The sequence below is a fragment of the Sphaerisporangium sp. NPDC049003 genome (assembly GCF_043197795.1).
GTDB lineage: Bacteria > Actinomycetota > Actinomycetes > Streptosporangiales > Streptosporangiaceae > Sphaerisporangium.
On record NZ_JBICTU010000013.1, the window covers coordinates 1 to 55886 of the forward strand.

Here is a 55886-nt window from a genome sequence, read left to right on the forward strand (position 1 = left end):
CCGGGCAGCGAGGCGATGCCCCACAGTTCGAGGCGGTCATGGCCGGCATCCACGTCCCCCGGCTCGGGCTCGGCCGGCCCCGTACCCGGCCCGAGATCGTACGCGCCGACAAGGCCTACTCATCCCGGGCTATCCGAGCTCACCTGCGTAGCCGCGGGATCAGGTGCACCATCCCCGAACCAGCCGATCGCATCGCCGCGCGCTTACGGCGCGGCAGCCGCGGCGGTCGTCCGTTCACGTTCGACGCCCGCGACTACCGCGCCCGTCACGCCGTGGAATGTGGCATCAACCGACTCAAACGCCACCGTGCCATCGCAACCAGATACGACAAACTCGCAGTCCGCTACCAAGCCGCCATCCACATAACCGCGATCAACGACTGGCTCACCAGGCTTTGAGACAGGCCCTAGGACCCGCCGGCCGGGCCCCGCCGGCTAGGTCCCGGAGGCTGAGGCCCGGAGGCCGGGTCCCCGGAGGCTGGGGCTCAGCCGGTGTCGTCGAACAGGCGGCGCAGCTCGACGCGGTCGCTGAAGCCCGTGCGCTCGTAGACCGCGCGCAGGTGGTTGCCGACCGTGCGGATCGACAGCACCAGCCGATCGGCGATCTCACGGTTGCTCAGCCCGTGCACGGCGAGCTGGGCCACCTCAAGCTGGCGCGCGGTCAGCTCCGGCGCCGCCAGGTTGTGGAGCGCCGGAGTGCGGGCGCCCTCGCACCTGCGGGCAAGGGCCCAGGCGCGGGTGGTGGCCGCGAGCCCGGCCCTGTCGCCGCCGTCCCTGCGGAGCCGGGACGCCGCCTGCGCCGCCGCCTCGGCCGCGTGAAGGATCATGCCCAGCTCCTCGAAGCCGTCGGCCACCGCGAGCAGGGCGGCGCCGTCGCCCGCCGCGGCGGCGCGCGCGTGGTCGCGGGCCAGCACTACCCGGCGCCCGTCGTGCAGCGCGGGGAGCTCCTCCAGCCGGGCGACCGCGTGGGCCGCGCCCCCGAGCCGCACGGCGTCGTGCAGGGCGAGGAACTCGAACCCCGGCAGCTCGGCGGCACGGCACTCCTCGGCGAACGCGAGCGCGAGCTCCACGGCCGCGCCGGTGTCGCCGTACGCGGCGGCGACCCACACGCGGGTCAGCGACACCCAGCGCGTGAACCCGGTCCAGGTTGCCCGGTTTCGTGCTAGCGCGTCGTCGAGCGTGCTCTGAGCGCCCTCGGCGTCCCCGAGAAGCGCCTGGGCGGCGGCGTAGGCGCCCATGCAGCCGCCTACGGTGAGCGCCGTCGGATGGTGGGCGGCGTCGTGCAGCACGCCGAGGGCCGTCTCCACCTGACCCCGCGCCGTGGCGAGATGCCCCTTGGCGAGCGCCAGGCTGCCCTCGCCCAGCGACCAGCCGCGCTGGGCCGCGACCGCCGTCTCCATCGAGCCGGTCGCCTCCTCCATCACCGTCAGGTCACCGGCGAACAGCCCCGCCATCGACCACGCCGAGTGCAGCGGCGACACCATGGCCGGGATCGCGTCCTGCCAGGACCCGGCGTCCGCCAGCGCCTGGCGGGCGGCGGCGACGGCCTCACCCGTGCGCCCGGCGTAGCACAGGGCGAGGGCCTGCGCCTTGAGCGCCTGGATGCGCTGCGGGCCCGCGGGCGCCTCGCGGAGCAGCGCGGCGCCGAGGCCGAGGGCGGTGCGCGGCTTGGCCGCGCTGGAGGCCAGGTCGAGGCGCCGCATCGCGATCTGCCGCCGCGAGGCGGGGTCGCCGAGGGTCGCCTCGGTGCGGTCGAGCAGGTCGAGCGCCTCGTCCAGGCGGTTCATGCCCCAGGCCAGGTTGCTCGCGCGCGCCAGTGCCAGGCGAGTGCCGGTCGCCTCGTCGAGCCGGGAGTCCCAGCCCGCCGTCGAGTCGGGGACCTGCGCGGGGCCCTCGGGCCCGTACGGGGCGCCGGCGCGGGGCCAGGTCTGCGGGGAGGTCAGGACGGCGTGCGCCTCGTCGGGGAACTGGGCGTAGTCGAGGACCGTGGCCAGCAGGATCGCCGCCTCGACCCCGCCGCCGGCCGCCAGCGCCGCCCGGCCGAGCCGGATGGCGAGGGTGTAGTCGTGGGTGCCCCAGGCGAGCCGGCACGCCGACATCAGGGGGCCGGCCGGCGCCTGCCTGCCGCTTTCGAGCTGCCACACGGTCAGCCGCAGCAGGTCGTCGCGGCGCCGTGCGCCGCTGCGCTCAAGCGCGCCGGCCAGCGTGGCGTACCGGTTGCGGCGCCGCAGCGGGGGGCACCCGGCACGGGCGACCTCGCCGTAGAGCGGGTGCCCGAGGCGGACCACCACGCGGCGGCCGTCGCCGGTCATGCGGATCAGGCCGCGCCCCTCGGCCTGCTCCACGGCCTCGGCGGAGGTGAGCTCCAGCAGCGTGGCCAGGCTGATCGGCTCGCCGAACGCGGTCAGCTCCAGCACGGCCCCGGCCTCGCGGGACAGCGCCCCGACGCGCTCACCCACGAGCTCGGTGAGCCGGGGCGCCAGCGGCGGCTCGCCGGTGAGCTGCCACATGCCCCTGACCTGGCGCAGGGTGCCCGCGTCGCGCGCGGCGCCGACGAGCTCGTGCAGGAGCAGGGCGTTGCCCTCGGTCGCCGTGCCGAGCCGCCGCACGGTGGCGTCGTCGGGCCGGCCGCCGAGGGCGGCGGTGAGGATGGCGGCGGTGTCGCCGAGGGTCAGGGGCCCGACGTCGGCGCGCGCGGCGAGGCCGTCGCGCCAGAGCGCCGTGACGCTGTCGGGCGCGGGCTCGCCCGTGCGCAGGGTGGCGACGATGAGGGCGCGTTCCACGGTCACGAGGTGGTGCACCGCGGCGGCCGAGGGGCCGTCGAGCAGGTGGGCGTCGTCGACGGCCAGCACGGGCCTGCGGCCCCCCGCGTGCGCCCGCACGGCGTCGGCCGCCCACCGCAGCGGGTTGACCAGCCCAGGCGGCGCCTCCGGGGGCAGCAACCTGGCCAGCGCGCCGTACGGGATGCCGCCGGCCGCCCTGGTGGCCCTGATCGGGATGACGGCGTAGGCCGAGGTGGCGAACGTGCGCAGCACCTCGGTGGCCAGCCTGCTCTTGCCCACCCCGGCGGGGCCGGCGATCACGACGCCGTGCGCCGTGCCGTCGTGCGCCAGCCGCACGAGCCGGGCCAGGTCGTCCCGGCGGCCCGCGAACGGCCACATCGCCATCGGCCGCCTCCCGCCCACGTTCTTGTCCGGCCTGTTTCTGATCGTCTATCGTCCGCTTGTGGAACGCTGGGGAGCCAGATATCTGGTCGAGTGCCCGAGATGCGAACGGGGCACCCTGGCGCGTGAGCCCGACGGCCCGCACCGTTCCTTTCTGTCTCCTTTGCTCGCCCCTTATTCATTATCGGTGTGCCAGGTGTGCATGCACGTCCTTTTGCTCGCACCCGGGGAATCCGCCGACCGGTCCGAGGACGACGGGCCCGAACGGCCGCCGCGCCCGGCGCGCGTGCTGTGGCCGGGGGCGGGGCGGCCGGAAGGGGAGGAGATTCCCGAGCACCTGCGCGTGGAACTGGGCGAGGCCAAGGCCTGCCTGCGGGCGGGCGCCCACTCGTCGGCCGTCGTGATGGTGCGGCGGCTCCTGGAGGGCGTCTGCGCAGATCACGGAGTAAGGGTCTCGCCGCTGTCGCAGGCGCTGAGGGAGCTGCGCAGGCGGGGGCTGATCGAGGGCAGGCTCCTGGTGTGGGCGGAGGACCTGCGGCTCATCGGCAACGAGGCGGCCCATATCCGCGCCGGGCGGATTCCCGCCGAGGACGCCAGGGACGCGGTCGAACTCGCCGAGGCGCTACTTGATTATTTGTACGTTTTTACCCCGAAATATCGTGACTTTAGAAAGAGGCGTGAGGCGGCGGGGGCGCGTTTTCCCGCCCCGGCGCGCGAGCGGCTTCCCGACACACTGGCGGTCAAGAGGCTGCGGCGGTCACGGGTGAGCTTCTCCGCACATTCCTATTCGCACGATCCGGCCAGGGCGAGATCCCAGAAGTCGGTCGCCGCGGAGCTCGGGGTCGGCCACGACCGGCTGTACAAGGGCGTCGTCACCTACGTCGACGGGCACGTCGTGCTCGCGGTGGCGCCGGTCGGCGCGGCGGTCGACCTGGTGGGCCTGGCCCTCGCCACCGGTGGCGTCCACGCGCGCGTCGCCTCGGCGTCCGAGGTGAGCATGCTCGGCACCGACGTGGTCAGCCCCCTCGGGGTGCCGCTGAAGGTGCCCGCGGTCGTCGATCCGAGCGCGCTGCGCCACGCCACCGTGTACGTCGCGAGCGGCCGGCACGGCCTGGAGCTTGAGCTGGCTCCGGCCGACCTCATCGGCGTCCTCGGCGCCCGGGTCGCCCCGATCACCACCCCGGCCGCCGGTGCCCTGCCCTGAGCCCTGCCCTGAGCGCTGCTCTGAGCGCGGCCCTCAGCCCGGGAAGCGCACCCACTGGAGGTCGTCGTGGCGGACGCCTCCAGGGCCGGGAAGCAGCGACCTGATCAGCGCCTCCCGGGTGAACCCCGCGCGCTCCAGCACGCGGTGCGACGGCGTGTTGTCCGGGTCTGTCCCAGCCACCAGCCGGTGCAGGGGCAGGTTGGCGAACGCCCACTCGGCCAGGAGGTCCACCGCCCTGGTCATGAACCCGCGGCCCCGGAACCTCCGCAGGAGGCTGTAGCCCACCATGGCCTGGCCGAGCGGCGGCGCGATGTTCATGAGCTGGATGTGCCCCGCGAACTCGCCCGTCGCGGCGTCCCTGACGCTGAGCTCGGCGCGCTCGCCGGACGACCACCACATCCCGGTGTACCGGCAGCGCCGCAGGGTCTCCTCGGGGTCGGGGACCTTCGGCGGCACGCTGTACATCAGGACCTCGGGCTCGCTCATCATCTCCTGGTAGGGGCCGGCGTCGTCCAGGGTGAGCGGCGCGAGCCGCACGACGCCGTCGGACAGCGACCCGCCGGGCAGATCGGGCAGGAAGGAGCGCTGGGGCTCCCCGGAGTCGAAGGAGAGGCGGCCGAAGCCGACCGCGTCGCCGTAGCCGCCCTCCCGCAGCGGGATGGCGCCGCGCTGGACGCCCTCGCGCCGGAACCCGGCGGCCATCGCCACGCGCTGGCTGGACACGTTGTCCACGTCGGCGACGAGCTCGACGCGGTGCACCCCCTGGGCGAACGCCCACTCGGTCAGCGCCCTGGCGGCCCTGGTGGCCAGCCCACGGCCGCGCGCCCACGGGGCCATCAGGTAGCCGATCTCGCCCGCGCCGCGCACGTTGAGCGGCTTCAGCCCGATGTTGCCCAGCCACTCGCCGGTGCCGGCGTCGGCGACGGCGAAGGAGGCGCCGCCGCGGTTCCAGTCGGCGGGGACCAGCTCGGTGACGAAGGCGACCGCGTCGTCGAGGACGTAGGGCACCGGCACGGTCGGGATGAACCTGACGATCTCGGGATCGGCGCAGCCGCGGGTGATCGCCTCGGCGTCCGTCTTCAGGTGCTCGCGCAGGACGATCGGGCCCGCGGGGATCACGTCACGGGGGAACATGCCCAATTGCTACCAGGTACGGACGCTTAGGGCGAACCTTTTTCGCACCCGCCCCACATCCCCCACAGGCCCTGCGGTCCGCCACGAGTGGGCGGCGCGCGCATATAGCCTTGCGCGCATGGGTTTTCGCAGGCACGGGCCTTTCCAGCCCGGTGATCAGGTTCAGCTCACCGACCCCAAGGACAAGCGTCACACCGTGACGTTGCGTGAGGGCGGAGTCTTCCATACGCACAAGGGGTCCATCCCCCATGACGACCTGATCGGACTGCCCGAGGGCTCGGTCGTGCGTTCCTCGGGGGGTACGTCCTACCTGGCCTTCCGCCACCTCCTGGAGGACTACGCGGTGTCGATGCCGCGCGGCGCGGCGGTCGTCTACCCCAAGGACGCCGCCCAGATCGTCGCGATGGCCGACATCTTTCCTGGGGCACGGGTCGTGGAAGCAGGGGTCGGCTCGGGGGCGCTCACCTGCTTCCTGCTGCGGGCGGTCGGCGAGAGCGGGCGGCTCACCTCCTACGAGCGCCGGCAGGACTTCGCCGACGTGGCGCGCAAGAACGTCGAGAAGTTCTTCGGCGGGCCCATGGAGCAGTGGCGGCTGGTCGTGGGCGACCTCGTCGCCTCCCTCGACGAGCCGGAAGTCGACCGGGTGATCCTCGACATGCTCGCGCCGTGGGAATGCGTCGACGCGGCGGCCAAAGCCCTTACACCCGGAGGGGTTATCTGCTGTTATGTAGCGACAACAACACAGCTGTCCCGTACGGTGGAAACCCTGCGCGATCACGGAAGTTTCACGGAGCCGCATTCGTGGGAAACCTTGGTCCGCGACTGGCATGTCGAAGGGCTCGCCGTCCGTCCGGGTCACCGGATGATCGGGCACACGGGTTTCCTCGTCGTGTCCCGTCGCATGGCGGACGGTGTCACGCCCCCGCCGAAGCGCCGGCGCCCTGCCAAGGGCGCCTATGGGGAGGAGTCGGGCACATGAGCTCCGAAGCCTGGCATGGCGTTCCGATGGACAATCATGCTTTTCCGCGCACCTGGGGAACAGAAACGCGCGCGTAGCTGCTTACAAGCAATGAGCCGCCAATAAGGCATTAAACACTGAACACTGGATGTAATGACACGAACACTCCCTGGCCAGGTTACGGATGCCCCCGAGATAGGTAGGGTCTTGAGTAGTCGCCCTCGACTGGGAAGGAGGTGACTGTGGCAGCTCGCGAAGACGCTGAGGCTCGAGCCGCCCAGCGCGAACGAGAGGTCGCTGACCTCACAACTCAGGTCTCCTTCCTCCAGGAGGAGATCACTGCGTTGCGCCGGAAGCTGGCCGAGTCCCCCCGGCAAGCCAGAGTCCTGGAGGAACGCCTCCATGAGGTGCAGGCCAGTTTGGCCGCTGTCACCGGTCAGAACGAACGACTGGTGGCCACCCTCAAGGAGGCGCGGGATCAGATCGTCGCGCTCAAGGAGGAGGTCGACCGGCTGGCCCAGCCGCCATCCGGTTTCGGCGTGTTCCTTGAGACCCGTGACGACGGCACCGTGGAGGTGTTCACCGGCGGGCGCAAGCTCCGGGTGAACGTCAGCCCCGCGGTGGACGTCGACTCGCTCAGGCGCGGCCAGGAGGTCATGCTCAACGAGGCGCTCAACGTGGTCGAGGCACTCGGCTACGAGACCGTCGGCGAGATCGTGATGCTCAAGGAGCTCCTGGAGGACGGCCAGCGCGCGCTGGTCATCTCCCACGCCGACGAGGAGCGCGTGGTCCGTCTCGCCGAGTCGCTGTTCGACCAGCCGATCCGCGCGGGCGACTCGCTGCTTCTCGAATCGCGCTCCGGCTACGTCTACGAGCGCATTCCGAAGTCCGAGGTCGAGGAGCTCGTGCTCGAGGAGGTCCCCGACATCTCCTACGAGGAGATCGGCGGGCTCATGCGGCAGATCGAGCAGATCAGGGACGCGATCGAGCTTCCCTACCTGCACGCCGACCTGTTCCGCGAGCACAAGCTGCGCCCGCCCAAGGGCGTGCTGCTGTACGGCCCGCCCGGCTGCGGCAAGACGCTCATCGCCAAGGCCGTCGCCAACTCCCTGGCCAAGCAGGTCGCGGAGAAGACCGGTCAGTCCGGCAAGAGCTTCTTCCTCAACATCAAGGGCCCGGAGCTCCTGAACAAGTACGTCGGCGAGACCGAGCGGCACATCCGCCTGGTCTTCCAGCGGGCCCGTGAGAAGGCCTCCGAGGGCACCCCGGTGATCGTGTTCTTCGACGAGATGGACTCGATCTTCCGCACCCGTGGCTCCGGTGTCTCCTCCGACGTCGAGAACACCATCGTTCCCCAGCTCCTTTCGGAGATCGACGGTGTCGAGGGCCTTGAGAACGTCATCGTCATCGGCGCCTCCAACCGCGAGGACATGATCGACCCGGCGATCCTGCGGCCCGGCCGCCTGGACGTCAAGATCAAGATCGAGCGGCCCGACGCCGAAGCGGCGAAGGACATCTTCTCGAAGTACATCACCACCGAACTACCGCTGCACGAGGAGGACCTCGGCGAGCACAGCGACTCTCGCGAGGCCACCGTCGCCGGCATGATCCAGCGAGTCGTCGAGCGCATGTACACCGAGAGCGAGGAGAACCGCTTCCTTGAGGTGACCTACGCCAACGGCGACAAGGAGGTCCTGTACTTCAAGGACTTCAACTCCGGAGCCATGATCCAGAACATCGTGGACCGGGGCAAGAAGATGGCCATCAAGGCGTTCCTCGAGACCAAGCAGAAGGGCCTGCGGATCTCGCATCTGCTCGCCGCCTGCGTGGACGAGTTCAGTGAGAACGAGGATCTGCCCAACACCACCAACCCCGACGACTGGGCCCGCATCTCCGGAAAGAAGGGCGAGCGGATCGTCTACATCCGCACCCTTGTGTCCGGCAAGCAGGGCACCGAGGCCGGGCGGTCCATCGACACGGTCGCCAACACCGGCCAGTACCTCTGATTGAAACCGGCATGCGACGGCGTGGTTCCTCCCGGAGCCGCGCCGTCGCTGTTTCCCAGCCCGGTCCGCGGGCAGCGGACCGGACGGGCTCGGTGGGCGTGCGACGGTCTAGGCTCGTGGTGACGGGCGACGCGACGGCGATGGTCCGGGTGCGAAGCACAGATGAAGGGCTGAGAGCGTGACGGTACGGCGGGTGATGGGCATCGAGACCGAGTACGGTATTTCCGTACCCGGGCAGCCGGGCGCGAACGCGATGGTGACCTCCTCACAGGTGGTCAACGCCTACCTGGCGGCCTCAGCCGCCCGGGCGCGCCGCGCCAGATGGGACTTCGAGGAGGAGAATCCACTTCGCGACGCCCGCGGCTTCGACCTGGCCCGCGAGATCGCCGACCCCACGCAGCTCACCGACGAGGATCTCGGGCTGGCCAACGTCATCCTGACCAACGGGGCGAGGCTGTACGTCGACCACGCCCATCCCGAGTACTCCACGCCCGAGTGCACCAACCCGCGGGCCGCCGTCATCTGGGACAAGGCCGGCGAGCGGGTGATGCACGACGCCGCGGTCCGCGCCTCCGGGATGCCGGGGAACGCTCCCATCCAGCTGTACAAGAACAACACCGACAACAAGGGCGCGTCGTACGGCTGCCACGAGAACTACCTCATGCGGCGGGCGACGCCCTTCGCCGACATCGTCAGGCACCTGACCCCGTTCTTCGTCTCCCGCCAGGTCGTCTGCGGGGCGGGCCGGGTCGGCATCGGGCAGGACTCGCGCGGCGAGGGCTTCCAGATCAGCCAGCGGGCCGACTTCTTCGAGGTCGAGGTCGGGCTGGAGACCACGCTCAAGCGGCCGATCATCAACACCCGTGACGAGCCGCACGCGGACCCCGAGAAGTATCGCCGACTGCACGTCATCATCGGCGACGCCAACATGTCGGAGATCTCCACCTACCTCAAGCTGGGTGCCACGGCGCTGGTCCTCGCCATGATCGAGGACGGGTTCCTGACCGGTGACCTGTCGGTCGAGAGCCCCGTGGCCTCGCTGCGGGCCGTCTCCCACGACCCGACCTGCAAGTACGAGATCACCCTGCGGGACGGCCGCAAGATGACCGCCGTCCAGCTCCAGATGGAGTATCTGGAGCAGGCCCGCAAGTACGTCGAGGACCGCTTCGGCTCCGCCGTGGACGATCTCACCAAGGACGTGCTCAACCGCTGGGAGTCGGTGCTCACCCGCCTCGCCGAGGACCCCATGCAGTTGTCCAGGGAGCTCGACTGGGTCGCCAAGCTGGAGATCCTGGAGGGCTACCGCTCGCGTGACGGCCTGGCGTGGTCGCATCCCCGGCTCCAGCTCGTCGACCTGCAGTACTCCGACATCCGTCCGGACCGGGGCCTGTACAACCGCCTCGTGGCGCGCGACCGCATGCAGCGCCTGGTGACCGAGGAGGACGTCCAGCGGGCGATCGAGCTGCCGCCGAACGACACCCGGGCCTACTTCCGCGGGCGGTGCCTGCGCCAGTACAGCGAGTCGGTCGCCGCCGCCTCGTGGGACTCGGTCATCTTCGACATCCCGGGCCGCGAGTCGCTCCAGCGTGTGCCGACCTTGGAGCCGCTGCGCGGCACCAAGGCCCACGTGGGGGAGCTGCTCGACCGGTGCCGCACGGCCGCCGACCTGGTCAGCGCGCTCACCGGCGAACGCTGAGCGGGCCACCCCAAGCCCCGGCGCGGCGGTGAAGACCGCCGCGGGTGGGGACGCGTCCCGGTGCTGATCTACATTGTAAAGGCGCCGGGCGGGAACAGCCCGCTGCCCGTCAGCCGCATGGGGGGCACCGCGATGCCCTCCTTGCGAAGGATGTCCGAGAGCACCACCGCGGCCTGCTCGCTGGTGAGCCGCTCCGCCGGATCGGGTTCGAGCAGCCCCTGGAGAAGGGGTCCCAGCGCTCCTGCGCGCCTCGGCGGGCGGGGCTCGTCGGGGGCGTGCGCCGCGAGGATGTCCCCGCCCCCGGTGGCCGGGGGCCTGCCCTCCACCGAGAAGTACAGCGTGGCGCCGAACGACCACAGGTCCGCCGCCTGCGTCGCCGGATGGCCGTGCAGCCGCTCGGGCGCGATGTAGCCGGGCGAGCCCACGATCGGCATGGTGTTGGTGTGCGAGGACTCGCCCTGGAGCACCGCGATCCCGAAGTCGCTGAGGACCACCCGTTCCCCGGTCAGCAGCACGTTGCCGGGCTTGATGTCCCGGTGGAGGACCCCGGCCGCGTGGGCGTGCCGCAGGCCGCTGAGCAGGTGGAAGCCGATCCAGGCCGTCCAGTGCACGGGGAGGCGCCCGAGGTGCCAGGCCGTCGCCTGCAGGGTGAGGGCCTCCACCAGCTCCATGACGATCCAGAGCCGGCCGTCCTCCTCCAGCAGGTCGTGCACCGTGACGATGGCCGGATGGCTGAGCCTGGCGGCCGACCGCGCCTCGCGCAGCGCGTGGCGCCTGGCCGTGTTCACGTCAAGCTCGTCGTCGCGCGTCGGCCGCAACTCCTTGATCGCGACGTCGCGTGCCAGGCGCCGGTCGTGCGCGCGCCAGACGATACCCATGCCCCCTTGGCCCAGCGGCGAGATCAGCCGGTACCGATCTCCTAGCAGCTGTGCGTGGTCCGCTCTCATTTCACCCGTTCACATTTGGCATCGTGCCCTGCCCCCACGGCCGTTCCATCTTCCGTCTGGAGCGGGATGCCAATGGGTGGATCACCACAGAATGCCATACGGTACGGGATGGCGATCTGATTTACACGAGGCCGATCCCCAGGACGAGGGTGCCCGCGGCCAGGCAGGCGCCGCCGAGGGCGGTCAGCCAGATGAGCTTACCGGGCCGCGTGTCGCCGGGGCGGACGACCGACAGGAAGAACCCCAGGGGCATGAGGATCGGCGCCGCCGTGACCAGCACGCGCACGAGCTGCCTGAGGCCGTCCGACAGGTCGGCCTGGTCGACGTAGAGCATGACCACCAGGGCGAAGAGCAGGATAGGGGCACTGTCCAGTTGAACAAATCACACCAATTCGGCTGATTTGCCATAGCCCCTTGCGGGGAGGTTGTCTGACAGAACGGCCCTCCTCCAGACGGGCTCGCGTAGATCACCGAATGATCCGCGCGAATTGTCGTCCGGTTCGGGGAAGATATGAATCAGATGCGTCCCCCAAGCGGAGGTACCACATGGCGACGAAGGACACCGGCGGACAGAAGCAGACCAGTCGGCAGGAGACCGAGGTCGAAGAGACCGAGGCACAGGCGTCTCCGGACGTCCAGGAGCGTCAGGAGAAGCTGACCGACGACGTCGACGCGATCCTCGACGAGATCGACGAGGTTCTGGAGGAGAACGCGGAGGAGTTCGTCCGCAGCTACGTGCAAAAGGGCGGTCAGTAAGGTCCACGGGGTCAGCCCGCTCCGCCCCCGCACGCGAACGCCGGTCAGGTGAGGTGAAGCGTCGCGATCTCGAAGGGGCGGAGCGGTAGTCGCACGACCCCGCCCGCGGCATCGAGCGGGCGGATCGGGCGGCCAAGGGTGTCCGCGAGCCGCGCGGCGGTGAACGGGCCCCGCACGACCGCCTCGGCGGCCGACGGGTGCTGGGCCACCAGGCGCAGCTCCAGCCACCCGTCCCGCCTGCGCAGGGCGCCCAGCGTGACGCCGTCGCCGCTCACCTCCAGGGGCGAGTCCGGTCCGGCCGCGGCCTCGGGACCCGGCCCGGCGCTCCCCGAGCCGGGCACGGCCAGCAGGTCATGGTGGTACTCCTCGGCCAGGCGCACGAGCCCCGCCTCGTCCCACGTCCCGTCGTAGAGGTGCACCGCGAACCGCGTCGTCACGGTCCCAGGGCACTGCGCGTCCGGCGTGGCGATCTGCGGCCCGGCCGGCTCGTCCCGGTAGGCGTTGTGGTCGCGCGACAGGTAGCCGACCGCCCGCAGCAACGTCACGGCGAGCTCCCCGCTCGTCTCGCTCCCCGGCGGGCACACCAGCTCGTACTCGCTGACGTGGTCGAGCAGCACCGCGAGGCCCCCTGCGGCGACGAAGCCCGACGCGGGGAAGGTGGGCAGCGGCACCTCGCCGCAGCCGCCCTCGCCGGTCAGCCCCCGCCGCACGACCGCGTACTGGCCGCCGGCGTACGACTCCCCGGCCTCACGGGGCGGGGCCGCGTGCCACCGCACCCGGTGGTCGCGGCACGGGTTGGCGAACGTGGTCGAAAGGCGCACGAACGGCTCGCCCGCCCGCAGCTCCACGCGGGTGGTGACGGTGACCTCGGCGTCCTGCTCCGAGCGCGCCTCGGGCGTGGTTTGGCTCGGCCAGCGGTATCCCCGGGACACCTCCATCACCGAGACGAGCGGCCCCGAGCAGATCGCCGCGACCTTCACCCAGGCGGGGGCGCCGACCAGCCGGTCGGTCTCGGGGGGCGCGTGGTTGTAGGTGTCGCCGGCGTCGCCGCCGTCGACGATGCGACCCACGCCGTCGGCCCGCAGGCCCGAGGCGGTCCGCAGCGACAGCGTCCCGTCGGGCGCGGCGGAGACCCTCAGCAGGCCGTTGGCCACGACCCCCTCGGTGATGATCTCCCCATCGCCCCCCGCGGGCCGCCCAGCGCCGTCCTGGAGCCTTCCAGCGCGCGTCTGGGACTCCGGTGAGGGGGCCTCGCCGGCGTCGGCGGGCGGCGAGGATGCCGGTTCGGCGCTTCCGGGCGCGTCCGTGGGTCCGGGCGCGGGCACGGACGTCAGGACCGTACGTCCGAGCGCGGGCACCTCCACACGGGCCGCGACGGTGACCACCGGCTCGGCCACCGTGCGCACCCGCCACGGGCCGGGCTCCTCGGCCGCCGCCAGGATGGCGGCCCTCAAATCGGCGTACTGGTACCCCGTGGTCGCGTGGCGGCTCACGACGACCGTGAAGACGTTCCCCTCGGCCGACCAGGAGACGATCTCGTGGCCGAACAGCTCGCGTTCGTGGACGCGCCCGAGGAGCCGCGTGAGGTCCTCCATGGACGACTCGTCCAGCAGGTGCGGCCCCCGGGCCAGCCGCTGCGCCGGCACCGCCGAGCCGCCGGGCGCGGTCAGGCACGACCGGTCCTCCGGCAGATCGGCCAGGACGAGCGCGGTGCGCGCGAACGGCGAGGGGTTGACGACGACGAGCTGGTCACGCCGGGCCCCTCCGGCGAGCGAGGCGCTCACCAGGTCGACCACCGCCTGCCCGATCTGCTCGGCCTCGGCGACGCGCGCCTCGACCTGCTGGGCGGTCTCGTCCGCGCCGCACCCGGTGATGGAGTCGTGGCCGCTGCACGCGACCAGGCCCCGCCAGGCCAGCTCGATCAGCCGCTCGCTCGCGGTGCGCTCGCCCGCCGCTCGGCCGCCGGTCCCGTGTCCGCCGGGGACGCCGTCGCCCAGCCAGAGCGCCGACAGGGGCTCGGCGTAGCGGGTGACGACGCGCTCGGCCCGTCCCATGACCTGCTTGAGCCGGATCCGGGCGGAGATGACCCCCGGCAGGATGTTGGCCCGGGCATGGGAGCGCAGCTCGCCCTCCACGACCGTGAGCCCCTCCACGCCGGCGGTGGCGAGGTACTCGCCGAGGGTGGCGAGGCGCAGGCCGGCGGCGGTGATGTCCCCCGAGGGCGCGGAGTGGTCCGCTCCGTACATCGCCAGCAGAGGCCCCTCGGGACGCCACTCCCGCATGGTGGAGGTGAACGCCTCCAGACGGTCGGCCAGCCCCTCGGCGGGCCCGGTGAACAGGGCGACCGCGTTGCCGTAGCCGCCCGGCAGGTACTGGGTGCGGATCACCGTGCCGTCGGCCCCCTTCCAGGCGAACGCGTCGCGCTCGACCGACTGGGGGACCCCGCGCCACAGGCAGGCGACCGGCAGCCCGGCCAGGGCGAGGATCTGCGGCATCTGGGCGCAGTGCCCGAACTGGTCGGGGAGGTACCCCACCTCCATGGCCCCGCCCAGCTCCCGCGCGCCCCGCAGGCCGTACTCCAGGTTGCGGATCAGGGTCTCGCCCGAGCACAGGAACTCGTCGGCCAGGATGGTCCAGGGCCCGGCGGCGAAGCGCCCTTCGGTGACGAACCTGGTGATGTCGGCACGGCGCTCGGGCCGGATCTCCAGGTAGTCCTCGACGGCGGCGAGCTGGCCGTCCATGGTGAACCGGTAGGCGGGGTCGGCCGCCATGGTGTCGAGCACCTCGTCGAGCATCCGGACCAGCCCCATCCGGAAGCGCTGGAAGGGCAGGTACCACTCGCGGTCCCAGTGGGTGTGGGGGACGACGACGATCTCGCTCAACGCGGTTCCCTCCAGGGGACGGCCGGGGTCAGGCGCGGAACATCCAGGCGCACGAGGTCCGGATGCACAGAGCCCGGATGCACAGAGCCCGGGTGCGCGGGGTTCGGATGCGCGGGGTTCGGATGCGGAAGGTGTTGGTGCGCGGCGTTCAGGTGCACAGGGCCATGACCTCGTTCCGTGTGGTCTCCAGCCGGTGCGGGCCGCGACGGGCGGGCAGGGTCACGCGGTCGCCGCGGATCACCGACCGGTGCTCGGAGCCCCACAGGACGAGCCCGTCGCCGCCGAGCACCAGGAACTCGTCCCCGTGCCGCAGCAGCAGCGGCCCGGAGGGGCCGGACGAGACGGCGGTGCGCCCGGCGCGGACGCCCTCCACGATCGCCGAACCCCCGCCGGCCGGATCGCCGTGGTCCGCGGCGAGCACCCAGGTGCAGGGGGAGCCGGGCGGATGGTTCTCCTCGGGCCGGTGGTAGTCGCCGCCGCCGACGAACACGAGGTCGTCGCGCCAGGCCTGCGCCCAGGACAGGGGCGCTCCCCAGGTCCGGTCCCACCAGCCCGAGTGCCAGATCTCGGCCGTACGGGGGCGCTCGGTGAACGGGTGCCGCCACGCGCAGTCGGCGGCCAGGGGATGGTTGACCGACAGCAGCCCGCCCCCATCGCGTACGGCTCGCGCCCAGGCGTCGGGATGCTCGCGGAAGTCGATCCAGCCGAGGTCGCCGAAGGCGTTCGCGTGGCCGAGGTCGGTCGTGACCTCCTGGCCGGGGATCAGCGTGATCCCGGCGGCAGAGGCCACGGCGGGCAGTTCGGCGTGGTGGCTGACGGTGTTGTGGTCGGTGACGGCCAGGAAGTCCAGGCCCTCGGAGCGGGCCAGGAGGGCCAGCTCGGTCACGGTCAGGGAGCCGTCGGAGTGCACGGTGTGGGCGTGCAGCTCCCCGGCCCGCCACCGCAGGCCGTCCAGCTCAGGAAGGTCCCGCCGTGCCGAGGCGGGCACGACGGGGGAGGGCGGCGGAGCGCCGGGCGGGCCGGGGGAGCCGGGGGCGGCCGGGGGAGTGGCGTGGGGCGTCACGGTGAGCTCGTACGGCAGGCCGTCCAGCGGGACCCGGTAGAGCCCGAGCAGCACCCGCCAGAGGCCGGGCTCCGGCTCCCCGGGCAGGTATCCGGGCGTGGCCCACGCGGGCGCGATCGTGTAGCGGGAGCGGGCGCCGCCCGACCAGCCGCGAAAGCCCGAGGGGCCCTCGCATCCGAGGTCCAGCACGCCGGAGGAACGGTCGTACGCCAGCTCCACGGTGAACGCGCGGGTGCCCGGCGGCAGCTCGACGGGCACCGCGTGGACCTGCTCGGCGAGCCGGTCGTCGAGGGTCCACCGCCCGCGCGTCCTGATCGGCCCGGGAGCGGGGCTCACGGGACCACCAGCTCGCCGTCGCGGTAGACCAGCGCGCGGGCATGGCGCGGGACCGCCCAGGCCGGGCCGCCCCGCGCGGGCTCGGCGTCCTCACCGACGACGGCCCGCACCAGGTGCTCGCCCGCGTCCGATGTCACTTCGAGGGTCACGAGATAGGAGGTGCCCAGGTTCTCCACGACCGAGACGTGCCCGGCGAAGGCGTCCGGACGGGGGGACGCGGAAAGGTCGGTGTACTCGGGGCGCAGCCCGTACACGATCTCCTCGCCGTCGGCGACGCCCGGCGCCATCGGCAGCACGGCCCCGGCCACCCGCAGCGCGCCGTCCCCGGCCACCCCCGGCAGCAGGTTCATCGGGGTGTTGCCGATGAAGGAGGCGACGAAGGTGGTGGCCGGCCGCTGGAACACCTGCGAGGGGGTGCCGACCTGCGTGATCCGCCCGGCGGACATGACCGCGATGCGGTCGGCCATGGCCAGCGCCTCGCCCTGGTCGTGGGTGACGAAGACCGTGGTGACCGCCAGCTCCCGCTGGAGGCGCTTGAGGAACGTCCTGGCCTCCAGGCGCATCCGGGCGTCCAGGTTGGACAGCGGCTCGTCGAACAGGAACACCGTGGGGTGGCAGGCGATGGCCCTGGCCAGGGCCACGCGCTGCTGCTGGCCGCCGGACAGCTGGGCGGGCCTGCGGGCGAGCAGCTCCGAGAGGCTGAGCCGCGCGGCCGTCTCGGCCGCCTTGGCCTCGCGCTCGGCGCGCGGCACCTTCTTGATCCTCAGCGGGTAGGCGATGTTGGCGGTGACGTCCATGTGCGGGAACAGGGCGTAGTCCTGGAAGACCATGGCCACGTCGCGCCTTCCCGGGGGCAGTCCGGTCACGTCCGTCCCGCCGATCACGATCTTTCCCGACGTGGGGGTCTCCAGGCCGGCGATGGTCCGCAGCAGGGTCGTCTTGCCGCACCCCGACGGGCCGAGCAGCGCGAAGAACTCGCCTTCGGCGATCTCCAGGTCGAGGGCGTCGACCGCCCGGACTCCTCCGGGGAACTCCTTGGTGAGGCCGTGCAGCGAGATCACCGTTTGATCCCTCCGTGGAAGCGGAAGCCGTACCTGCGGCTCACGAGGACGTACATGAGGACGACCGGCAGGGAGTAGAGCAGCGAGAAGGTCGAGATCAGGTCGAGGCGCGGCGATCCGCCCTCCGTGTAGAGCGTGTAGAGGATCACCGCGCCGGGGGACTTCCCGGGGTCCCGCAGCAGGATGAAGGGCGTCAGGAAGCTGCCCCACACCGAGGCGACCGCCCAGACCGCGATCGTGGCGAGGCCCGGGCGGACCACCGGGACCACGATGTGCCGCAGGATCTGCAGCGGGCTCGCGCCGAACACCCGGGCCGACTCCTCGTAGGAGGTGGGCGTGCCGTCCATGAAGTCCTTCAGAATGAAGATCGCGGCCGGGAGCAGCCCTCCGGACAGCGTCAGCACGACGCCGAGGTGGGTGTCGACCAGATCGAGCCGGGTGGCGAGCTCGAAGACGGGCACCATGGCGGCGGTGCCGGTGACCACCGACGACAGCAGCAGCAGGACGTACAGAAGGGCGTCCCTGCCCGGGACGCGGACCCGGGACAGCGCGTACGCGGCCAGGGCCGCCAGCGCCACCACCAGCGCCGCGCTGGCCGCGGCCTGGAGCACCGAGTTCCCGAGCGAGCTGAGAACGTACGGGTTGTCCAGCAGTGCCCTGAAGTTGCCCAGCGTGAACTCCGGCACCGACGTGGTGATCGTCGGATGGGCGTCGAAGGGGGCGGTCGCCAGCCACAGCAGCGGCAGCGCGAAGAACCCGGCGACGACCGCGAGGAACGTGGCCCGCCCGATCGCCGCCACCGCGTGGCGCACCCGCCCGGTCTCTACCGGTACGGCCGCGCCGCGATCTCCCGCGCTCACCCGGCCACCCCCCTCCGGCCGCGCAGCAGGCGCAGGTACACCAGCGCGAGCACCAGGTTGATGAGCAGGACCAGGAACGACACCGCGGCGCCGAAGCCGAGCCGCCCGCTGCCGAGGGCCACGTCGTAGATGTAGACCGGCAGGATCTCCGACCGGCCCTCCGGCCCGCCGGCCGTGATCTGGAAGCTGCTGAAGTCGTTGAACGTCCACAGGCTGATCAGGAGCAGGTTGGTCAGCATGTGGCCCCTGATCCTCGGGAACACCACGTCGCGCAGTTGCTGGCAGGTCGAGGCCCCGGCGAGCCGGGCGGTCTCCAGGTGGGACGGGGGCACGTTCTCCAGCGCCGCGCCGTACAGCATCATCGAGAACGCGGTGCCGCGCCAGATGTTGAACACGATGATCGACGGCATGGGATGGTCCAGCAGCCAGGCGAACCCGGGAGTGTGGAGCACGGCGTTCAGCGTCCCCTGGTCCCGGTCGAGCAGGGCGATCCACAGGAACGCCACCACCGAGGACGGCAGGATCCAGGCGAGCAGCACCAGGCCCTCGACCCCCCGCTTGACCGGGCCCGTACGGCCGCGCAGGGCCCAGGCGATCGCGAAGCCCAGCCCCGCCTGGCCGGCGACCGCCGAACCGAGCACGAACTGGAAGGTCAGCCACAGCGAGGTGTGGAACCTTTCGTCCCCGAGCGCCGCGGTGTAGTTCTCCACGCCCACGAACCGGGGATCGGCCGCCGCGAGCCCGGTGAGCCTGAAGTCGGTGAGGCCGAGATAGATCGTCCAGAGCGCCGGGAAGATCAGGAACACGCCGACCAGGACCAGGGCGGGCAGCACGAACCCGACCGCCCTGGACCTCCCGAGCCCGGCCGCGTCAGCGTTCATTCGCGCTCGCTCGCTTGGGACGATCGTTCACTGGGAGACGTTGGAGGGGCCGCCGACCAGGCCTTCGAGCTTCTTCTCGTAGGCGGCGGCGGCCTCCTCGACGCTCCTGCCGGACACCACGTCGGCGGTCGCCTCCTGCAAGGCCACCGAGACCTGCGGGTAGACCGCGAGCCCCGGCCGGAAGGAGGTGATCGGCAGCACCTTCTCCGAGACGAAGCCCAGCATCGGGTCGGCGGAAAGGACCTCCTCGTTCACGTCGGTGCGCGAGGTGATCCTCGCCTCGCCCGCGAGGCCGGCCTTGGTCGCCTCGGCCGAGTGCATGAACGACAGCAGCTCCCAGGCCAGCTTGGCGTTCCCCGAGTTCGGGTTGAGCACCCGTACGGCCCCGCCGGACATGCTGACGAAGTCCTGGCCGCGCACCCCGGCGCCCGGCTGCCTGGCGGGGATGAGGGCGTAGCCGACGACCTTGTCGCGGTCGGGCATGGGCGCGACCCCGGCCTTCGGCTCGATGACGGCGCGCCAGAAGTAGTCGCCCTCCGCCAGGATGCCGATCTTGCCGTCGGCGAACTCCTGGAAGGACTTGTCGCGGCCCTTGGCCTCCTGCTGGAGCCGCGGGTCGCCGAGCCCGGTCGTGTAGATCTGCCGGTAGAAGCCGAGGACGTCCTTGACCGCCTGCGACGCGCCCGTCCACTTGCCGCCAGAGAAGATCTCCGAGCCGGTGCCCACGAGCAGGGGCAGGGCTCCCTGCATGGCGGTGGCCTCGCCCATCGCGGTCCCCGCGTCGATCTGGATCGGAGCCGGGACCCCGGCCTTCTTCAGCGCCGTGCCCGCGTCGATGATCTGCTGCCAGCTCGTCGGCTGCCAGTCGGCGGGCAGGCCGGCCCTGGCGAAGAGGGTCTTGTTGAAGAACAGCACGCGGCCGTCGGTGCCCTGCGGCAGCCCGTACTTCTTGCCCTCGAAGATCCCGAGGCCCTGGACCGCCTGGGGGATCCGGCTCCAGCCGTCCCACTGCTCGACCTCGGAGCCCGCGGTCTCCACCAGCGGCTTGACGTACCCGGCCTGGGCGAACTCGCCCACCCAGATGCCGTCCAGGTCGATGATGTCCGCGCCGGTGCGGGACTTGAGGTCGAGGGCGATCTTGGTCTTGTACTGCTCGTCGTCGACGCCGTTCGGCTGGAACAGCACGTGGACGCTCTTGCCCTTGGCCTTCTGGGCCTCTTCGAACTTCGGGATCAGCCAGCTCTTGGTCCAGTCGGCCGTCGCCGCGTTCTTCCCGCCCGAGATGGCGTTGGCGGTGATCGTCAGGGTGGTGCCGCCGTCTCCGGAGGGTCCTCCGGAGCCGCACGCGGTGAGGGTCAGGGCGGCGGCGGCCAGCGCGGCGAGGGTTCGTGTAGGTGTCACGGGGGACCTCCCCTAGGGGGGATGGAGGCATACCTGTTTACATGTCACGACAACTCGACAATTACATGGCCGGTCTGATCCGTAAAGATTATTTTTGTGGAAGATGAGGCTGGATGGGCGAAAGCGGTTCGCGCTGAGCTGATCGTGGGAAGTGCAACCACGACAGCACCACGAGTAGGGTCGGCGTAGAAGCCGAAAGCACTTGGGAGGGAGTCGCGTGGCAGCAGAGCGGGGCTGGACGAACAACTTGTTCCTGGACACCGGATCGACGTCGTTCACCGAGTTCGTGGGGTCCTACGCTCCGGGGCTCCTCCCGGGGAGATTCGACTCGATGGCGGCCTCCGTCGGTGACCTGATCCCGCACGCGACCACGATCGTCGCGTTGAACTTCGCCGGCGGCGTGGTCATGGCCGGCGACCGGCGGGCCACCTCGGGCAACTACATCTCCCAGAAGGACATAGAGAAGGTCTTCCGCACCGACGACTACTCCTGTATGGGCATCGCCGGAACGGCGAGCACGGGCATCGAGATAGCCCGGCTCTACCAGGTCGAGCTGGAGCACTACGAGAAGCGTGAGGGCCGCGAGCTCTCGGTCGAGGGCAAGGCCAACAGGCTGGCCACCATGATCCGGGGCAACCTGCCGATGGCCATGCAGGGCATGGTCGTGGTGCCGCTGTTCGCCGCCTACGACGAGACCCGCGACGCGGGCCGCATCTTCTCCTACGACGTCGGCGGCGGTCCCTACGAGCAGAGCAACTACGCCTCGATCGGCTCGGGCTCGCTGTTCGCCCGCGGCGCGCTGAAGAAGCTCTACCGCGAGGGCGCCACCGCCGAGGAGACGGTGCTCGCGTGCATCCAGGCGCTCTACGACGCCGCCGACGACGACTCGGCGACCGGCGGGCCCGACGTCACCCGCAAGATCTGGCCGCTGGTCGCGGTGATCACCGACGAGGGCTTCCGCCGCCTGCCCGACGAGGAGGTCGAGGGGTACGTACGGCAGGTGCTCGACGCGCGTCTGAACAACCCCGACGGACCCACCGCCCCGCTGCGCTAGTCACCACCCACGGCCACGAGAGGATCACCACCGGTGTCCATGCCCTTTGGATATGTGTCCCCCGAACAGGAGATGCGGGACAAGGCCGATTTCGCGCGGAAGGGCATCGCGCGCGGCCGCAGCGTCGTGGTGCTGCAGTACGAGAACGGCATTCTGTTCGTCGCGCCCAACGCCTCCAGGGCGCTGCACAAGATCAGTGAGATCTACGACCGCATCGGCTTCGCCGCCGTCGGCAAGTACAACGAGTTCGAGGCGCTGCGGCTGGGCGGCATCCGCTACGCCGACATCAACGGCTACACCTACGACCGCAGTGACGTCACCGCCCGCGGGCTGGCCAACCTGTACGCGCAGTCGCTCGGCATGGTCTTCACCGAGTCGCGCAAGCCGTACGAGGTGGAGATCGTGGTCGCGGAGGTCGGTGACGCGCCCGAGGACGACCAGATCTACCGGCTCACCTTCGACGGCTCGGTCGCCGACGAGCACGGTTTCGTCGTCATGGGCGGCGTGGCCGACGCGGTGGCGGGCCGCCTGAAGGAGCGTTTCTCCGAGGGCATGACGCTGACCGAGGCCCTCGACGCCGCTCTCGGGGCCCTCACCGAGCCCGGCGGCGAGCGCCCGCCCGTCTCGCAGCTGGAGGTCGCGGTGCTCGACCGCACCAGGGAGCACCGCAAGTTCCAGCGGCTCACCGGCCCGCGCCTGGAGCGGCTGATCGCCACCAGCGCGCCGTCCCCCGAGCCCGCGTCTCCGCCTGATGTCAGCGGCGCGCTCAACGGGTCCCCCGGCGACTCGGCGGCCACCGCTCCCGAGGGCGACATCGACGACGGTTCCGGCGACTGAAACCAGCCGCCGAGGTCTCCGTCGAGCTCCACCCGGTCACGTCCCGGTCCCCACGCCAGTCAGGGGGCCGGGACGTGCCGTCTCCCGCCTGAGGGAGCGGACCCCTCGGCATCGGAGCCGGTCGCCTGAGCGGCCCCTCGGCATCGGAGCCGGCGGTCTCCGGCCGGCGGGACGAACCGTCAAGGTCGCGGAGATCCATACGCCCCCGGGGTGGGCCGCGCGTCACCGGAGGGCGATGGCAGGGACTGCTCACCCGGAAACCCGGAGAAGATCCCTCCCCTACGGGGCCCCGGGGACATAGTGTGATGTGATGGATCGTCGCATCTTCGGCTTGGAGAACGAATACGGCGTCACCTGCACGTTCAGGGGTCAGCGAAGGCTGTCTCCCGACGAGGTCGCGCGGTACCTTTTCCGCAGAGTCGTGTCCTGGGGCCGATCGAGCAACGTGTTCCTCCGCAACGGTGCCCGCCTGTATCTCGATGTCGGAAGCCACCCTGAGTACGCCACCCCCGAGTGTGACAACGTCGTGGAGCTCGTCACCCACGACAAGGCGGGGGAGCGCATCCTCGAAGGGCTGCTCGTCGACGCGGAGAAGCGGCTGCGCGAGGAAGGCATCGCTGGAGACATCTACCTTTTCAAGAACAACACCGACTCGGCGGGCAACTCCTACGGCTGCCACGAGAACTACCTCGTCGGCAGGCATGGCGAGTTCGGCAGGCTCGCCGACGTCCTGATCCCGTTCCTCGTGACCCGGCAGATCATCTGCGGGGCCGGCAAGGTGCTCCAGACCCCGCGCGGCGCGGTCTACTGCGTCTCCCAGCGTGCCGAGCACATCTGGGAGGGCGTGTCGAGCGCCACCACCCGTTCCCGCCCGATCATCAACACCCGCGACGAGCCCCACGCCGACGCCGAGCGCTTCCGCAGGCTCCACGTCATCGTCGGCGACTCCAACATGAGCGAGTCCACCATGCTGCTCAAGGTCGGCGCCACCGACCTGGTGCTGCGCATGGTGGAGGCCGGCACGGTCATGCGCGACCTCAGCCTTGAGAATCCGATAAGGGCGATCCGCGAGGTCTCTCACGACATGACCGGCCGCAGGCGCGTGCGCCTGGCGAACGGCAGGGAGGCCTCCTCCCTGGAGATCCAGCAGGAGTACCTCTCGAAGGCCCGTGACTTCGTCGACCGCCGTGGCGGCGACGCGATCACGCGTAGGGTCCTGGAGCTGTGGGAGCGCACCCTGCGGGCCGTGGAGACCGGGGACCTCGACCTGGTCTCCCGCGAGATCGACTGGGTGACCAAGTACCAGCTGATCGAGCGCTACCGCAACAAGTACGACCTCCCGCTGTCCTCGCCCAGGGTCGCCCAGCTCGACCTCGCCTACCACGACGTGCACCGCAAGAGAGGGCTGTTCTACCTGCTGCAGAAGCGCGGCGCAGTGGAGCGGGTGGCGTCCGATCTGAAGATCTTCGAGGCCAAGTCGGTGCCCCCGCAGACCACCCGGGCCCGGCTGCGCGGCGAGTTCATCCGCAAGGCGCAGGAGAAGCGCCGTGACTTCACCGTCGACTGGGTGCATCTGAAGCTGAACGACCAGGCCCAGCGCACGGTCCTGTGCAAGGACCCCTTCCGCAGCGTGGACGAGAGGGTCGACAAGCTGATCGCCGGCATGTGAGCGAGGGTCCCCGGCCGCCGGCCCGGGGACAGGCCGCCGAGACCCCCCGGGAGGCTCGTCACGACGAGCCTCCCGGGGGGTCTTCGCCTGGTGAAAGTTTCGCGCCGGGACATATAAGATCTTCGGCGGGCTCGGCGTCCGCATAGGGGTTTCCTGTGGTCGCACCGCCGTTCCGGGGCACGTTCCCCGAAGCGAATCCGAAGGTAAGGTCACACTTCGGCAAGATCGAGTCGCACCGACTCGCGCGGTCATGAGGGTCGGGTAGTGTTACGCGAACGTGACGTCTTTCCAAGGGATACCCATGCGCCGACTGGCCGTTCTCGCCGCCTTGCCGTTGCTGTTCGCCGCCGCCTGCGGCGGTAACAACGGCGACGTCACCGCCAAGACCGGGGCCTCGCCCACCGGGGTGAAGGTGGCGGGAGAGTTCGGGAAGAAACCGCAGGTCACCTTCCCCGCGGGCAAGCCGCCCGCGACCTCGTCGGCGCAGACGATCTCCGAGGGCCAGGGCAACGTGGTCAAGGACGGCGACGCGGTCGTCGCCAACCTCACCGCCTACAGCTGGGACGGCAAGAGCAACGCGGCCTCGGGCTCCACCTACGACGACGGCGCCCCTCAGCTCATCAAGGTCGACTCCAAGCTCCCCTCCGTGGTGCACAAGGCCTTCCAGGACAGCAAGCCCGGCGGCCGGTTCGTCGCCGTCGTCGCCAAGGACAGCCTGACCGCCGACCAGGTCGAGCAGGCCAAGTCACAGGGCGCCGACACCTCGATCGCCAGCGTCTACGTCGTCGACGTGATGGGCGTGCCCACGGCCAAGGCCGCCCAGGGCACCGCCACCGACCCGGCGGTCAAGGGCGTCACGCTGGAGAACCCCGGCGGAGACCAGGCTCCCAAGCTGACCACCAAGACCAGCGAGTCCGCGCCCAAGGGCCTCGTCGCCAAGACCGTGATCAAGGGCTCGGGCCCCGTGGTCAAGACCGGTCAGACCATCCTCGTGCACTACACCGGCAAGATCTGGGGCTCCGACAGCGAGTTCGACAGCAGCTGGAGCCGTGGCGAGCCGGTGATGTTCCCGATCGGCGTCGGCAAGGTCATCAAGGGCTGGGACCAGAGCCTGGTGGGCGTCCCGGTGGGCAGCCGGGTGCTGGTGTCGATCCCGCCGGACCTCGGGTACGGCAAGGCGGGCTCAGGCGACAAGATCAAGGGCACCGACACCCTGGTCTTCGTGGTCGACGTCCTCGGCGCCTACTGACCCCTCCGCGCCTCCCGCTTCGCTCGCCGCGGCCGTCCTCCCGCCCTTCCCGGGCACGGGGGTACGGCCGTCCGGCTTTCCCGGCGCGGGCCCCGCGGGCTAGGCGATCTCCCAGTGCTGGTCGGCGATATTGATGGCCACGTCCAACTGACCGCCGAGAGCCTCGGCGTAGGCCGCCAGCGTGGACACCTGCCACCACCGCCGACACGCCGTTCTCGATGGCCGAGACGCGCTTCTGACCGACCCCCATCCGCTTGGCCACCACCTGCTGCGTGAGGCCCAGACGCTTACGGATCTCTCCAAGACGAAGCCCCGCGATGCGGCGCGATGCGCGCCGCTCGATCTCTGCCATCTCGCCGGGCGAGTCGAAGATCTCGGCGAGGGCTTCGTTGTCTGGCTTACTCACTTCTCCCCCTGCTCGGCTAGCCATTGACCGGCACAGCCGGGGCGCTGGCCCGGCTGGGAGGCGTTGGCGTCTAGCGGCCCGGCTCGGGGTCGAGCCAGGCCAGGTGCAGGCCGAGCCGGTCCGCCACCCGGTCAGGGCTCGACCAGCACCCATGAGGTCTGCCCTTGGCGGTGATCGTCGCTGCCGTGCCGCCGGGCAGTCGCACCCCGTACAGCTCCACGCCGCCCTCGTCTCCGTACTCCTCGTCGGTGTAACGCAGCAGCGCGAACAACCGCGCCCGTTCCTCCACCCTCAACCGAGGGACGTCCGCACCTTCCTCGCCCGCGTCGTGGTAGACAGTCCGCAGGCTGGAATCGGGTCGCTGATCCATCGGGTCACCCCTTTCTCCGGCCCTGGCCGGGACGGGCACAGCCATCGCACGCCAACCCGTCCCGGCCTCGGCCTCTTCTTCTTTGACTGCGCTGTGTGATGCGAGTGTTACAGATAGCGTGGCATCAATTCGGGAGCTGTGCAAGATTGGCTTCGACGGAAATTGTAATTAGTTGAATTTGTATGCTACGTCCGATTGAAGCATTAGGTTGGAGAGGTCATGGGTGCCAGAAAAGGGCCGACACTTCGCGCCCAGTGGCTCGGCAAGCAACTGCGCGAACTACGCGAAGCGGCGAAGCTCACCCTGAAAGACGCCGGAGACTACATCCAGCGCGACCAGTCGTCGCTCAGCCGCATGGAGCAGGGGATCACGCCCATGCGTGTCCCCGACGTACTGACCCTGCTCAATCTCTACGGCGTGAGCGACGTCAACCTCCGCGACGGAATGGAACGCCTCAGCCGCGACATCTGGCAGAAGAACTGGTGGGATGCCTACGCCGACGCGTTCACAGGCCGCATCATCGATCACGCTTGGCTTGAGTCCCGCGCCCGAGAACTGCACTCGTATGACGCGATGGTGGTTCCAGGACTCCTCCAGACCCGTGAGTACGCCGAAGCGGTGATCCGTGCGGCAGACCCGAGTAAGCCGCGAGAGCGGATCCAGCTCTGGGCCGATTTCCGGTTGAATCGGCAGCAGGTGCTGGGCGGGGATACGCCTCTGCGTCTATCGGTGACTCTCGATGAGGCGGTGTTGCATCGGGAGGTCGGTGGTGTGGACGTGCTGCGCGGTCAACTTCTGCATCTCATCGATGTGGCGGCGCGGCCGAACATCGACATCCGCGTGCTGCCCTTCGGGGCAGGCGCCAGTGCCAGCCCAGAAGGACCCTTCACAATCTTTGACATGTCTGGTCCATACCCTGATGTCGCTTATATCGAGACGCGAGCGGGTGTGCTATACGTCGAAGGGGACGAGGTGGAACACTTTGCTCAAGCGTACGATCGCCTTCGCGAGTCCGTACTCTCGCCCGACGATTCGGTGGCGATTATTAGGAGCGCGGTAGAAAAGGCAGCCTGACCAGATGGAGGCATACAGAGTGGCCATCCCCGAGGAGATTTCTGGTGCCGCCTGGCGTATCAGTACGTGGAGCGCCAATGGAGGTGGCGAATGTGTCGAGGCCGGGCCGCTGGCCGACGGCACCGGGCGGGTGGCCGTACGCCACAGTCAGCGCCCGGACCGCGAGGTGATCCTCTACACTCGCGGCGAATGGGAAGCCTTCGTCGCCGGCGTCAAAGCCGGTGAATTCGACTTCTTCACTGGCTGACCTGGGCGGGGCGCCCGAGGTCGGCATGGAGCCCGCCAGGTGTTCGGACGGGAGAGCATAGAACCATGAACGATCTCGTGAGATTCACGATCCCGGCCGGTTTCATCTCGTCGCGAGTCGCCCTGACCACCGAGGAACTGGTGTGCGGATACAGAAAGGGCTGGCTTTCGTCGGCGGCGCTCGCCGAACTCGCCAGGGACGGGTTCGGCGACCTGCCCGATCTGCCGACCGAGGAGGAGATGCCGTATCTCCTGCCGAGCGAGGTCGAGGAGAAGGTGAGGGCGGCCGTCTCCGCGCGCGACGACGTGGACTGTGCCGATCCGGAGCTCGGCAAGGTCTGGCGGTATCTGGCGCTGGCGCGGCTCAACGAGCGCCGGGACACGATCTCCGGCTTCTGGGACGTCATCGAGATGCTGTGGTCCGATCTCGGTTACCCGGAGGAGATGGAGCCGTTCATCTACCACATCCCCCCGCCTCCGGGTGAGGAGTTCGGCGAGCCGGCCATGCTACGGCGGCTGGAGTCCCACCTGTCGGAGCGTGCGGATTGGTACAGGACCCGCGGGGACGCTCAGCGGGTGCGGTAGACGTCGGCGCGATGGTCGACGCGTACGACGTGGACGACCCCCGTGGTCTCGTCGATGCGGTAGACGACCCTGTAGGCGCCGCGTCTGGCGGAGTGGTACTTGCTCAGTTCCCGCGTGAGGGGCTTTCCGACTCGCTGGGGGCTGTCCAGAAGCGGGCCCGTCAAGAATTCTGTAACCGCGGTCGCGACCGCCAGTGGCAGTCCGCGTGGGGGACCTTCGACGAGCGCCCGGCGCGCCGACGGCGCCAGCGACAAAGCGTACGCTTCGTCGCTCACGCGTCCGCCTGCTCGATGCGCGCCCGTTCGGCCATCAGGCGGCGCAACTCATCGGCGCCGATCGCCTCACTACGGGAGATCTCGGTCTCGGCCGCGCGAATCTCCTCGTACGCTCCCGGAGTCGAGAGCAGATCCAGGGTCTCTTCCAGTGCCTCCAGGTCGGACACCGACATGATGACCGCCTCTGGACGGCCGTTACGCGTGATCACGATACGTTCGTGGGTGTCGCGGACCTCATCCAGCACCGCGGACAGCCGCGCTTTGGCATCAGCCAATGGAATCGTCGTCATGACCTGAATTATAGTCACGTCCGCCCGTCGTGGGCTCTCGGCCGTTCCTCGGGACTTCAGCCGCTCAGGAGGGCGAAGCCGGGGCCGGGGACGGTCGTCACAGCAGGGAGGCGGCGTGGCGGCCCGCGGCGGCCGAGGCGAGGAAGCAGGCCAGGTCCTCTGACAGGCCCCGGCCCATCGTGGACAGCTTCACCGGGCTGGCCTTCAGCAGGTCCTCCAGCCCGTCCACCGGCACGCTGACCAGCTCGTGGCGTTCGCCCAGCGCGGCGGCCTGCTCCGTGACCCGCTCGCCGAAGGCGCCGGGCAGCTCCGGCACCACCACCTGGGCGGGCGAGAGCGCCACCCGCCCGTAGGCGGTCAGCGAGTGGTGGGAGACCCCGATGTGGCGCTCGCGCAGATCTCCCTCGCTGACCCGCAGCGCCCCCACCGGCCGTCCGCCAAGCACCGCCGCCGCGTTCACCGCCTCGCCCGCCGACACCCCCGAGAACCCCCATCGGGTGCCGGTGCCCAGGTTGCCCGGCCCCTGGGTCACGATCGCGACGTCGGCGGAAAGCACGTGCCTGGCCGCCAGCAGCCCCGTGTGGACGGTCACCGCCTCGACGTCGCCACCGAACGACTGCCCGGTCGTGACGAGCCCGCACAGCCAGCCGATCTCGCGCAGCCGCGCCGCGGACATGGAGAACCAGCCCGGCAGCGCCCCCCCGTCGAGCATGACGTAGGCGACCCTCGGCGCCGCGGAGGGGCGCGAGCCGTACAGGCCGCACAGGATCGCGGGAAGGGCCGAGTGAAGGTCGGCGACGATCACCGGCATGCCGTCGACGGAGTCGGCGTCGCGCAGCGTCTCGTGGAAGGGCGAGTCCTGCTCGTCGGCGCCCAGCACGGTGGCCTGCAGGGGCGTGTATCGTGCCTTGACCAGGTGTCCCGGTCCTTCGGGATCTTCCGGCAAACGGTCCGGTACGGCCACTACCATGGCATAGCCTCCCGTACCGAGGCCCATGGCGAGCGCGGTCGTGTTCAGCAGCACCGTGTCGCCGGGTTCGGGACGGCCCACCAGCGGGGGGTAGGCCAGAGCCCGGCACCGCCCCTCGGGGAGGGTCACGTCCAGTTCCATCGCGCCCGGCCACTCGCGCCGGACCGAAAGCACCTCGCCCTTGCGCCATCTGATCACGCGGCAAGGGTAGCGTCACCGTGAGAAGGGAGGCCCGATGTCTCGGCGGAAGACCGAGCGGCTGCTGAATCTCGTCATCTGCCTGCTCGCCACCCGGCGCCCGCTCAGCGCGGAGCAGATCCGCCACGCCGTGCCCGGCTACGACGCCGGCAACGACGAGGCCTTCCAGCGCATGTTCGAGCGCGACAAGACCGAGCTCCGGGAGATCGGCATCCCCGTCCAGGTGCACAAGGACCCCTGGGACGACGAGCCCGGCTACCGCATCATGCGCCAGGCATACGAGCTGCCCGAGATCACGCTGGAGGCCGACGAGGCCGCCGTGCTCGGCCTGGCCGCCCAGGTGTGGCAGCGGGCCAACCTCGCCGAGGCGGCGAGCGGCGCGCTGCTCAAGCTGCGCGCGGCCGGGGTGCAGACCGACGAGTCCGCCGCCGGGCCGCTGGAGCTCCGGGTGGACACCCGCGACCCCGCCTTCCCCGGCCTGTGGGAGGCGGTGCGCGACCGCAGGGTCGTCCGGTTCGACTACCGCGCCGCCGGAAGCGAGGTGCTGCTCACCCGCACGGTCGAGCCCTGGGGCGTGGTCAGCCGCCGTGGCCGCTGGTACGTCGTCGGCCACGACCGCGAGCGCGACGCGCCCCGGGTCTTCCGCCTCAGCCGGATCAGCGGGCCCGTCGTTCCCGCCGGGCGTCCGGGGGCGGTGACCGTCCCCGAGGGGGTCGACATCCGCTCGATGGTCGGCACCCGCGACAGCCTGCTTCCCGAGCGGACCGCGACCATCCGCGTCCGCGAGGGCACCTGCCAGTGGCTCCGCCAGGTCGGCGAGGTGCGGCCGGGCGATGACGGCTGGGACGTCGTCACGCTCGACTTCGCCGACCCCGAGTGGCTCGCCGGGTCGATCGTCGCGTTCGCGGCCGACGCCGAGGTCCTGGACCCGCCGGACGTCCGCGAGGCGATCATCCGCCGGCTGAAGGGAGCCCTGGCGTGAGCACGGCCGACCGGTTGCCCCGGCTCCTGGCGCTGGTGCCCTACCTGATGTCCCACCCCGGGGCGCAGGTGCCCGAGGTGGCCAGGTTGTTCGGGCTCACCGAGAAGCAGCTCGTCGACGACCTGCAACTGGTGTGGATGTGCGGCCTGCCCGGCCACACCCCCGGCGACCTCATCGACGTCTCCTGGGACGGCGGCGAGATCCTCATCGACAACGCCGAGACCATCGCCCGCCCGCTGCGCCTCGGCATCGACGAGGCGAGCGCGCTGCTGGTCGCGCTGCGCATGCTCGCCGAGCTGCCCGAGTTCGAGCAGGGCGACGTGCTGGCCCGGGTGATCGCCAAGCTGGAGGGCGCGGCGGGAGAGGGCGCCGCGGCGGTCAGCAGCCAGGTGGCCTTCGAGCTGGACGCCGCCCCCGACGCCATGGCCACGGTCAGGGCCGCGCTGCGCGCCGGGCGCCGCCTGTCCCTGCGTTACTACGTGCCGGGGCGCGACGAGATCACCCCGCGCGAGGTCGACCCCACGCGGCTGGTGATGGCCGACGGCCGGTCCTACCTGGAGGGCTGGTGCTACCGCGCCGACGGCATGCGGCTGTTCCGGCTCGACCGCATGGTCGGCGTCGAGATGCTCGACGTGGCAGCGGACCCGCCCGCCGGGGCCGAGCCGATCGACGTCACCGACGGGGTGTTCCGGCCCTCGCCCACCGACGAGCTGGTGGAGCTGGAGCTGACCCCCTCCGGTCGCTGGGTCGCCGAGTACTACCCGTGCGAGGAGGTCACCGAGCTGGGGGAGGGCCGCCTGCGCGTGACGCTCCGCGCCCGCGACCAGGGCTGGCTCGTACGGCTGGCGCTGCGCCTGGGCGACGGCGGGCGGGTGGTCTCCCCGGCGTCCCTGATCGACCGGGTGCGCGAGGAGGCCTCGGCGGCGCTCGCCCGTTACGAGTCGGTCTCCTGATCCTTGCGAGGAACCCCTCCGGGTAGGTCGTCACCGCCTGCCTTCGCTAGAGTTCCAGGTCATGATCTGGATCTACGTCGCGGTGGGCGTGGGCGTCGCCGGGCTGGTGCCGCTGGCGGTGCTGGCGACCCGCGTGCTGGTGGCCATGCGGGGGCTGGCACGTGAAATCGAGCGGGCCACCACCCGTCTCGCACCCGTCCAGGGACGGCTCAGCGCCGCGATCGGCGCATCTGGGTCGGCGGGAGGGGTGAATGAAGTGGTGGTGGCAGCGTACGATCGAGCTTGAGATTGCACGTCGCTCGGCGTAAGGATGTGTCATGCCATCACTTGGTCCCATGGAATGGATCCTCATTCTCCTGGTCCTTGTCCTGCTCTTCGGTGCCAAGAAGCTTCCGGACACCGCGAAGGCGCTGGGCCAGTCGCTGCGGCTCTTCAAGAAGGAGACCACCAAACTCCACGAAGAGGACGAGGTCAGGGCCGCCCAGGCCACGACCGCCACTCCTCAGCCGGCCGCTGCCCCGCAGCAGTCCCTCCCGCCCGTGACGCCCTCGGTCGAAGACCGCCTGCGCGTCCTTGAGGAGGAGAACGCCAGGCTGCGCGCTTCCCAGGCCGCCGCTCCGAAGGACCAGGGCTCTTTGTGACGCGAGCCCGCTGACCTGACCGCCCCCCTTAGACCAGGACTAGATCAGGACGCCCGATGGCACTGCTGAAACGGTCAAGCCCGGCCGGCGACGACTCGGTCGCAACCGATCTGGACGGGCGCATGTCGCTCATGGATCACCTCCGTGAGCTGCGCAACCGCCTGATCAAGGCGATCCTCGGCCTGACCGTCGGCACCGTGGTCGGATTCGTGTTCTTCGACCGGCTGTGGGTCTTCATGACGGGGCCCTACTGCCGGTTGCCCGACGCCCACAAGCTCAAGGCCGGTCAGTGCACCCTGGTCGTGCAGGGGGTGTTCGAGGGCTTCATGGTGAACCTCCAGGTCGCCCTCATGTTCGGCGCGGTGGTCTCCGCGCCGATCTGGCTCTACCAGATCTGGGCGTTCGTCACGCCGGGCCTCTACCGCAACGAGCGGCGTTACTCGCTGTCGTTCCTCGCGCTCTCGGTCCCGCTCTTCGCCGCCGGCGCGGCGCTGGCCTACTTCACGATGGACAAGGGCCTCGCGCTGCTGCTGGGCTTCGCCCCGGGCAACGTGATCCCGCTCATCAGCATGGACCAGTACGTCGGGTTCATGATGGCGATGCTCGTGATCTTCGGCCTGTCGTTCGAGGTGCCGCTGCTGCTGGTCTTCCTCAACCTGATCGGCGTGCTGCCGTTCCGGCTGGTGAGCAAGCACCAGCGCATGGTCATCTTCCTGATGTTCGTGTTCGCGGCCGTGGCCACGCCGAGCCAGGATCCCATCACCATGCTGGCGCTGGCGCTGCCGATGGTCGGCATGTTCCTGATCGCCGAGCTCATCATGTACTTCCACGACCGCAAGAAGGACGAGCTGGAAGCGCAGCACCAGAGGGAGATCGAGGAGGAGCTGGACGGCCCCGCCGCCCGTACTCCTGAGTAGTTTCCAGCGCTTTACCCCTGGATTACCGGGGTCGGTCCGGATAGGTTCCGGCTGTGGCTGGTGAGCTAGTAGTCCTCGTGAATCCCGCGGCCCGTGGCGGCCGTACCCTCCGACTGCTCGACCCCGTCGTGCGCCGCCTGCGGGCCGGTGACCGTCCGGTGTCGGTGATCGTGGGCACCTCCGCCCAGGACGCCCTCGAACGGGCGTGCACGGCCGTCGCCGAGGGGCCCGAGGCCCTGGTCGCCTTCGGCGGCGACGGGCTGGTGCACCTGGCGGTCCAGGCGGTCGCCGGCACCGACGTCCCGCTCGGGATCATCCCGGCCGGGACGGGGAACGACATCGCCGACGCCCTCGGCATCCCCAAGCGTGATCCGCTCGCCGCCGCGGGCATCGTGGCGGCGGGCGAGACCCGGGTGGTGGACGCCGCCCGCGTCGGCGAGGACGAGTGGTTCGCGGGCGTGGTGGCCTGCGGCTTCGACTCCAAGGTCAACGAGCGGGCCAACCAGTTGACGCGCCCGCCGGGAATGGCGAAGTACCTCCTCGCGATGGCGCAGGAGTTGCGCTCCTTCGTCCCCATCCCCTTCACGATCACCCTCGACGGCGAGGTCGTCGAGCAGGAGGCCATGATGGTGGCCGTGGGAAACACCCGTTCCTACGGCGCGGGCATGCGGGTCTGCCCGGACGCCGTGCCGGACGACGGACTGCTCGACGTGCTGATTGTCGGCAGGCTCCCCAAGGCGGCCTTCCTGCGGACCTTCCCCCGCGTCTACCGGGGTACGCATCTCGACCATCCGGCCGTGACCCTGCGCCGGGCCCGTACGGTCATGGTGGACGCGCCCGGCATCGTGGCCTACGCCGACGGCGAGCGCGTAGGCCCCCTGCCGCTGACCTGCACCGTGCGGCCCGGCGCCCTGCGCGTCCTCGCCCCACAGGCCACCTGAGCCACCACCTGACGGGGTCCGCGCCGGGGCGGAGGCCGCACGATGCGCCGCGGACGAGTGATCAAGGTTTCGCCGGCGGACCCCGACCGCGGATGTGGCCCGGAGCACAGAAAGGGCGGTGCAGCCGACAGGACCGGAATTCGGCTATCGGTAGGCTGAAGTGCATGACGACGCCTGCGGAACGCTATGCCGCCTTCCGTGAACAGCATGCAGACAGCGGGCCGGCGCTCACCTCCTTCCGCGGCCTGTACGACTTCGAGCTGGACGAGTTCCAGCTCGACGCCTGCCGCGCGCTGGAGGCGGGGGACGGCGTGCTGGTAGCGGCCCCCACCGGTTCAGGCAAGACCGTCGTGGGCGAGTTCGCCGTCCACCTCGCCCTTGAGCAGGGCAGCAAGTGCTTCTACACCACGCCGATCAAGGCGCTGTCCAATCAGAAGTACAACGACCTCGTCCGCCGCTACGGGGCCAAGAACGTCGGGCTGCTCACCGGCGACAACAGCGTCAACGGCGACGCGCCGATCGTGGTCATGACCACCGAGGTGCTGCGCAACATGCTCTACGCCGGGTCCTCGACGCTCACCGGGCTGAGCCACGTGGTCATGGACGAGGTGCACTACCTCGCCGACCGCTTCCGCGGCGCCGTCTGGGAGGAGGTCATCATCCACCTGCCCGAGTCCGTGCGGGTCGTCGCCCTGTCGGCGACCGTCAGCAACGCCGAGGAGTTCGGCGAGTGGCTCGGCGAGGTGCGCGGCGACACCACGGTGATCGTCGACGAGCACAGGCCGGTCCCCCTCTGGCAGCACATGCTGGTCGGCGACAAGCTGTACGACCTGTTCGTCGACGAGGACAACCGGCCACGCATCAACCCCGGCCTCATGCGCATCTCCCGTGACGAGCAGCGCCTGGCCCAGGCGCGCGGCAGGCGCGGCTACTCAAGGCCGCGCCGCTCGGCCAACTCCGTCAGCCGCTCCGACGCCATCGAGAAGCTGGACTCCGAGGGCCTGCTGCCGGCGATCACCTTCATCTTCTCGCGGGCCGGCTGCGACGCGGCCGTCCTGCAGTGCCTGCACGCCGGCATCCGGCTGACCACCGACAGCGAACGCCACGAGATCCGCCAGATCGTCGACGAGCGCACCTCGCACCTGCCCGACGAGGACCTCTCGGTGCTCGGCTACCTCGAATGGCGCGACTGCCTGGAGCGGGGCCTGGCCGCCCACCACGCCGGCATGCTCCCGGCCTTCAAGGAAGTCGTCGAGGAGCTGTTCACCCGGGGCCTGGTCAAGGCGGTGTTCGCCACCGAGACCCTGGCGCTGGGCATCAACATGCCCGCGAGGTCCGTCGTCATCGAGAAGCTCGACAAGTGGAACGGCGAGACCCACGCCGACCTGACCCCGGGGGAGTACACCCAGCTCACCGGGCGTGCCGGGCGGCGTGGCATCGACGTTGAGGGCCACGCCGTGGTCGCCTGGCAGCCCGGCATGGACCCGGTCGCGGTGGCCGGCCTGGCGAGCACCCGCACCTACCCGCTCCGCTCCAGCTTCCGGCCCTCGTACAACATGGCCGTCAACCTGGTCGGCCAGGTGGGCAGGGAGCGCGCCCGCACGCTGCTGGAGGCCTCGTTCGCCCAGTTCCAGGCCGACCGGGCGGTCGTCGGCATCGCCAAGCAGGTACGGCGGGCCGAGGAGGCGCTCGACGGATACTCCGAGGCGATGACCTGCCACCTCGGCGACTTCCAGGAGTACGCCCGGATGCGCAGGGACCTGTCCGACAAGGAGGCCGACCTCTCACGCCAGCGCGGTACGGCCCGCCGTGCGCAGGCCGTGCGCTCCCTGGAGGCCCTGAAGCCCGGTGACGTGATCCGCGTCCCCGGCGGCAGGCGCGCGGGGCTCGCGGTCATCCTCGACCCCGGCCTCACCATGCGCACCGAGGGCCCCTCGCCGCTGGTGCTGACGATCGGCAAGCAGGTCAAGCGGCTGTCGGCGGCCGACTTCCCCGTGCCGGTCGAGCCGGTCGAGCGCCTGCGCATCCCGAAGGGGTTCAACCCCCGGGCCCCCAAGGACCGTGCCAACCTCGTCGCCACCCTGCACGCCAAGATCGGTGACCGGGACCTCGGCCGTCCGGTCCGGGTCCGGGACCACGACGCCGACAGCATGCTGGCCAGGGACGCCACTCCGGGCACCCCCGAGTGGGAGATCGCCGAGCTGCGCCGCCGGCTGCGCGCCCACCCCTGCCACGGCTGCGACCAGCGCGAGGACCACGCACGCTGGGCCGAGCGCTACTACAAGCTGCTCCGTGAGACCGAGGGACTGCGGCGGCGGGTCGAGAGCAGGTCCCACGTGATCGCGCGCACCTTCGACCGGGTCTGCGGCGTCCTCGACCAGCTCGGCTACCTGGAGGGGGAGACCGTCACTCCCGAGGGCCGCCGGCTCGCCCAGCTCTACACCGAGCTCGACCTGCTCACCGCCGAGTGCCTGCGCGCCGGCATCTGGGAGGACCTCGATCCGGCCGAGCTGGCCGCCTGCGTGTCGTCCCTGGTGTTCGAGTCCCGGCAGGCCGACGACGCGCGGCAGCCGAAGATCCCGGCGGGCGGCGCCAAGGAGGCGCTGGCCTCGGCGGTCCGCATCTTCGCCGAACTGGAGGACATCGAGCGCGACCACGGGCTGTCGTTCATCAGGGAGCCCGACTTCGGGTTCGCCTGGGCCGCCTTCCGCTGGGCCAAGGGCCACAGCCTCGACGCCGTGCTCACCGACGGCGACCTCGCCGCGGGCGACTTCGTGCGCTGGGTCAAGCAGCTGCTCGACCTGCTCGACCAGGTGGGCAAGGCGGCCCCCCCGGGCAGCAAGGTCAAGCAGAACGCCTCCAAGGCCATCGACGCCCTGCGCCGCGGCGTCGTGGCCTACTCGTCGGTCGCCTGACCCTCCCCGCCGCGCCCTTCCCGCGGTGCGGGAAGGGCGCCGGTCAGGCGAGGGTGAACCGCACCTCGCGCGTGATGAGGTCGGCGCGCGTCAGCCTCACCTGCACCCTCTCGCCGAGGGGCAGCCTCTCGCCGTCGCACCGGGCGACCACGGCCGGGTCGGCGACCTGGACGACCCCGCCCGCCCTGCCCTCCTCGACGTCCACCACGACGGCGTCGAAGGTCTGCCCGACGCGGTCGCGCAGCACGAACGCCTCCACCAGGTCGACGCAGGCGCGCTCGACGGCGGCGGCCCGCCGCCCGGTGCCCGCCATGAGCGCGGGAAGCCCTTCGAGGGCCTCCTGCACCGGCTCGGGCACCGGCACGCCCTCGGCCACGGCCAGACACACCTCGGTGCCGTAGCGGTCGACCAGGCGGCGCAGCGGGGCGGTCACATGGGCGTACGGCGCGGCGACCGCGGCGTGGGTGGCGTCCCTCGGCGGCTCGCCGTTGAACGCGGTGTACCCGGCGCCGCGCAGCAGCACCGTGGACTCCTGGAGGAACGCCGCGTTGCCGGGGATCTTGGAGTCGAGGCTCCGCACGACCTCGCCGAAGGAGGAGCCCTCCGGCCAGGCCACCCCCAGCGCCGCGGCGATCCTGCGGACCCGCGCCACCGTCTCCTGCGGGGCGGGGGGCAGCGTGCGCAGCACGCCCATCTCGGCGTCGAGCATCATCGCGGCGGCGGCCATGCCGGTCATCAGGGAGATCTGCGCGTTCCACTCCTCGGCGGCCAGCGGCGTGCGGAACTCGACACGGTAGCCGTCCCCGTGGGCGACGACCTCCTGCTCGGGCGTGGGAAGGCTCACCCCGCCCCGCGCGCGTTCGAGCTCCAGGCGCAGCCCGCCGACGACGGGGAGCAGCCGCAGGGTGCCGTCGGCGGTGCCGGTGTCGATCGCCGCCTGCACGTAGTCGTAGTCGAGCCGCTCGCGGCTGCGCACCAGCGCCCGGCTCACGTCGGCCCCCACGGTCTGCCCGTCGGAGTCGAGGTCGATGCACCACAGCGCCGCGGGCCGCACGACGCCGGGCAGCAGGCTGGCCGCCCCCTCCGACAGCACGGGCGGGTGCAGCGGGACGCGCCCGTCCGGCATGTAGACGGTCTCGCCGCGCTTCCTTGCCTCGCCGTCGACGGCGCCGCCCGGCGGCACGAACGAGGCGACGTCGGCGATGGCGTACCAGACCCGGTAGCCGCGGGGCCGCTCCTCGATGCACACCGCCTGGTCGAGGTCCATCGACCCTCGGGGGTCGACGGTCAGCAGCGGCAGGTCGGTGCGGTCGGGCAGGGAGGGAAGCGGAGCCGAGGCGACCCGGGCCGCCTCCTCCATCGTGGGAAGGGGGAACTCCCCGGGAAGCTCCAGCTCGCCGCGGATGCGCTCGAAGCCCTCGGCGAGCCGCGGCGCGTCGGACACATGGATCGTTTTGGGACGCACATCGAGGATCCTAGGGGGCCAAGGTGGCCAGCAGGCGGTTCAAGGGGTTGTCGAGGCCGTAGCGGTCGGCCAGGGCGACCAGCGTCTCGGGGTCGCGCGGCGCGGACGGACGGGCGATGGACACCTCGGGGAGCGGCGCGTCGTGCGCGACCTTGACCACGGCAGGCGCGACGGCGAGGTAGTCGCGGGCCTTGGCGAGCTTGAGGCGGCTGCCCGCCGGGAACCCGTCGGTGACCCCCTCGTCGATCGCCTTGAGCATGGCGTCGAGCGACCCGAACCGGGTGACGAGGGCGGCGGCCGTCTTGTCGCCGACCCCGGGGACTCCGGGGAGCCCGTCGCTGGGGTCGCCGCGCAGGGTGGCGAAGTCGGCGTACGCGCGGCCGGGGATGCCGTACTTGGCGGACACCTCCGCCTCGTCGATCACCTGGAGGTTGCGAATCCCCTTTATCGTGTAAAGGACGCGGCACGGCTGGTCGTCGTTCACGAGCTGGAAGAGGTCGCGGTCGCCGGTGACGATCTCGACCTGCCCGGCCGCGCGGGCCGTGTACGTGCCGATCACGTCGTCGGCCTCGTACCCCGGCACGCCGACCCGGGCGATGCCGACGGCGTCGAGCACCTGCTCGATCACCGGGACCTGGGGCTCAAGGGTGTCGGGAACCTCCTCCTGGTGGCCGGTCGCCACCCGGTGGGCCTTGTAGGAGGGGATCGCCGCCACCCGGAAGGCGGGCCGCCAGTCGGCGTCCATGCACGCCACGATCTCGTCCGGCGAGTGGCCGCGGACCAGCGTGGCGATCATGTCGATCAGCCCTCTGACGGCATTGACCGGCATGCCGTCGGGGGCGGTCATCGACTCCGGGATCCCATAGAACGCCCGGAAGTACAGAGAAGGGGTGTCGAGAAGCATCAGCCCTGGCATGGGCCTATCCTTCCAGCACTCCCACGGCGAGCAGGCAGATATCGTCCTCCGGGTTCGGGCCGCCCACCGACTCGACCAGCATGTCGAGCTTCTCCTGCAGGCAGGCGTCCCACGTCAGGGTCTCGGCCGCGGCGACGGTGAGCGCCAGGCCCTCGTCGATGTCACGCCCGCGCCGCTCCACCAGGCCGTCGGTGAACAGCAGGAGCAGGTCGCCGGGGCGAAGGCTCAGGCTGCCCAGCGCGTACGGCAGGTCGAGGCTCGCGCCGAGCACCACCCCGTCGGGAGGGCTCAGCTCCTGGGCCACCCCGTCCCTGACGAGGATCGGGGGCAGATGGCCCGCCTGCGCCCAGGTGAACAGGCCGGTGGAGGGGTCGAGGTGGCCGGCGACGGCCGTGGCCGTGCCCTCGCCCATGCGATGGCACACCAGGCCGTTGAGCCAGGCCAGCAGCCGGTCGGCGGGCTCCCCGGTCATGGCGAGGCCCACCAGGGCGTGGCGGAGCTGCGCCATCTGGGCGATGGCGGGCAGGCCGTGGCCCGCGACGTCGCCGATGGCCAGCAGCACCCGCCCGTCGGGCAGCGTCGTGGCCTCGTACCAGTCGCCGCCCAGGCTGGAGGTCTTCTCGGCCGGGACGTAGCGCACGGCGATGTGGGCGCTCGGCAGCATGATCGACCCGCCGGGATCGGGCAGGATCGCGTCGCGCAGGGCCACCGAGACGCGCCGCGCCTCCGCCGCCTTCTGGCGCGCCTGCAAAAGCTGCCTCCGGGACTCCCACATGATCCGCTGCGCGTTGGCGAGCCGCGCTCGCAGCCGCAGGATCGTCTCGGCGGTCGTCAGCGGCGCCGGGCCGCGGGGGAGTGCAGCCTCTGGGTCGTTAGGTGGGGGGAGGGGTGGCGGTGAGCCGCCCACTACGCCGACCATGTAGCAGCTCGCTCTCAAAACACCGGGTAGTTGGAGTATTCAGGAGCGGATCGTGATCGCCCCTATGCGAATAGTAGTCAGTCCGGGGAAGTCGTGAGGGGTGTTTCCTGTGGTGGGAAGGGTTTTCATGAGGGGTCAGGCCCGCCGGGCCGGGGGTACCCCTATCGGCGCCCGGGTGCCCGCGGCCCCGTGCGGGCTCGCGGGCGGCGTGATCGGGGGGCAGGGGGTGCGGGCGCGGGAATACCGGTGGAATACATTGGTCGGTGTGACAACGACGTCGTCTGATCTTTACCCCGTGACCCGTGTGGCGGACGTGCGCGAAGCCACCGCCGCCGCGGGCATCGACGCCCTGCTGCTGACCCCGGGCCCCGACCTCCGCTACGTCACCGGATACGACGCGCTCCCGCTGGAGCGGCTCACCTGCCTGGTGGTGCCCGCCGGCGGTGAGGTGTTCATGGTGGTGCCGAGGCTGGAGCTGGCCGCCGCGGAGGCCTCGCCTGCCGCGCGCCTCGGGCTGGAGTTCGTCCCCTGGGACGAGACGGACGATCCGTACTCCCTGGTGGCGCGCAGGATCGGCCGGGTCGCCACCGTCGGGCTGGCCGACCGCATGTGGGCCCTGCAGTCGCTGCGCTTCCGCTCCGTGCTGGCGGAGACCGAGCAGGTGCTCGCCGGGTCGGTGCTGCGCGAGCTGCGCATGCGCAAGAGCCCCGCGGAGGTCGCCGCGCTCCGCGAGGCGGGCGCCGCGATCGACGCCGTGCACGCCCAGGTGCCCGGCCTTCTCAAGACGGGCCGCACCGAGCGCGAGGTGGGCAAGGACATCGCCGAGGCCATCCTCGCCGCCGGGCACGTCACCGTCGACTTCGTCATCGTGGGCTCCGGCCCGAACGGCGCGAGCCCCCACCACGAGCTGTCCGACCGCGTCATCCAGGCGGGTGACCCGGTGGTCGTCGACATCGGCGGCCAGATGCCGAGCGGATACTGCTCCGACTCCACCCGCGTCTACTGCGTGGGCGAGCCCCCCGCCGACTTCGCGGCGTACTACGAGGTGCTGCGCCGTGCTCAGGACGCCGCCTGTGAGGCCGTACGTCCCGGCGTGACGTGCGAGTCGGTCGACGCCGCGGCCAGGGAGCCGATCGCCGACGCGGGCCACGGTGACCGGTTCATCCACCGCACGGGCCACGGCATCGGGCTGGAGTCCCACGAGGAGCCCTACATCGTCTCGGGCAACACCGAGCCGCTTGCGCCCGGCTTCGCGTTCTCCATCGAGCCGGGCATCTACCTCCCCGGCCGCCACGGTGCCCGCATCGAGGACATCCTGGTCTGCACCGAGACGGGCGCGGAGCGACTCAACAACCAGCCTCGCGATCTCGTCATCGTGTGACCGCGGGCGTGACCTCCCATGACAAGTGACCCCCTGTGACCCGGAGTGCATCGATGGCGGTCGACCGCGCCCTGCCCACCCCCGAGGCCCATGACCTGCTCGACCTGGTCCAAGACCTGATCGCCAAGGAGGTCGCGCCACGCGCGGCCGGCGACGAGGCCGAGGGCCGTTTCCCCCGCGAGGTGTTCGCGACGCTCGGCCGCGCCGGGCTGCTCGGCCTTCCCTACCCCGAGGAGTACGGCGGCGGCGAGCAGCCGTACGAGGTGTACCTGCAGGTCGTCGAGGAGCTGGCGGGCGCGTTCCTGGCCGTCGGGCTCGGCCTGTCGGTGCACACCCTGTCGTGCTTCCCGCTCGCCGCGTACGGCACCGAGGAGCGGAGGGCCGCGCTCCTGCCCGGCATGATCGGCGGTGGGCTCCTCGGCGCGTACTGCCTGTCGGAGCCGCAGTCCGGCTCCGACGCCGCCGCCCTCACCACCCGGGCCGTGGCCGGCGACGACGGCGGGTACACCCTGAGCGGCGTCAAGGCCTGGACCACCCACGGAGGTGTGGCCGACTTCTACACCCTCATGGCGCGCACCTCCGGCGACGGCGCGCGCGGCATCTCCTGCTTCCACGTGCCGGCCTCCTCGCCGGGGCTGTCGTTCGCCCGCCCGGAGCGCAAGATGGGCATGAGGTCCTCGCCGACCGCCCAGGTCCGTCTCGACTCCGTACGGCTCGCGCCCGACGCGCTGGTCGGGGCGGAGGGGGAGGGGTTCCGCATCGCGATGGCGGCGCTCGACGGCGGGCGGCTCGGCATCGCGGCATGCGCGGTGGGCGTCGCCCAGGCCGCGCTCGACACCGCCACGTCCTACGCCCGCGAGCGCCGCCAGTTCGGCTCGCGCATCGCCGACTTCCAGGGCCTCGGCTTCATGCTCGCCGACATGGCCACGCAGGTCGCCGCCGCGCGTGCGCTGTATCTGGACGCCGCCCGCCTGCGCGACGCCGGCCGGCCGTACGGCACGCGGGCCGCGATGGCCAAGCTGTTCGCCACGGACATGGCCATGAAGGTCACGACCGACGCGGTGCAGGTGCTCGGCGGCTACGGCTATGTGGAGGACTTCCCGGTCGAGCGCCTCATGCGCGAGGCCAAGGTCCTGCAGATCGTCGAGGGCACCAACCAGATCCAGCGCCTGGTCATCAGCCGCGCCGTCACCAAGGACGGCCCATCGTGAGGTTCGCCCAGGTCAGGACGGGGTGACCGCGATCAGCTCCCACCTGCGATATTTGGGGTAGTCCGGCAGCTCTTCCTCCGAGACGACCTTCACGCCGTCGCCGCTCCCCGCCCTGACGAGGTAGCCGCCCTTGACGCTGCCGGCGACACCGACGATGAGGTGGTCGTCCGGATCCCATGCCCACACGCTGGTCTCCAGCGCCTCGCCGCATCCACCGGCCCTCGGAGCCGCCGGGCGGTCCTTGCCCGGAGCCGAGGAGACGTCACCCTCGTCCGGGGTCCGTGGGACGCGGCCCTCGCCGGGGCCGGCCTCCTCGCACGGGGGCGGGTCCTGGTCGCCAGGCTCGCACTCGACGAGCTCGGCTCCGTCGTGGGACTTTCCCGCCGCGGTGAGGCACGCGGGCTTGCCCTGCTTCGTGCGGCGGACGCTCACGAGCCGGTCGGGGGACTCGCCGTCCCCGCTTCCGGTCCACTGGTGCTGGAGGAGATCCTGGTCGCATTCGGACTTGGCGAGGCGGACCTCGTCGTAGGCGCCCAGGCACAGCCCGCTGCCGTTCTTGAGGATGAACGGCCCGGCGGGGAATCCCCGCGGTCCGGTGTCCGCCTGGGCGGACGGGGTCGCGGCGGCCACGAGCGCGGCCACGAGGAATCCGGTGGCCCAGCCGGTGCTGTGCGGTCTCATGGGGTGAACGTATCGTCATCTCTCCGTTACACACAGCACTGACACCCCCGGCGCGACCGGTGTCGGCCCGCAGGGTCATCGGCTCCGGCGGGCGCCCCAGATGAGAAGGTACAGACTGGTGGCGACGACGGCCCACGCCGTCGTCGCGATCCCCATGGCGACGACCGTGGGGATCCGGGCCGCGAGCGCCCACACGCACAGGGCGAAGGCGATCATGCCGACCGCGCCGAGCAGGGCGCCGCGGACGTCTTGCTCGGCCAGGAACCGGCTGTGCTCCTGGGCCTCGATCAGAGTGAGGGTGGCGGCCAGAACGGCCGGGAACGCGAGGAAGATCCCGCCCGCCACCGGTCCCCAGCGGATGCCGGCCAGGCCGGCCACCACCGAGACGGCCGCGCCGAAGGCGAAGCGCACGGCCAGGGCCGCCGGCGAGATGTGGCGCAGCTTCGACGGGTCGGCACGGATCTTCTCTGAGTCGTTCACGCGATCAGCGGCCAGCCGACCGCGGCGACGGCCGCCCACACCGCTATCGCGACCACCGAGCCGGCGACGACGCCCAGGCGTTCCACGAGGGGAGCCGCCGACGCGCAGTACGCCACGAGCGCGACCGATCCGACGATCATCCCCCGGGCGGCCTCCGCGACCTCGGTGCCGCCCGTGAAGACCCAGGTCACGGTCATCCCCGCCAGGGCGACGGCCGGCCCCGCGGCGAAGATCCCGGCGAACCTTTTGGGGGTCACCATCTCGCCGAGCAGGGCGAAGGCCATGACGAGCAGGCCACCGCACAGCGCGCGCAGGACGATCACCCAGACCTGGTCCATGATCCCCCCCTCGGGCCGGAGTCGCCGGCGGAACGGCTTCCCGGGTGGTCACGCCGCCTCGTGGCCGCCGGCCCTGCCTTCCCCGGCGGTACGGGCCGCGTCTCCGGCACCCGTTCCTATGCCATTCATCGGCATCACGGGCCGGATCTAACCACCGGGCGCCCGATCAGCCCGTCCGCGTGACCGCTTACCGCCGCCCGTGATCAGTGCTCGGGGCGGGCCGAGACGGCGGACGGCCGCCGTGCGAGCACGGCGGCCGTCGCGGAATCCGGAAAGGGCGTTACTCGATGCGGGCGTTCAGGCGGTACTTGAACCCCTTGCCGGAAGGGGTCGAGGCGTCGATGATCTGCGTGCCGCCCATGACGGTCACCGGGACGCTGAGCAGCAGGTCGTCGCCGACGAGGTCGTCCTCCCACACCTGGATCGTGAAGCGGGCGCCGGGGGCGAGGGTCAGGTGGACGTACGGCCCGGCGGGGAGACGGGACGATCCCGGCGAGCAGTTCGCGGCGGTGCTCGTGAAGACCCAGCAGTTGCCGAGATAGGTGTTGGCATTGCTGCCGTTGGTCGGCCACAACTTGTACCACTCGCCGTTGTCGGCCTTGAGCTCGATGCGGACCTCGTCCTGGCCGCTCTCCTCCAGGTCATAGGCCTCCAGGGAGCCGAGCACCAGGTTGAGGGCCAGGGGGGCGAGCCCGGACTTCTCCGAGACGATCTTCTTTGGACCCGTCTCCGGACTCGGTGAGGCGGCGTCGGCGGCCGGCGCCAGAATCGCGGCCAGCGTCAACGCGGCCGCGGTGGCGGTGATTCTCGACAGGAACTTGCTCATGTCGTCCCCCTCAGGCCCAGACCGGCTCGAGCCGGAACTTGAGCTGGTAGTAGTAGCCGTTGATGCGAGCGTTCTCCGTGTGGTATTCGTTCTCGCTGATCGGGTGCGGCCAGAGCGGCACGTTGACGAGCGCGTCGTCGCCCGAAAGGTCGTCGTCCCAGAGGGTCACCATCAGGATCTGGCCGTCGGCCGGGTAAGTCGGTGTGTTGACGGCGCTGAAGCTCCGCAGGCGGGAGCCCACAGGGCAGGCGCCCCCCCTGATGGAGACGCAGTCGTTCTTGGCGACCGACAGGTAGGAGTCGGACTGCGGGAAGAGCTTCTGCGACTTGCTGCTGCCACGCTGGGCCGTCACGTAGATCTCGTCGTGACCGCTCTCCTCCAAGATGAAGGCCGTGAAGCTCTCAAGTACGACCCGGACCTGCGGTGCGGCGTCGGCGTGCGCGGTGCTCCCCGTCAGCAGAGACCCCGCGACCAGCGCGCCGCCGAGCGACACGCGGGTGAGTAGGCGGGTGATCAGCCGGTACATCCCCGTTCTCCGTTCATCGTTGATCAATTCGGCTCCAGCCTGGGGGAGGCGACTTGAAGATCACTTGGGATCCACTGGAAGCCCGGGTGATCCCCAGGGCCTGTGACCTGGTCGGCTGCCGTCCGGATGAACGGGGCGGCGCGCGGCGTTATGCACGGGCATGGGAGATCTCTTCGCGGACCAGGGTGTCATCAGGCGGCTGCTCGACGAGTCGCGGACGTGGGCGTTCGTGGGATTGACCGACAATCCCGACCGGACCGTCCATCAGCAGGCCAGGCTCCTTCAAGAACGCGGCAAGCGGATCGTGCCGGTGAACCCGGCGGCGGCCGAGGTCATGGGCGAGCCGGGCTACGCGACCCTCGCCGAGATCCCGGTCCCGGTGGACGTCGTGGGCGTCTACCGCAGGTCGGAGGCGGCCGGGGCGGTGATCGACGAGGCGGTGGCCGCGGGCGCGAGGGCCGTATGGCTGCCGCTCGGCGTCGTCGACGAGGCCGCCGGCCTGCGGGCGCTCGACGCGGGCCTGGACGTCGTCATGAACCGCCGCCCCGCCGTCGAATGGGAGCTGCGCCACTGAAGGGGTGCCGCGCCTCCGGAGACCGCCTGACTTCTGCTCGGTGAGGCCCACCGGCAGGCGCCGTTCGTCTCCGGCGACCACGCCGGGGGCGCGATCGGGCTTCTTTCGACGGAAACGACGGAAACACGGTAGAGACCGGGTCGATTCCACGGAAGTTTATCTACATGCCCCGTCATCGCATGAAGATTCGTATATATGATCTTTGACGGTCGTGGGGCAAGGTCGAACGACCGCAAGCCGTCGGGGGCCGCCGTGGCCCGCGTGACGTGGTCCATCCGGACGGAGGCCAGTGATGTCCCGGGAACCTGGGCGTGTCGAGCTCAACACGCACATCGCTCACCCGGCCCGGATGTACGACTACTACCTGGGCGGCAAGGACAACTTCGCCGCCGACCGCGAGGCCGCGGAGGAGGCGCTGAGGTCGGCGCCGGAGATCCGCGCCATCGCGCGGGAGAACCGGGCCTTCATGCAGCGGGTGGTGCGTTTCCTGGTCGCCTCGGGCATCCGGCAGTTCCTCGACATCGGCGCCGGGCTCCCCACGCAGCGCAACGCGCACGAGGTCGCCCAGGAGGTCGCCCCCGACGCGCGCGTCGTGTACGTGGACAACGACCCGATCGTCCTGGTACACGCTCGGGCCCTGCTGGCCGGGTACGGGCAGGGGCAGACCAAGGTCATCACGGCGGACGTGCGGCGGCCGCAGACGATCATCGAGGATCCCGACGTCCGCAAACTGATCGACTTCAGCCTGCCCATGGCCACGATGCTCATATCAGTGCTGCAGTTCGTCCCCGACATGGACCCGGAGGACATCGTCGGGCCCCTGCGCGCGGAGATGGCGCCGGGAAGCTATCTCGCCGTCTCCCACCCCACCCAGGACTTCCGCAAGGAGGAGGTCCTGAAGGTCGCCGACACCTACACGCGTGCGAAGGCCCCCGCGGTGCCGCGGACCAGGGCGGAGATCGAGCGCGTGTTCGGCGACTTCCGGTTCGTGGACCCCGGGCTCGTCCAGGTTCCGCTGTGGCGGAACGAGGGCCCGGTGTTCGACCTCGACCGCATCTGGATGTACGGAGGGGTCGCGCGGAAGCCCTAGCGGGTCCCGGAGGCGTGAGGCCTCCGCACGAGCCTTGCCGTTCTCCCTTCCCCCGAGGTGCGCAGTGGACGTCGTCGACGCGACGGGAACGACGTGCCCCTGACGCCGAGTCACGCCGTCGTCGCCCTGCCGTTGCGGCGGTGGCTCCCTCCGACGGCTCTGGCGGTTGGTGCGATGGTGCCTGATCTGCCCTACTACGTGCCGCTGCCATTCTCCTCCGAGACCACGCACGGCTGGCCGGGCGCGGTGCTGGTGGACGTGCCGGCGGGTGCCGCGCTGCTCGCGCTGTTCACCCTGGTGCTGCGAACGCCGCTGACGGCGCTGGCCCCCGAGGGGCTGCGCGCGCGGCTGCCCGACCGTGCGCCGTCCGGGCGCTGGGCCGCGGTGGCCGCCGGGCTGTTCGCCGGTGTGGTCACCCATCTGCTCTGGGACGCGTTCACGCACGCGGACGGCTTCGCCGTCGTCCACTGGCCGGTGATGCGCGCCCCGGTCGCCGGGGTACACCGGGTGTTCAACGTGGTCATGTACGCGAGCTCGCTGGGCGGGCTCGCGGTCCTGGCCGGGTGGTCCGCCGCCTGGTACCGGCGTGCTCCCGTACGGCCGGGACGGTGGCCGGGCGTGCCGCCACGGGTGCGCGCGCTGGTCCTGGTGGCGGGCGGGGCCGCCGCCATCGCGGGCGCGGCCGTCCTCGCGAGCGGCTCCCCGCCGAGCCTCTACGACCTCGTGCGCTCGGTGCTGCTGGGCGCCATGGACGGCTGCGCCGCCGTCGTGGCCTGCTACGCGGCCGTGTGGCACGCCCGGGCGGCGACGGGTCGCCCGGGCGTGCGCCCCGACGTTCCCCCCTGAACGTTCGCGGCGGCTCTCCCATTCGCGATGGTGCTCGACCCGGAGCCGTGGCCTATTGTTTCCGGGTGCTCAAACCCCGGCTCGTCGCCCTGGTCGCCGCGGCCGTCACCGTGGCGGCGGGGCTGGGAGCCCGGGCCGCGCTCGACGGCGCGGTGGCCAAGTACGCGGGCGACCTGCTCTACACGCTCCTCATCCAGACCCTCGTCCTCGCCGCGGCGCCGCGCACGCGTCCGATTCGGGCCGCGGGCGTGGCGCTGGGCGTGAGCTGGCTGATCGAGTTCGCCCAGCTCACCGGGGTCCCGGCCGAGCTGTCGGCCCGCAGCTCGATCGCCCGGCTGGTCCTCGGCTCCACCTTCAACCCGCCGGACCTCCTCTGCTACGCCGCAGGGGCCCTGCTCGGATGGACGATCCACACGAGCGCGCTCCTGCGGCGATGAGGGGATACCGCTTCGAGCGTGATCACGAGACGCTCGGCAGCAGCAGGCTGAAGACCGGTGGTCGCTCACGCTGCACCAGCAACCGGCCGCCCTCGGCCTCGGCCAGCGACCGGGCCAGACCGAGACCGATGCCGTGGCCGCCGCGCGGCACGCGGCCGAAGACGTCATTTCCCTCGGCCACGCCCTCGCCCTGGTCTCCCACCTTGACGGCGATCCCCGGCCCCACGTCGGTCACCGTCACCACGACCTCGCCCGCGCCGTGCCGCAACGCGTTGTCGAGTAGCACCAGCAGGATCTGGCGGACGGCCGCCGAGGACGCCGTCACCATGGGCAGGTCCGCGTCCACCCGGATCCTGAGGCGGCGCCCCTGCGCGGCGAGCAGCCCGTGCCAGTCCTGGCGCACCTCTTTCATCAGCGCGGGCAGGTCGAGCGGAAGCCCGGAGCCGTGGGCGTCGCGCGCGAGGGTCACGAGGTCCTCGATGATGGTCTGCACGCGTTCGCCGCGAGCGAGCGCGTTCCTGATCGCCTCGGTCCCGTCTGCGGACGGCCGGGTCAGCGCCGATTCCAGGCCGAGCATGAGTCCGGTCAGCCCCGTGCGCAACTGGTGCGAGACGTCAGCGCTGAACGCGCGTTCGCGGGAGAGCGCGTCGCCCAACCGCCGCGCGGTGGCCTCCAGTGCCTCCCCGGCCTGGTCGGCCTCCAGAACCCCCGATCTGGGCGCCCGTACGGTGAAGTCGCCGTCACCGAGAGCCTGCGCGGCACCGGTCAGCCGTTCGAGCGGGGTCGCCAGGCGGCGGGCCAGGTAGATCGCCATGGCGGCGGCCAGGCCGAGCACGACCAGGGCGAGCCCGCCGAGAGCCAGCCACGCCTGGTGGACGCGCTCCTCCACCTCGTCGTACGCCGTGGCGACGCGGGCCGTGACGGTGATGCCCTCGTCGGACGGGATGGGCGCGGACACCGCGAGATCGCCGTTCTCGACCATCTGGTGGGTGTGCCCGTCCCGGCCCAGCACGGCTAACGCCGACGTCGCCGGACCCGCGCCGAACAGCCGCTTTCCGTCGACGGTGTAGATGCCCACGATCAGGTGGGCCGAGATGTTCTCCGGCAGGACGAGCGGCAGGTTCGGATCGGTGCCGACGTCGTCGGGGATCGCCGCGGCGATCCACGCGGCGTCCTTCTGCAGCGCGGAGACGGCCTGGTCGCGGTAGAGACGGTTGACCGAGATCGCGAGTGGCGCCGCGAACAGCAGAACCGCCAGGGCCGTCACGGCGACGATCGTGGCCAGCGCTCGGCGGCGCAATGGAGTTCCTCGCTGCCTCATGCCCGCATCGTCGCAGTTCGGAGGTTAGCGTCTCGATAATCACACGCCCATCGGTCCTCCGCGGCCGTTTTCATCGCCTTGAGTGACCGATGTTCGGTGACGCCGCGCGGCGACCGCCGCCGGCGGCCTCGGGACGAAGGTGAACGCTCCGCTAACCCATCGTTCAGCGGACGCTGACCACGGGGTTTCTACGTTTGCATTCATGAACTTGCGATACCCCGTGACGCTCGCGCTGGTCATCGGCATGATGACGGCGGTGGGCGGATGCGCCGGCCGGCAGCCCCAGGCCGCCCCGGCCACGACGGCGCCCGTCTCCCAGGCGACGGCACACCCGAGCGAGTCCAACCCGGTGGGCGACATTCCCGACGACACCGTCTACCTCCCCTTCCAGCCACAGGGCCAGGGGTACGAGATCAAGGTGCCCGAGGGGTGGTCACGCGGTGACCTGCCCACCGGGGCGACCTTCACCGACAAGCTGAACAGCGTACGCGTCGAGATCGGCGCCCCGTCCGACCCGTCAGGCGCGGAGCGCGTCGACCAGAAGACCGTCAGTCGCTCCGGCGGCCAAGCCCGGCTCACCGTCTTCCGGATGGACAGCGTCCCTGACGCGGTGACGGGCAAGGTCATCCGCGACGAGGTCGAGCGCTACGTCTTCACCAAGGGCGGCAAGCAGGCGGTGCTGACCCTGACCGGCCCGGTCGGCGCCGACAACGTGGACCCGTGGCGCACGGTGTCGGACTCGTTCCGGTGGACCTCGTGATCCTCCAGGCCGACGAGCTGTACCGGTTCTACCGGTCCGGCGAGGAGGAGACCAGAGCACTGCGCGGGGTCTCGCTCGGCGTGGACGCGGGCGAGGTCGTGGTGGTCAGCGGGCCATCGGGGTCGGGCAAGTCGACGTTGCTCAACTGCGTCGCCGGGCTCGACGACCCGGACGGCGGCAGCGTCCGCGTCACCGGGCGCCGCATCAGTCACCTGCCCGAGGCGGAAAAGGCGCGGCTGCGGTCACGCCTCATCGGTGTGCTGTTCCAGAGCGGCAACCTGATCGAGCATCTCACCGTCGCCGGCAACCTGCGGCTCGCTCAGACGCTCGGCCGGCGGCCCGATCGCGCGTACGCCGGCGAACTGCTCGAACGCCTCGAACTGACCGGTCTTCGAGACGCGCGGCCGAGCGCGCTGTCCGGTGGTGAGGTCGCGCGAGCCGGGCTGGCGGTGGCGCTCGCATGCCGTCCCGCCCTCCTGGTCGCCGACGAACCGACGGGGGAACTTGACGCCGACAGCGAAACGTCCGTGCTCGACCTGATCAGGGACCAGGCCCGCGAGCGGACCGCGATCGTCATCGCCTCGCACAGCGCGGCCGTGCGCGACAGGGCCGACCGGATCGTCGAACTCTCCGATGGGCGGATCGCATGAGCGTCGCCACCTGCGAGGACGTCGCGCGCGCCTATGGGCGCGGCCACAGAGCCGTCGTGGCCGTGCACGGGATCTCGTGCACGCTCGGCGCGGGCGACCAGGTCGCGCTGACCGGGCCGTCCGGTTCGGGGAAGACCACCCTGCTCCATCTGCTCGCGGGCCTGGACCTGCCCACCACCGGCACGATCACCTGGCCCGGCTTGGGCGGCGAGCCGCGCGGCCAGGTCGGCGTGGTGTTCCAGGGCCCGAGCCTGCTGCCGCCACTGGACGCGGCCGAGAACGTCTCGCTGCCCTTGCTCATCGCCGGGCATCCGGCCGAAGACGCCAGGACCCGCGCCATGGCGGCCCTCGACGCCGTGGGCATCGGCGACCTGGCAACGAAGCTGCCTCAGGAATTGTCCGGCGGCCAGGCGCAGCGGGTCGCGGTCGCCCGCGTCCTGGCCGGCTCACCGCGACTGATCATCGCCGACGAGCCGACCGCCCAGCTGGACGCGCCGCAGGCCACCCGGGTCGTCGAGCTGTTGATGACCGTGGCGGAGGAACTGCGCGCGGCTCTGGTCGTCGCCACCCACGACACCCGGATCGCGCGGCTACTACCCCTGCGCTGGCAGATGCGGGACGGAGCACTGACATGCTGACCTGGCTCTGGTTGCGCGGCCTGCTGACCCGCAGGCCCACCCGGCTGGCCCTGGCCGCCATGGGAATCGCGCTGGCGGTGGCGCTGCCCGCCGCACTCGGCACGTTCCTGGCCTCGGCCAAGGCGACGATGACGGCACGATCGACCGGCCGGGTGGCCGTCGACTGGCAGGTCGAGGCGCAGCCAGGCGCCACCATCACGACCCCGATGCCCGGCACGTCCCGCACGGTGGAGTTCGGCACCTTCGACGGGCTCAGTGTGCCCAGCATGGACACGGGTCCGGGCCGCGCGCTCGGCGTCACCGCCGACTACACCAGGGTCTTTCCCGGTCAGATGCGGCTGCTGGCCGGCGACATGACCGGCGCGCTGCTGGCCCAGCAGACCGCCGCCAACCTGCACGCCCAGCCCGGAACGACCGTCAGCGTACACCGGCGCGGGCAGCCGGATGCCCCGGTCAAGGTGTCCGGAATCGTGGAGCTACCCCAGGCCGACGCGCTCTTCCAGCGGGTCGGCGCGCCGGCGGGCGCCCAGCCTCAGGCACCGCCGGACAACGTTCTGATCCTTCCCGCCGCGCGGTGGCGCCCGCTCTTCGCCGGCGGCCCTACGGCGCGGACCCAGTACCACGTGCGCCTGGACCATCACCTGCCGTCCGACCCCGCCGCCGCGTACGTCAAGGTCACCGGCGCAGCGCGCAACCTGGAAGCGCGGATGGCGGGAACCGGCCTGGTCGGCGACAACCTCGGCGCCGCCCTGGACGCCGCCCGGCAGGACGCGCTGTACTCCCAGCTGCTGTTCGTGTTCCTCGGCGTGCCCGGTGTGGTGCTCGCGGTCCTGCTGACCGCGTCGGTCGCCCGATCCGGGGCCGTACGCCGCGCCGCCGAACAGGCGCTGCTGCGCGCCAGAGGCGCGACCCCGGCCGCCTTCCTGCGGCTGGCGCTGGCCGAGACGCTGCTCGCGTGGGCCGTGGGGACGATCGCGGGGCTCGGCCTGGCCGCGCTCACCGGCCCGATCGGCACATGGGGCCTGGTCAGCGCGGCTCTCGGCCTGATGGTCACCGGTGTGACGGTGCTGCCGCCGGCGCTGCGGCCGGGCAGTGTGGTCACAGGGCGGGCGCCCGTCGGCCCCGATCGCCGGCCGGTCGTCCTGCGCTACTGGCTCGACCTCGTGCTCGTCGCGGCCTCCCTGATCCTGTTCTCCCTGGACACCGGCCACCAGCTCGTCCTGGTCCCGGAGGGGCTGACCCAGATCTCCGTCGACTACTGGGCGTTCGCCGCGCCCGCGCTGCTGTGGGCCGGGCTCGGGCTGCTCATCTGGCGGCTGGTCCTGCTGCTGCTCGGTCCGGGCAGGCGGCTGGTCGCCCGGCTCGCCGCGCCGCTCGCGAGCGGGCTCGGCGGCACCGTCGCGGCCTCCATCGCCCGGCAGGCGCGACCCGTCGGCCGGGGTGTCACGACGGCCGCGCTCGCGGTGGCGTTCGTGCTGACCACGGCGACCTTCAACGCGACCTACCAGCAGCAGGCCGACGTCGACGCCGTGCTCACCAACGGGGCCGACGTCACCGTCACCCGGACGAACGCGAGCGAACACCAGCTGTCCGCCGTGCCGGGGGTGTCGGCGGTCGAACCGCTCCAGCACGGCTTCGCGTACGTGGGCTCGGACCTGCAGGACCTGTACGGCCTGCGCGCGGGCACCGTGGTTTCGGCGGCGCGGCTGCAGGACGCCTACTTCCCCGGTGACACGGCCACGGGCGCCGTCGCCAAGCTGGCCGCCAGGCCGGACGCTCTGCTGGTCAGCCAGGAGACCGTCACCGACTTCCAGTTGAAACCGGGCGACCTGGTGCGACTGCGCAGCCAGGACGGTCACATCGTGCCGTTCCACTACGCCGGGATCGTCGCGGAGTTCCCCACGGCGCCGCGCGACAGCTTCCTGGTCGCCAACGCCTCCTACCTGGCCACCGCGTGCCCCGGCTCGTGCGGCTCGACGACGTTCCTGATCTCCACCGACGGGACGGCGCCACACGTGGTGGCGTCGCGGATGCGCGCGCGACTCGGCCCGGACGCCGGCGTCAGTGACCTGGACACCACGCGCCGGGTCGTCGGATCAAGCCTGACAGCCGTCGACCTGAGCGGGCTGAGCGCCATCGAGCTCGGCTACGGCCTGGCCCTCGTCGTGGCCGCCACCGGGCTGCCGCTGGTGCTCGGCTTCGCGGAACGCCGCCGGACCTTCGCACTGGCGCGCGTGCTCGGCGCCCGGCCGCGGCAGCTCGGAGCGTTCATCTGGACCGAGGTCGCCCTCGTCGGGATCGGCGCGGCCGTACTCGGAACGGCCGCGGGGTGGGCCCTCGCGCGAATGCTCGTAGTCGTGCTGAACGGCGTGTTCGATCCGCCGCCCGACCATCTCGCCGTCCCTTGGGGACACCTGGCCACGCTGGCCGGGCTGTGCCTGGTGGTGCTGACAGCCGCCGGGGTCATCGCACTGAGGGCGGCCCGCCGTCCGCCGCTGACGGTCCTTCGGGACCTGTGAGACGGGGCTCCACATGCGTAAGCGCGTGCCGTACCTCGCCAGGTGGACCCGGACGGCCGCACCCCTGCCGCGGGCCCATTTCTGGCACCTCTGCCGTCCGATCGGAAACACATGGTGACAATGAAGACCCGGTTCCTCCTGAGCGTCCTCGCCCTGGTACTCGCCACCCTGCTCGGCTTCGCCGCGCGCACGCCCGGCTGGACGGCATGGGACTGGGCGTTCAGCCGGGCCGTCCAGTCGGCTCGCGCCCCGTGGCCGACGGGCGTCGCGCAGGTGCTGAACCTCGGCTTCAGCACGGTCGCGGGGATCGTCGTCGTCGTCGTCCTGACGGCGTGGCTCACCTTCGCCGGGAGACGGGCCGACGCGGCACGGTCCGTCGTCATCGTCCTGGCCGGGTGGGGGATCAGCATGGTCCTCAAAGTGGTGGTCGCGCGACCCCGTCCGCCGATCCAGCACGCCCTGCTCGGCGAACTGGGCGACAACAGCTTCCCGAGCGGCCACGTGTGCCTGACCCTGTCCCTGGCCGTCGTCGCCGCGCTGCTCGTGCGACGACGCTGGGTGATCGCCGTGGGTGCCGTCGTGGTCATGGCGCAGATGTTCGCGCGGATCTACCTGGGCGCTCACTACCTGACCGACACCGTCGGCTCGCTGGTCGCCGCCCCCGCCGCCATCGTCCTGATATCGAGCCTGAGCCAGGGCCGCAGACTGGGCGTGCTGCTGCTGAACCGGGCCAACCGCCGGCGCTCGCGCGATGCGGGCCCGCCCGGCCGGCGGAAGATCCGGATCCTGCTGCTGCACGCCAACGGGATGGGCGGCACCATCAGATCGGTCTACAATCTGGCCGCCGAACTGGCCACCGATCACCAGGTCGAGATCGTCAGCGTCGTACGGACCCGGCCCGAACCCTTCTTCGCCGTGCCCGACGGTGTCACCGTCACCTTCCTCGACGACCGCACACAAGGGCGCCGCCGGGGGATCGCCGCGATGCCCAGCCGCCTGATCCCCCGCGACGAGGCCGCGTACCGGAGCTTCTCGCTGCGGACCGACTGGCTGCTCGTCCGCTTCCTGCGTGGACTGCGCGGAGGCGTCCTGATCACCACCCGGCCGGGGCTGAACCTGGTGACCGCCTTGTTCGCGCCGCCGGAGGTCATCACGATCGCGCAGGAGCACGTCGGCCTGGAATCCCACAGGCCCGGTGTCCGGGCGCTGATCCGCCGTAGATACGGCCGGCTGTCGGCGCTGGTGACACTGACCGAGGCGGATCTGGCCGCCTACCGCACGCTGCTCGGGCCCGCCCCGCGCCTGGAACGCATCCCCAACGCGCTGACCCCGCTCACCGGCGGCCCGTCGCCTCTGCGGGAACGCACCGTGCTCGCCGTCGGGCGGCT

General features: G+C 71.2%; 54 protein-coding genes and 1 pseudogene (1 of these 55 running past the window's edge). 31 read left to right on the forward strand and 24 right to left on the reverse strand.

Annotation, left to right across the window (positions count from 1 at the left end; genetic code table 11):
- The coding region (locus tag ACGFIV_RS15705; RefSeq protein ID WP_392835375.1) for a transposase at positions 1-398 on the forward strand (398 nt) is incomplete at its 5' end.
- Positions 399-484: 86 nt separating this feature from the next.
- On the opposite strand, the gene ACGFIV_RS15710 is transcribed toward ACGFIV_RS15705, so the two are convergent.
- A complete protein-coding gene (locus tag ACGFIV_RS15710; protein ID WP_392835378.1) occupies positions 485-3166 on the reverse strand; it encodes a LuxR C-terminal-related transcriptional regulator in 2682 nt (893 codons plus the stop codon).
- Between the two features lie 199 nt (positions 3167-3365).
- On the opposite strand from ACGFIV_RS15710, the gene ACGFIV_RS15715 reads away from it, so the two are divergent.
- Complete coding sequence (locus tag ACGFIV_RS15715; RefSeq protein ID WP_358560903.1) at positions 3366-4367, forward strand: YbaK/EbsC family protein; 1002 nt, start codon at positions 3366-3368, stop codon at positions 4365-4367.
- A 33-nt stretch (positions 4368-4400) separates the two neighbouring features.
- Here ACGFIV_RS15715 and ACGFIV_RS15720 read toward each other — a convergent pair whose 3' ends face one another.
- Complete coding sequence (locus ACGFIV_RS15720; RefSeq protein ID WP_358560900.1) at positions 4401-5501, reverse strand: GNAT family N-acetyltransferase; 1101 nt, start codon at positions 5499-5501, stop codon at positions 4401-4403.
- A gap of 118 nt (positions 5502-5619) precedes the next feature.
- On the opposite strand from ACGFIV_RS15720, the gene ACGFIV_RS15725 reads away from it, so the two are divergent.
- From ACGFIV_RS15725 to dop, 3 genes are all read left to right on the forward strand, one after another.
- Positions 5620-6480, forward strand: coding sequence for a tRNA (adenine-N1)-methyltransferase (locus ACGFIV_RS15725; protein WP_358560897.1), 861 nt, complete (start codon positions 5620-5622; stop codon positions 6478-6480).
- Between the two features lie 221 nt (positions 6481-6701).
- Positions 6702-8465 (forward strand): proteasome ATPase, encoded by a 1764-nt coding sequence (gene arc / locus ACGFIV_RS15730; RefSeq protein ID WP_392835384.1) that lies wholly within the window; start codon positions 6702-6704, stop codon positions 8463-8465.
- A 178-nt stretch (positions 8466-8643) separates the two neighbouring features.
- Entirely contained in the window at positions 8644-10161 is a 1518-nt protein-coding gene (gene dop / locus ACGFIV_RS15735; RefSeq protein WP_392835387.1) for a depupylase/deamidase Dop, read from the forward strand.
- A gap of 68 nt (positions 10162-10229) precedes the next feature.
- On the opposite strand, the gene ACGFIV_RS15740 is transcribed toward dop, so the two are convergent.
- Positions 10230-11108, reverse strand: coding sequence for a serine/threonine-protein kinase (locus ACGFIV_RS15740; protein WP_358560806.1), 879 nt, complete (start codon positions 11106-11108; stop codon positions 10230-10232).
- Positions 11109-11229: 121 nt separating this feature from the next.
- Positions 11230-11442: a hypothetical protein gene (locus tag ACGFIV_RS15745; protein ID WP_392835392.1), complete on the reverse strand. Its 213-nt coding sequence runs from the start codon at positions 11440-11442 to the stop codon at positions 11230-11232.
- A 212-nt stretch (positions 11443-11654) separates the two neighbouring features.
- Here ACGFIV_RS15745 and ACGFIV_RS15750 point away from each other — a divergent pair, with 212 nt between their 5' ends.
- Positions 11655-11864, forward strand: a complete 210-nt coding sequence (locus tag ACGFIV_RS15750; protein ID WP_262844534.1) for a ubiquitin-like protein Pup — start codon at positions 11655-11657, stop codon at positions 11862-11864.
- A gap of 44 nt (positions 11865-11908) precedes the next feature.
- On the opposite strand, the gene ACGFIV_RS15755 is transcribed toward ACGFIV_RS15750, so the two are convergent.
- The 6 genes from ACGFIV_RS15755 to ACGFIV_RS15780 form a co-directional block, all read right to left on the reverse strand.
- Positions 11909-14746: an alpha-mannosidase gene (locus tag ACGFIV_RS15755; RefSeq protein ID WP_392835395.1), complete on the reverse strand. Its 2838-nt coding sequence runs from the start codon at positions 14744-14746 to the stop codon at positions 11909-11911.
- Between the two features lie 148 nt (positions 14747-14894).
- A complete protein-coding gene (locus tag ACGFIV_RS15760; RefSeq protein ID WP_392835398.1) occupies positions 14895-16145 on the reverse strand; it encodes a CehA/McbA family metallohydrolase in 1251 nt (416 codons plus the stop codon).
- Positions 16142-17206 carry an ABC transporter ATP-binding protein gene (locus ACGFIV_RS15765; protein WP_392835401.1) on the reverse strand — a complete coding sequence of 355 codons (1065 nt, stop codon included), beginning with the start codon at positions 17204-17206 and terminating at the stop codon, positions 16142-16144. Before ACGFIV_RS15765 ends, ACGFIV_RS15760 begins: the two co-directional genes overlap by 4 nt.
- Complete coding sequence (locus tag ACGFIV_RS15770) at positions 17203-18066, reverse strand: carbohydrate ABC transporter permease (RefSeq protein ID WP_392835404.1); 864 nt, start codon at positions 18064-18066, stop codon at positions 17203-17205. Before ACGFIV_RS15770 ends, ACGFIV_RS15765 begins: the two co-directional genes overlap by 4 nt.
- Positions 18063-18947 (reverse strand): carbohydrate ABC transporter permease, encoded by an 885-nt coding sequence (locus ACGFIV_RS15775; protein WP_392835407.1) that lies wholly within the window; start codon positions 18945-18947, stop codon positions 18063-18065. Before ACGFIV_RS15775 ends, ACGFIV_RS15770 begins: the two co-directional genes overlap by 4 nt.
- Positions 18948-18974: 27 nt before the next feature.
- On the reverse strand, positions 18975-20348 hold the full coding sequence (locus ACGFIV_RS15780; protein WP_358560616.1) for an extracellular solute-binding protein: 1374 nt from the start codon (positions 20346-20348) through the stop codon (positions 18975-18977).
- Positions 20349-20565: 217 nt separating this feature from the next.
- On the opposite strand from ACGFIV_RS15780, the gene prcB reads away from it, so the two are divergent.
- The 4 genes from prcB (at position 20566) to ACGFIV_RS15800 (ending at position 25157) form a co-directional block, all read left to right on the forward strand.
- Positions 20566-21402 (forward strand): proteasome subunit beta, encoded by an 837-nt coding sequence (prcB, locus tag ACGFIV_RS15785; protein WP_358560618.1) that lies wholly within the window; start codon positions 20566-20568, stop codon positions 21400-21402.
- A gap of 39 nt (positions 21403-21441) precedes the next feature.
- Positions 21442-22239, forward strand: coding sequence for a proteasome subunit alpha (prcA, locus tag ACGFIV_RS15790; protein ID WP_358560620.1), 798 nt, complete (start codon positions 21442-21444; stop codon positions 22237-22239).
- A 310-nt stretch (positions 22240-22549) separates the two neighbouring features.
- Positions 22550-23908 carry a Pup--protein ligase gene (gene pafA, locus ACGFIV_RS15795; RefSeq protein ID WP_262844541.1) on the forward strand — a complete coding sequence of 453 codons (1359 nt, stop codon included), beginning with the start codon at positions 22550-22552 and terminating at the stop codon, positions 23906-23908.
- Positions 23909-24209: 301 nt separating this feature from the next.
- Positions 24210-25157, forward strand: a complete 948-nt coding sequence (locus ACGFIV_RS15800) for an FKBP-type peptidyl-prolyl cis-trans isomerase (protein ID WP_358559506.1) — start codon at positions 24210-24212, stop codon at positions 25155-25157.
- Positions 25158-25371: 214 nt separating this feature from the next.
- Here ACGFIV_RS15800 and ACGFIV_RS15805 read toward each other — a convergent pair.
- Both ACGFIV_RS15805 and ACGFIV_RS15810 read right to left on the reverse strand, forming a co-directional pair.
- Positions 25372-25716 (reverse strand): annotated as a pseudogene (locus tag ACGFIV_RS15805) (helix-turn-helix domain-containing protein); the annotation flags it as partial.
- Positions 25634-25933 carry a hypothetical protein gene (locus ACGFIV_RS15810; RefSeq protein ID WP_358559508.1) on the reverse strand — a complete coding sequence of 100 codons (300 nt, stop codon included), beginning with the start codon at positions 25931-25933 and terminating at the stop codon, positions 25634-25636. The pseudogene ACGFIV_RS15805 and the gene ACGFIV_RS15810, both read right to left, overlap by 83 nt.
- A 219-nt stretch (positions 25934-26152) precedes the next feature.
- Here ACGFIV_RS15810 and ACGFIV_RS15815 point away from each other — a divergent pair, with 219 nt between their 5' ends.
- The 3 genes from ACGFIV_RS15815 to ACGFIV_RS15825 all read left to right on the forward strand — a co-directional run bounded on the left by ACGFIV_RS15815 (position 26153) and on the right by ACGFIV_RS15825 (position 27838).
- Positions 26153-27007 (forward strand): helix-turn-helix transcriptional regulator, encoded by an 855-nt coding sequence (locus ACGFIV_RS15815; RefSeq protein ID WP_358559510.1) that lies wholly within the window; start codon positions 26153-26155, stop codon positions 27005-27007.
- Between the two features lie 19 nt (positions 27008-27026).
- Positions 27027-27254 carry a DUF397 domain-containing protein gene (locus tag ACGFIV_RS15820; RefSeq protein ID WP_392835417.1) on the forward strand — a complete coding sequence of 76 codons (228 nt, stop codon included), beginning with the start codon at positions 27027-27029 and terminating at the stop codon, positions 27252-27254.
- A 65-nt stretch (positions 27255-27319) separates the two neighbouring features.
- Positions 27320-27838, forward strand: coding sequence for a DUF2247 family protein (locus ACGFIV_RS15825; RefSeq protein ID WP_392835420.1), 519 nt, complete (start codon positions 27320-27322; stop codon positions 27836-27838).
- On the opposite strand, the gene ACGFIV_RS15830 is transcribed toward ACGFIV_RS15825, so the two are convergent.
- The 3 genes from ACGFIV_RS15830 to ACGFIV_RS15840 all read right to left on the reverse strand — a co-directional run bounded on the left by ACGFIV_RS15830 (position 27823) and on the right by ACGFIV_RS15840 (position 29571).
- Positions 27823-28113 (reverse strand): type II toxin-antitoxin system RelE/ParE family toxin, encoded by a 291-nt coding sequence (locus ACGFIV_RS15830; RefSeq protein WP_392835423.1) that lies wholly within the window; start codon positions 28111-28113, stop codon positions 27823-27825. The two genes, ACGFIV_RS15825 and ACGFIV_RS15830, sit on opposite strands and share 16 nt — an antisense overlap.
- Positions 28110-28403, reverse strand: a complete 294-nt coding sequence (locus tag ACGFIV_RS15835; protein ID WP_392835426.1) for a type II toxin-antitoxin system Phd/YefM family antitoxin — start codon at positions 28401-28403, stop codon at positions 28110-28112. The genes ACGFIV_RS15830 and ACGFIV_RS15835 overlap by 4 nt, the downstream gene beginning before the upstream one ends.
- 97 nt (positions 28404-28500) lie before the next feature.
- Positions 28501-29571, reverse strand: a complete 1071-nt coding sequence (locus ACGFIV_RS15840; RefSeq protein ID WP_392835429.1) for a DUF3866 family protein — start codon at positions 29569-29571, stop codon at positions 28501-28503.
- Positions 29572-29608: 37 nt separating this feature from the next.
- Between ACGFIV_RS15840 and ACGFIV_RS15845 the strand changes: the two genes are divergently transcribed.
- The 7 genes from ACGFIV_RS15845 to ACGFIV_RS15875 all read left to right on the forward strand — a co-directional run bounded on the left by ACGFIV_RS15845 (position 29609) and on the right by ACGFIV_RS15875 (position 36920).
- A complete protein-coding gene (locus tag ACGFIV_RS15845; RefSeq protein ID WP_392835432.1) occupies positions 29609-30553 on the forward strand; it encodes a helix-turn-helix transcriptional regulator in 945 nt (314 codons plus the stop codon).
- The gene (locus ACGFIV_RS15850; protein WP_358559523.1) at positions 30550-31506 is read left to right on the forward strand and encodes a WYL domain-containing protein; all 957 of its coding nucleotides are present in this window, start codon (positions 30550-30552) and stop codon (positions 31504-31506) included. Before ACGFIV_RS15845 ends, ACGFIV_RS15850 begins: the two co-directional genes overlap by 4 nt.
- Before the next feature lie 61 nt (positions 31507-31567).
- Complete coding sequence (locus tag ACGFIV_RS15855) at positions 31568-31792, forward strand: hypothetical protein (RefSeq protein WP_358559525.1); 225 nt, start codon at positions 31568-31570, stop codon at positions 31790-31792.
- A 31-nt stretch (positions 31793-31823) separates the two neighbouring features.
- Entirely contained in the window at positions 31824-32147 is a 324-nt protein-coding gene (tatA, locus tag ACGFIV_RS15860) for a Sec-independent protein translocase subunit TatA (RefSeq protein ID WP_358559527.1), read from the forward strand.
- Positions 32148-32203: 56 nt separating this feature from the next.
- On the forward strand, positions 32204-33064 hold the full coding sequence (tatC, locus tag ACGFIV_RS15865) for a twin-arginine translocase subunit TatC (RefSeq protein WP_358559529.1): 861 nt from the start codon (positions 32204-32206) through the stop codon (positions 33062-33064).
- Between the two features lie 53 nt (positions 33065-33117).
- The gene (locus ACGFIV_RS15870; protein ID WP_392835439.1) at positions 33118-34005 is read left to right on the forward strand and encodes a diacylglycerol/lipid kinase family protein; all 888 of its coding nucleotides are present in this window, start codon (positions 33118-33120) and stop codon (positions 34003-34005) included.
- Between the two features lie 164 nt (positions 34006-34169).
- Positions 34170-36920 (forward strand): DEAD/DEAH box helicase, encoded by a 2751-nt coding sequence (locus tag ACGFIV_RS15875; RefSeq protein ID WP_392835442.1) that lies wholly within the window; start codon positions 34170-34172, stop codon positions 36918-36920.
- Between the two features lie 43 nt (positions 36921-36963).
- On the opposite strand, the gene ACGFIV_RS15880 is transcribed toward ACGFIV_RS15875, so the two are convergent.
- Genes ACGFIV_RS15880 through ACGFIV_RS15890 form a run of 3 tightly spaced genes read right to left on the reverse strand, consistent with a single transcriptional unit; the run spans position 36964 to position 40220 of the window.
- On the reverse strand, positions 36964-38385 hold the full coding sequence (locus tag ACGFIV_RS15880) for an RNB domain-containing ribonuclease (RefSeq protein ID WP_392835445.1): 1422 nt from the start codon (positions 38383-38385) through the stop codon (positions 36964-36966).
- A 10-nt stretch (positions 38386-38395) separates the two neighbouring features.
- On the reverse strand, positions 38396-39301 hold the full coding sequence (locus tag ACGFIV_RS15885) for a 5'-3' exonuclease (RefSeq protein WP_358555003.1): 906 nt from the start codon (positions 39299-39301) through the stop codon (positions 38396-38398).
- Between the two features lie 4 nt (positions 39302-39305).
- Positions 39306-40220 carry a PP2C family protein-serine/threonine phosphatase gene (locus tag ACGFIV_RS15890; protein WP_358555005.1) on the reverse strand — a complete coding sequence of 305 codons (915 nt, stop codon included), beginning with the start codon at positions 40218-40220 and terminating at the stop codon, positions 39306-39308.
- Between the two features lie 295 nt (positions 40221-40515).
- Between ACGFIV_RS15890 and ACGFIV_RS15895 the strand changes: the two genes are divergently transcribed.
- Both ACGFIV_RS15895 and ACGFIV_RS15900 read left to right on the forward strand, forming a co-directional pair.
- Positions 40516-41601, forward strand: coding sequence for a M24 family metallopeptidase (locus ACGFIV_RS15895; RefSeq protein ID WP_392835450.1), 1086 nt, complete (start codon positions 40516-40518; stop codon positions 41599-41601).
- A gap of 53 nt (positions 41602-41654) precedes the next feature.
- Entirely contained in the window at positions 41655-42812 is a 1158-nt protein-coding gene (locus tag ACGFIV_RS15900) for an acyl-CoA dehydrogenase family protein (protein ID WP_358555011.1), read from the forward strand.
- Positions 42813-42824: 12 nt separating this feature from the next.
- Here ACGFIV_RS15900 and ACGFIV_RS15905 read toward each other — a convergent pair whose 3' ends face one another.
- The 5 genes from ACGFIV_RS15905 to ACGFIV_RS15925 form a co-directional block, all read right to left on the reverse strand.
- Positions 42825-43493 (reverse strand): hypothetical protein, encoded by a 669-nt coding sequence (locus ACGFIV_RS15905; RefSeq protein ID WP_358555014.1) that lies wholly within the window; start codon positions 43491-43493, stop codon positions 42825-42827.
- 75 nt (positions 43494-43568) lie between these two features.
- Positions 43569-43973 (reverse strand): DUF3147 family protein, encoded by a 405-nt coding sequence (locus tag ACGFIV_RS15910; protein ID WP_358555017.1) that lies wholly within the window; start codon positions 43971-43973, stop codon positions 43569-43571.
- The gene (locus ACGFIV_RS15915; protein ID WP_358555020.1) at positions 43970-44311 is read right to left on the reverse strand and encodes a DUF3147 family protein; all 342 of its coding nucleotides are present in this window, start codon (positions 44309-44311) and stop codon (positions 43970-43972) included. The genes ACGFIV_RS15910 and ACGFIV_RS15915 overlap by 4 nt, the downstream gene beginning before the upstream one ends.
- A gap of 280 nt (positions 44312-44591) precedes the next feature.
- Positions 44592-45137, reverse strand: a complete 546-nt coding sequence (locus ACGFIV_RS15920) for a hypothetical protein (RefSeq protein WP_358555023.1) — start codon at positions 45135-45137, stop codon at positions 44592-44594.
- A gap of 10 nt (positions 45138-45147) precedes the next feature.
- The gene (locus tag ACGFIV_RS15925) at positions 45148-45663 is read right to left on the reverse strand and encodes a hypothetical protein (RefSeq protein WP_358555026.1); all 516 of its coding nucleotides are present in this window, start codon (positions 45661-45663) and stop codon (positions 45148-45150) included.
- A gap of 160 nt (positions 45664-45823) precedes the next feature.
- Here ACGFIV_RS15925 and ACGFIV_RS15930 point away from each other — a divergent pair, with 160 nt between their 5' ends.
- From ACGFIV_RS15930 to ACGFIV_RS15945, 4 genes are all read left to right on the forward strand, one after another.
- Complete coding sequence (locus ACGFIV_RS15930; protein WP_392835458.1) at positions 45824-46237, forward strand: CoA-binding protein; 414 nt, start codon at positions 45824-45826, stop codon at positions 46235-46237.
- A gap of 292 nt (positions 46238-46529) precedes the next feature.
- Positions 46530-47327, forward strand: coding sequence for an SAM-dependent methyltransferase (locus ACGFIV_RS15935; RefSeq protein WP_358555032.1), 798 nt, complete (start codon positions 46530-46532; stop codon positions 47325-47327).
- 93 nt (positions 47328-47420) lie between these two features.
- On the forward strand, positions 47421-48173 hold the full coding sequence (locus tag ACGFIV_RS15940) for a DUF4184 family protein (protein WP_358555035.1): 753 nt from the start codon (positions 47421-47423) through the stop codon (positions 48171-48173).
- A 65-nt stretch (positions 48174-48238) separates the two neighbouring features.
- Positions 48239-48610, forward strand: coding sequence for a DUF2809 domain-containing protein (locus tag ACGFIV_RS15945; RefSeq protein WP_392835462.1), 372 nt, complete (start codon positions 48239-48241; stop codon positions 48608-48610).
- A gap of 22 nt (positions 48611-48632) precedes the next feature.
- On the opposite strand, the gene ACGFIV_RS15950 is transcribed toward ACGFIV_RS15945, so the two are convergent.
- Positions 48633-49931, reverse strand: a complete 1299-nt coding sequence (locus ACGFIV_RS15950) for a HAMP domain-containing sensor histidine kinase (protein WP_358555041.1) — start codon at positions 49929-49931, stop codon at positions 48633-48635.
- A gap of 202 nt (positions 49932-50133) precedes the next feature.
- On the opposite strand from ACGFIV_RS15950, the gene ACGFIV_RS15955 reads away from it, so the two are divergent.
- The 5 genes from ACGFIV_RS15955 to ACGFIV_RS15975 form a co-directional block, all read left to right on the forward strand.
- A complete protein-coding gene (locus ACGFIV_RS15955) occupies positions 50134-50691 on the forward strand; it encodes a hypothetical protein (protein ID WP_358555043.1) in 558 nt (185 codons plus the stop codon).
- Positions 50679-51341 carry an ABC transporter ATP-binding protein gene (locus ACGFIV_RS15960; protein WP_358555046.1) on the forward strand — a complete coding sequence of 221 codons (663 nt, stop codon included), beginning with the start codon at positions 50679-50681 and terminating at the stop codon, positions 51339-51341. Before ACGFIV_RS15955 ends, ACGFIV_RS15960 begins: the two co-directional genes overlap by 13 nt.
- A complete protein-coding gene (locus ACGFIV_RS15965) occupies positions 51338-51979 on the forward strand; it encodes an ATP-binding cassette domain-containing protein (protein ID WP_358555048.1) in 642 nt (213 codons plus the stop codon). Before ACGFIV_RS15960 ends, ACGFIV_RS15965 begins: the two co-directional genes overlap by 4 nt.
- The gene (locus ACGFIV_RS15970; RefSeq protein ID WP_392835469.1) at positions 51973-54498 is read left to right on the forward strand and encodes an FtsX-like permease family protein; all 2526 of its coding nucleotides are present in this window, start codon (positions 51973-51975) and stop codon (positions 54496-54498) included. Before ACGFIV_RS15965 ends, ACGFIV_RS15970 begins: the two co-directional genes overlap by 7 nt.
- Positions 54499-54618: 120 nt before the next feature.
- On the forward strand, positions 54619-55886 hold the 5' portion of the coding sequence (locus tag ACGFIV_RS15975; protein WP_392835472.1) for a glycosyltransferase. The gene runs 514 nt beyond the window's last position; the window shows 1268 of its 1782 coding nt (coding positions 1-1268); the start codon lies at positions 54619-54621; its stop codon lies beyond the right edge, outside the window.

Bases quoted from the DNA above. Each gene is read 5' to 3' on its own strand.
- ACGFIV_RS15710 (WP_392835378.1), bottom strand. From the start codon at position 3,166: ATGGCGATGTGGCCGTTCGCGGGCCGCCGGGACGACCTGGCCCGGCTC.
- ACGFIV_RS15715 (WP_358560903.1), top strand. From the start codon at position 3,366: ATGCACGTCCTTTTGCTCGCACCCGGGGAATCCGCCGACCGGTCCGAG.
- ACGFIV_RS15720 (WP_358560900.1), bottom strand. From the start codon at position 5,501: ATGTTCCCCCGTGACGTGATCCCCGCGGGCCCGATCGTCCTGCGCGAG.
- ACGFIV_RS15725 (WP_358560897.1), top strand. From the start codon at position 5,620: ATGGGTTTTCGCAGGCACGGGCCTTTCCAGCCCGGTGATCAGGTTCAG.
- ACGFIV_RS15740 (WP_358560806.1), bottom strand. From the start codon at position 11,108: ATGAGAGCGGACCACGCACAGCTGCTAGGAGATCGGTACCGGCTGATC.
- ACGFIV_RS15745 (WP_392835392.1), bottom strand. From the start codon at position 11,442: ATGCTCTACGTCGACCAGGCCGACCTGTCGGACGGCCTCAGGCAGCTC.
- ACGFIV_RS15750 (WP_262844534.1), top strand. From the start codon at position 11,655: ATGGCGACGAAGGACACCGGCGGACAGAAGCAGACCAGTCGGCAGGAG.
- ACGFIV_RS15775 (WP_392835407.1), bottom strand. From the start codon at position 18,947: ATGAACGCTGACGCGGCCGGGCTCGGGAGGTCCAGGGCGGTCGGGTTC.
- prcA (WP_358560620.1), top strand. From the start codon at position 21,442: ATGCCCTTTGGATATGTGTCCCCCGAACAGGAGATGCGGGACAAGGCC.
- pafA (WP_262844541.1), top strand. From the start codon at position 22,550: ATGGATCGTCGCATCTTCGGCTTGGAGAACGAATACGGCGTCACCTGC.
- ACGFIV_RS15800 (WP_358559506.1), top strand. From the start codon at position 24,210: ATGCGCCGACTGGCCGTTCTCGCCGCCTTGCCGTTGCTGTTCGCCGCC.
- ACGFIV_RS15810 (WP_358559508.1), bottom strand. From the start codon at position 25,933: ATGGATCAGCGACCCGATTCCAGCCTGCGGACTGTCTACCACGACGCG.
- ACGFIV_RS15815 (WP_358559510.1), top strand. From the start codon at position 26,153: ATGGGTGCCAGAAAAGGGCCGACACTTCGCGCCCAGTGGCTCGGCAAG.
- ACGFIV_RS15825 (WP_392835420.1), top strand. From the start codon at position 27,320: ATGAACGATCTCGTGAGATTCACGATCCCGGCCGGTTTCATCTCGTCG.
- ACGFIV_RS15835 (WP_392835426.1), bottom strand. From the start codon at position 28,403: ATGACGACGATTCCATTGGCTGATGCCAAAGCGCGGCTGTCCGCGGTG.
- ACGFIV_RS15845 (WP_392835432.1), top strand. From the start codon at position 29,609: ATGTCTCGGCGGAAGACCGAGCGGCTGCTGAATCTCGTCATCTGCCTG.
- ACGFIV_RS15855 (WP_358559525.1), top strand. From the start codon at position 31,568: ATGATCTGGATCTACGTCGCGGTGGGCGTGGGCGTCGCCGGGCTGGTG.
- tatA (WP_358559527.1), top strand. From the start codon at position 31,824: ATGCCATCACTTGGTCCCATGGAATGGATCCTCATTCTCCTGGTCCTT.
- tatC (WP_358559529.1), top strand. From the start codon at position 32,204: ATGGCACTGCTGAAACGGTCAAGCCCGGCCGGCGACGACTCGGTCGCA.
- ACGFIV_RS15875 (WP_392835442.1), top strand. From the start codon at position 34,170: ATGACGACGCCTGCGGAACGCTATGCCGCCTTCCGTGAACAGCATGCA.
- ACGFIV_RS15885 (WP_358555003.1), bottom strand. From the start codon at position 39,301: ATGCCAGGGCTGATGCTTCTCGACACCCCTTCTCTGTACTTCCGGGCG.
- ACGFIV_RS15890 (WP_358555005.1), bottom strand. From the start codon at position 40,220: ATGGTCGGCGTAGTGGGCGGCTCACCGCCACCCCTCCCCCCACCTAAC.
- ACGFIV_RS15900 (WP_358555011.1), top strand. From the start codon at position 41,655: ATGGCGGTCGACCGCGCCCTGCCCACCCCCGAGGCCCATGACCTGCTC.
- ACGFIV_RS15905 (WP_358555014.1), bottom strand. From the start codon at position 43,493: ATGAGACCGCACAGCACCGGCTGGGCCACCGGATTCCTCGTGGCCGCG.
- ACGFIV_RS15915 (WP_358555020.1), bottom strand. From the start codon at position 44,311: ATGGACCAGGTCTGGGTGATCGTCCTGCGCGCGCTGTGCGGTGGCCTG.
- ACGFIV_RS15920 (WP_358555023.1), bottom strand. From the start codon at position 45,137: ATGAGCAAGTTCCTGTCGAGAATCACCGCCACCGCGGCCGCGTTGACG.
- ACGFIV_RS15925 (WP_358555026.1), bottom strand. From the start codon at position 45,663: ATGTACCGGCTGATCACCCGCCTACTCACCCGCGTGTCGCTCGGCGGC.
- ACGFIV_RS15930 (WP_392835458.1), top strand. From the start codon at position 45,824: ATGGGAGATCTCTTCGCGGACCAGGGTGTCATCAGGCGGCTGCTCGAC.
- ACGFIV_RS15935 (WP_358555032.1), top strand. From the start codon at position 46,530: ATGTCCCGGGAACCTGGGCGTGTCGAGCTCAACACGCACATCGCTCAC.
- ACGFIV_RS15950 (WP_358555041.1), bottom strand. From the start codon at position 49,931: ATGAGGCAGCGAGGAACTCCATTGCGCCGCCGAGCGCTGGCCACGATC.
- ACGFIV_RS15955 (WP_358555043.1), top strand. From the start codon at position 50,134: ATGAACTTGCGATACCCCGTGACGCTCGCGCTGGTCATCGGCATGATG.
- ACGFIV_RS15965 (WP_358555048.1), top strand. From the start codon at position 51,338: ATGAGCGTCGCCACCTGCGAGGACGTCGCGCGCGCCTATGGGCGCGGC.
- ACGFIV_RS15970 (WP_392835469.1), top strand. From the start codon at position 51,973: ATGCTGACCTGGCTCTGGTTGCGCGGCCTGCTGACCCGCAGGCCCACC.